This window comes from Falsihalocynthiibacter sp. S25ZX9 (assembly GCF_041205405.1).
Classification (GTDB): Bacteria; Pseudomonadota; Alphaproteobacteria; order Rhodobacterales; family Rhodobacteraceae; genus Falsihalocynthiibacter; species Falsihalocynthiibacter arcticus.
The window spans coordinates 115343-158884 of record NZ_JBGFCD010000011.1; the positions used below are offsets into that span (position 1 = coordinate 115343).

Genomic DNA, 43542 nt, shown 5'->3' on the forward strand with positions numbered 1-43542 from the left:
CTCCTTCGTGTCCAAATCTTGGCTTGTTTCATTTGTTTGCAAGACGCCTTCGACGGCACCGATCAAACGTTGAACCTGTTTTTCGGCTACCGAAAGCAAGCTTTCGGCACTGCCAATATCCTCAATGGGTGTAATAAGTGTCATATTCTTATTGTCCGCCTCTCATGCTTTGCCCGCACGAGAGAAATGTGGCTCAATCTAGCGCTCTAAAATGGCGCTTTCAACGGGGTCACATCCCTTCTAGCTCGACCTGCAAATTGACACATCAGAGTGAAAAAATCAATGATTTCTAGGTGTTGCGCGGCAACACCCACCGAACGCACCCCCATGTAACCCCCGAAAAACAAAGGGAAACCTGTCGCAAATGCGCACAAAAAAGGCGCCCGAAGCGGACGCCTTTTCCTTCATTTCCTGCCGCTGAAACCCCTAATTTTCGGGTGTCTCAGCTTCGATTTTACGCCAAATGGCCACGTTGTCATTGTGCTCCTTAAGCGTCGTGGCAAAGGCATGTCCGCCCGTCCCGTCCGCCACAAAGAATACGTACTTCGTGCTGTCTGGGTTGACCGCCGCTTGGAGTGCCGCCTTCCCTGGATTGGCAATAGGCGTGGGCGGAAGGCCCGCGTGAACATAGGTGTTCCACGGCGTATCTCCGCGCAACTCACTCTGGCGTAACCCGCGTCCCAACGCGCCTTTACCCTCCGTCACGCCATAAACGACTGTGGGGTCTGTTTGCAAAAGCATCCCTTGGTTCAAGCGGTTCACAAAAACGCTGGCAACCTGCCCACGTTCCTCCGCAATCCCCGTTTCTTTCTCAATTATCGACGCGAGAACAAGTGCTTCCTCCATTGTCTCAATCGGAAGATCTGCGGCGCGGTTGGACCACGCTTCCTGCAAATCCGCGGCCTGCCGATCTTTCATCTCCGCCAGTAATTCTGCGCGCGTCTCGCCGGACGCCACTTCGTAACTCCCCGGTGCCAGCCATCCTTCTGCTGGAATTTCATCAACATCACCCGTCAAGAAATCCGCCGCCTTCAGCGCCTCAACAACCTGCCAACTTGTGGCCCCTTCAGCAAGGGCAACTCGGTACCGCAAATCTGCATTCTGCCGCGCCTCCTCAAACCCTTCTGGCACCGCGTCCGCGACCGGATCAAAAGCGAATTTTTCTTCAAATCGATTGGTCGCAGGGTCAAGCTCCCTTAGTTGAACTTCGCTGCGTAACACCCCGATTCTATAGACAATTTCCGACCCACAAGTAGAGCGACCATTGCCCGTTACGATATCAACAATGCCTTCCATCGAGGTTCCAGCGGGCACCAAAAAGCTCCCCGCCTTAAGGGCGGCAGCCTTGTCGGAATAATTAACGCCAACACGGAAAATATACCCGTTGGTGATTGCCGCCTCTTTTTCCAAAATATCGGCCACGGTCCCCATTTTAAATCCCGAATCCACCTTCAAGCAGATCGCGGTTTCAAGCGGGCCTTGGGCTTCATATTGCTTGGTCGCCCACATCGCGACGCCGCCGAAGCAAAACAAAATAAGCACCAGGAAAGTCAGGGCGCTTGAGGCCAGATTTTTCCACATTAGTCTTTTACCTTACCAAAGATAACGCTCGCATTTGTGCCACCAAACCCAAAGGAGTTGGACAGCGCGACGTCAATTTTACGTTTCACCGCTTTGAGCGGCGCCAGATCAAGGCGCGGCGTCACATCAGGGTTCTCAAGGTTGAGCGTTGGCGGCGCAACTTGGTCACGGATCGCCAGAATACAGAAGATCGCCTCAATCGCCCCCGCAGCGCCCAAAAGGTGCCCCGTTGCCGATTTTGTCGAGGACATTGTCGCGGTATCCGCCGCATCCCCCATCAAGCGCTCAACCGCACCCAATTCAATCGTATCCGCCATCGTGGATGTGCCATGCGCGTTGATATAATCAATATCCGCAGGCGTAATCCCCGCCCGCTTAATAGCTGCCGCCATCGAGCGATAGCCACCATCGCCGTCACTCGCAGGGGCCGTAATGTGATAGGCATCGCCCGACAGGCCATAACCCAAAACCTCGCCGTAAATCTTCGCACCACGGGCTTTTGCATGCTCGTATTCTTCCAGAACAACAACACCAGCCCCCTCGCCCATCACGAACCCATCGCGATCACGGTCATAAGGACGGCTCGCCGTTTTGGGATCGTCCCCACGCGAAGTCGACAACGCCTTACAGGCATTGAAACCCGCGATGCCAATCTCGGAAATTGGGCTCTCTGCCCCCCCCGCGACCATCACATCCGCATCGTCCAACATGATCAAACGCGCCGCGTCGCCAATGGCATGCGCGCCCGTCGAGCACGCCGTCACAACCGCGTGGTTGGGGCCTTTGAAGCCGTATCTTATACTCACTTGGCCCGACGCAAGATTGATCAATGCACCCGGAATAAAGAACGGCGAAACACGGCGCGGGCCTTTTTCCGCCAAAACAAGCGCGGTTTCTGCAATCGACGACAACCCGCCAATACCCGAGCCAATCATCACACCTGTGCGGCATTTGCTTTCTTCGTCTTCCGGAACCCAGCCTGAATCTTCAACGGCTTGGGTTGCTGCCGCCATCGCATAAAGGATGAAATCATCGACTTTACGGCGGTCTTTGGGCTCCATGTATTTATCGGCGTTAAACGTGCCATTGCTACCGTCCCCCAAGGGGATTTCGCAGGCATATTTGGTGGCAACACGTTCGGGATTAAACCGCGTGATCGTCCCTGCCCCAGATTCTCCGGCGATCAGACGGCTCCATGTTTCTTCAACACCGTCGGCCAATGGTGTGACCATTCCTAAACCTGTGACAACTACTCGACGCATAGCGTTTCTCCCGCCTTAAACTTTTGTTCCTTGCTTGATATCGTGCTCTCCCCCTAAGGAGCAAGGTAAAGAAACAACCCTAGGGGATAAAATCCCCCCGCTTTCGTCCTCCAAACCGGCTTACCCCCTATTTTCGCGTCAATATTTATTCCGGCAAAGCGCCAATCGCGTCCGTCAGGTTTCGCGTAATCTTGACCAAAACCTCGCGTTCCTCTTCGCTCAGTGCCCCAACCAACTCGGCCTGACGCGCCACATGATCCTCCACCACGCGATCAATCAGCGCATGCCCCGCCGCCGTCAGGCAAATCAAAAAACCACGCTTATCCTTTGGATTGCCCCGCCGTTCCACCAGCCCCGCCGTCACCAACCGATCAATCCGATTGGTCATCGTGCCAGAGGTCACCATCGTGCTGCCAATCAACGCCCCCGGCGAGAGCGAAAACGGCGCGCCCGAGCGGCGCAACGTGGCGAGTACATCAAAGCTCGCAGCCGTTAAATCATGACGTTCAAAAACCCGTTCCATCTCTTGGTTCAACACATTGGCCAAACGCACAATGCGGCCAATAACCTCCATCGGCCCGACATCAAGTTCGGGCCGCTCCTGCGTCCACTGCGCAACAATTTTGTCAACATGATCCATACACACAGGATGCTGGTTTTTATCTTCACGTCAAGAATAAAGAAAAAATACCTTGCAATACGTGGTCAACTATTTATCTTGACGTCAAGACGAAAGGACAAACTCCATGTCTTCCAAATCGACTCTCTATCTCGCCGCCCTTGCGCCCATCCTATGGGGCACGACCTATATCGTGCTCAAAGACTTTCTGCCGCCCGACCATCCGATGGGAATGGCGGCATGGCGGGCCCTGCCTGCGGGCCTTGTGCTATGGCTCTTTTCGCGCGAAATCCCCCACGGCATCTGGTGGCTGCGCGCGACCATTCTAGGTGCGCTAAACTTCGCCATTTTCTGGACGTTTTTATTCTATGCCGCCTATGCCCTCCCCGGTGGCGTCGCGGCAACATTGGGTGCGCTTCAGCCTCTTATGGTCGTCTTCCTCGTCAGAATCGTCCTGCACCGCCGCATTCGCCCGCGTTCCCTTTTTGCCGCCAGCCTTGGCGCATTAGGCATCGCGGTATTGGTTCTCACCCCCGCCGCAACGCTTGATCCCCTCGGCATTCTGGCGGGGATCGTGGCCGCCGCTTCCATGGCTCTGGGTAATGTCCTCACCCGTCGCTGGACGCCGCCAGTCTCCCTTGTGGGGTTCGTCAGTTGGCAACTTATCGCCGGAGGCCTCATGATCGCGGCTCTCGCTGCCGTTTTCGAGCCACCAATGCCCAGCTTTACCGCGCAAAACTGGCTCGCCCTCGCCTATCTGGCCGGCTTCGGCACGGCAGGCGCGGTCTTCCTTTGGTTTCGCGGGTTGGCAACACAGGACACGGAAATCATCTCGGCCCTCGGTCTCCTTAGTCCAATCACTGCGGTACTTGTTGGCTGGACCTTTGCAGGCGAAACGCTCTCCCCCCTCCAAATCGGCGGGGCGGTCTTAACCCTCTGGGCCGTCTGGCTGGCTCAAACCAAGGGGAAAAAGCCCCAACCGACAGCTGAGCAAACATAATAACGAAAAACGGCGCCCCCCATTAAGGGAGCGCCGTTATAGCTAAAAATTCTGTGAGAGGCTTAGGAAGCTTCTGTAATGAACTTCGTCGCGTCGCCGAAAGTTTGAATAGTTTCTGCAGCGTCGTCAGGGATCTCGATGCCGAACTCTTCTTCAAACGCCATTACCAATTCAACTGTATCAAGGCTGTCTGCGCCCAAATCGTCGATGAAGGAAGCGTTTTCAACGACTTTCTCTTCTTCTACACCAAGGTGCTCTACGACGATCTTTTTAACGCGATTTGCGATGTCGCTCATATTATTTCCTCATTCTAGTGTAGGGTGCTACCACCCGTTTCTTTCCTGCCCAGAGTGGGCGACTTAAGCCCTGCTAACGCAGGAAATCCGGCAAACGCTTATTCCGCTGTCGGTTCTTCTGCGCTTCCTTTAGCATATCAATCCGCCAAGGCAAACGCTTTCCAGAAGATAGATATACATTCTTAAGGATCAAGAGCGCAAATTATTTTCTCACTCAGACCCTATTCTAAAAATAGTTGCGGGGCATCCCCTAAATTAAGGCATGCCCACACTTTTAAGCCCTAGAGCATCGCCATGCCGCCATTCACATGTAACGTGGTTCCCGTCACATATGCGGCCTCTGGGCTGGCCAGATATACAACGGCTGCGGCGATTTCGGCGGGTGTTCCCATCCGACCGGCGGGAATCTGCACGTTGATCTTATCTTTCTGATCATCCGTGAGCTTGTCCGTCATCGGCGTCGCAATAAATCCGGGAGCCACAGCATTGGCCGTGATTCCGCGCGACGCAACTTCATAGGCAATCGATTTGGTCATCCCGACCATCCCCGCCTTGGACGCTGCATAATTGGCTTGGCCCGGATTGCCCGTGACCCCAACGATGCTTGATATATTAATAATCCGCCCCCAACGCGCCTTCATCATCGGGCGCATCACGCCACGACACAGGCGCATTGTGGAGGTCAGGTTCACGTCAATCACCGAGGACCATTCCTCATCCGACATCCGCATGAACAACTGATCGCGGGTGATCCCCGCGTTGTTCACCAAAATATCGACGGTACCCATAGCGGCAATCGCCTCTTTCGGCAGCGCATCTACGGCGGCGGCGTCGCTTAGGTTACAGGGCAAAACATGCGTCCGCTCGCCCAATTCTGCCGCCAGCGCCTCAAGCGGCTCAACCCGTGTACCCGAAAGGGCCACCGTGGCGCCCGCACCATGCAAGGCCCGCGCAATTTCGCCGCCAATACCACCAGACGCACCCGTAATCAGCGCGCATTTTCCTGTTAGATCAAACATTTGCATTCCTTATTTCGTGCTTTCAACTGCCGCAAGAACGTCCTCGGGCGTGCCCACAGCGCGACAAACCACCTCTTTGTTAATCCGGCGGATCATCCCTGCGAGGGCTTTTCCTGCGCCAATTTCCCAGACCTCAGTCACGCCTTGGCCTGCCATATACTCCACAGATTCGCGCCACCGCACCGATCCTGTCACCTGTTTAACCAGCAAGTCCCGAATGACATCCGGCGAAGTCGTCGCTTCGGCCTGCACATTGGACACCAGCGCCACCAAAGGCGCGTTAATCGTAACTTCCGCCAAAGCCTGCGCCATGATTTGCGCGGCAGGTTCCATCAACGCGCAATGAAACGGCGCACTCACAGGCAGCAAAATCGCACGTTTTGCGCCACGGGCTTTCGCAATCTCAATCGCGCGTTCAACGGCCTCTTTGTTGCCTGAAACCACAACTTGCGAAGGATCATTATCATTGGCCGCCTGACAAATCTGCCCCTGTGCAGCCTCCTCGGCCACCTCTTTGGCGGTGGCAAAATCAAGCCCCAACAAGGCCGCCATCGCGCCAATACCTACCGGAACCGCCTTTTGCATGGCCGCACCACGGATACGCAAAAGCCGCGCAGTGTCCGCGAGTGACAAAGCGCCAACCGCCGTCAGCGCTGAATATTCGCCAAGGCTGTGCCCCGCGACAAACGCCGCATCCGTCACCAAAACACCTTCGGCCTCAAGCGCGCGCAACGCAGCAATCGAGGTGGCCATCAACGCGGGTTGGGCGTTTTGTGTCAGGGTCAGATCGGCAATATCACCGTCCCAAATCATCCCGCTCAAATTCTCGCCAAGCGCCTCGTTGACCTCGTCAAATACTGCCTTGGATGCAGGATAAGCTTCTGCAAGAGCCTTCCCCATGCCAATTGTTTGGGCGCCCTGCCCCGGAAATACAAATGCGCGCATGATACCGCTTCCTTTTTATAGTTTTCTTTTCAAATACAACGATGCGCAGCTTTTCGCAATGTTCGCCTTTGCAACCGCGCGCAATACTTGTGTGTACCTGCACGTATTCACGCCTTTGCTTGCCACCCCCGCGCACCTATAGTTTGCGCAACCAATTTCGGAGCAAAACATGGCCCTCACCAATTCGCCCGCCCTTTATGGCAGCGTTACCAAAACCTTTCACTGGCTCACCGCCCTTCTTATTTTCACCGCGTTCCCCCTTGGCATGATCGCAAACGACTTCCCAATGGCAACGAGCGACGAGGTCGCGCAAAAAGCGTGGCTCTTTAGTCTGCATAAAACCGTCGGCGTCACCCTGTTTTTTGTGGCTGTCCTGCGCATTCTTTGGGCAACGACCCAACCCAAACCCGGCCTGCTGAACGCCGACAATCCCGCCGAGGCCACCGCCGCCGAGGCCGTGCATTGGCTGCTTTATTTCTCCCTCGTTCTTGTGCCCCTGTCGGGCTGGCTTCACCACTCAACCGCGGCCTTTAGCGCGCCGATCCTGTGGCCCTTTAGCGCGATCCTCCCCGAACTCCCCAAATCTGAATTGTTCTCGCATATTACGTCTGGCTGGCACGGCGTGTTCACTAAGCTACTTCTCGCCTCCCTTATTCTGCACGTCGCAGGGGCCCTGAAACACGCCTTTATTGATCGCGACTCCACGCTCAAACGCATGCTTCCCGGAAAAATGAGCACCCCGACCCTGCCACAGCAACGCCACAGCAAAACCCCGCTGGTGATTGCTGTCGCTCTCTATGGCGTCGCCATGGGGGTGGGCACATTTTTGGGTCTGCAAACCCCCGCCACCGCGCAAACCAACCTCGCAGACGTGCAAAGCGACTGGACTGTGGAAAGCGGCACCGTGGCCGTCACCGTGCAACAACTCGGTAGCGCCGTAACTGGCAGCTTCGCCGATTGGACCGCCGATATTGCCTTCGATCCCACTTTGGAGGGCGACAAGAAGGGCCGCGTCGAAGTAACCGTCGCCATCGCCTCCTTCACCCTTGGCTCCGTCACAGATCAAGCCATGGGGTCAGACTTCTTTGATGCAACGACCTTCCCGACCGCCGTGTTCGCCGCCGATTTATTCGCAACGGGCGACACGTATGAGGCGCGCGGGACCCTCACTCTTAAAGGCACAACCTTGCCATTAACCCTGCCGTTCACCCTCAGCATCGAGGATGATGTTGCGACAATGGCGGGTGCGGCCTCGCTGGCGCGTCTGGATTATAGCATCGGAGCGGCCATGCCCGACGAAAGCAGCCTCGGCTTTGACGTCGACCTCAAGGTAGATTTGGTCGCCTTCAAGTAGCGACAACAAAAGCAACAACAAAAAAGGGGCCTCGCATCGCTGCGAGGCCCCTTTTCTGTGAGGTGTAGAAAACTTATTCGGCTTGCATCGCCTCAACAGAGATCGCGATTTCAACTTCGTCGCCCACGAAGGGAACAAAGGCGCCAAGTCCGAATTCGCTGCGCAGAACCGTTGCTGTCGCATCAAATCCAGCCCAAGGCGTTTTAGCCATAGGGTGCTCTTCCATTGCCGCGTTCAAAACCGCATCCAAAACGACGGGTTTGGTAATGCCATTGATCGTCAAGTCACCCGAAATTTTCGCGTTGGTGTCGTCTGTAACTTCAATGTTTGTGGACACAAACTTCACATCCGAATTTTCCGACGCGTTGAACATTTCTGGTGACATGAAGTGGTCATAGCGCGCTTCCCAGCCTGTCAACAAAGTCGTTACAGGGAAGGAGACCTCAACCGAACTTGCTGCGGGGTCTTCTTGGTCGAACTGGATGTTTCCGTCAAAACCCGAGAACATGGCCGTGGTGGTAGAAAGGCCGAGATGGTTGATCTTGAAAACGATCTGGCTGTGGCTAGGATCGAATTTATAAGCAACAGGTGCGGCGACTGCAGCGGAGGAAATTCCGGCCAAAGTAAGGGCAACGGCGGCGGACTTCAGGGTAGTGGTAAACATTATTAAAGCTCCAAAAGATTGAATGTCTGATGGAGCTTAGATGTTCATTGATGGCATATTTCTCAACCCACGTTCCCTCCACAGGGTCTGTGCACTTGCGCACAGTTTTGCGGCGGAAAACCGATTGCACAGAGTTTGACGCGCCCCTATTGTGCTGGGATCGGCATTTCGCGTTCATGACGCACTATCGCACCACGTCGCGGCGTAACGACCGATGCTTTCGCCATTTCAGCCTCGCCCATGAGGATATCGCGCGCCAAAACCTCGCGCAGCGCTTCAAGGCGGTCGTCCTTATCTGTCACCAGATCAATGCAATGCCCCTGCGTTTTGTGGCGCAACATAAGGCGCGCATAACCGGGCAAATTGCGCTGTGGATCGCGCGACAGGATCACGCTGCGAATATCGTTAAAAGGCATCCGTCGCAAAACGAGGTTTTGCCCCTTTTTGTTGCGCAAAACTTCGCGCAACTCGCGCTTCACACTGTCCACCTGTAACTCATATGTGGTGCCCTGTGCCGCAAACCAAAGCGCCAACAGACCCGTCAGCACAAGCACCCCAGAGAGCGCCGCTTTAAACAACGCGATATCGGCCCCCATTTCGGACCCCGGCATAACCCACATTCCAACAGCGATTCCGATGGAAACAAGGGCGACGCCCCCCGCCAATGCCTGCGCAAATCGCGCCCAAAATCCGGTATTGCCCGGCATCCGCACGGCATATCCCCACGAGGTCGCTTGGATCGCAAATTTCTTGGACCGCGCCGCAGCGGCAATTAACTTGCTCTTGTCTGACATGTGATTGATCATTGTACATTCCTGTCTTGTATTAAGGCTTGCTTAATATTCTCGAATCCAAACACGGCAGAACTGTGTCAGCAGTTGGTTAATACCGCGATAGTTGTATAGCGCTCCTCTTTACCCTGCAGGCTTGCATCCCCTCATTACCCTGCTATAAGGCCACCTTCTTCTGCGGCATTTTTAACAGCGCAACCTCTCGTGATCGGGTGCAGAAGGAATGACCGATCTTTGAAGTGCGCCCCATATGAACGGAGATCGCATGCCACTATACGAGCATGTCTTTATTGCGCGTCAGGACTTGTCCAACACGCAGGCCGAAGGCCTTATCGAACATTTCAGCACCATCCTCTCGGACAACGGCGGCAAAGTCGTTGAGCACGAGTATTGGGGTGTTAAAACCATGGCATACAAAGTGAACAAGAACCGCAAAGGCCACTATGCCTTTTTGCGCTCTGATGCCCCTTCCCCAGCCGTCCAAGAGATGGAACGTCTGATGCGTCTACACGAAGATGTAATGCGCGTTTTGACTATCAAAGTCGACGAGCACGCCGAAGGTCCTTCGGTTCAAATGCAAAAACGTGAAGAGCGCAGCGACCGTCGTCGCGAGCGCACGTAAGGAAGGCTAAACCATGGCTACTAAACCATTTTTCCGCCGCCGCAAAGTTTGCCCATTCTCTGGCGACGATGCTCCGAAGATCGATTACAAAGACACACGTCTTCTGCAGCGCTACATCTCTGAGCGTGGCAAAATCGTTCCTTCCCGTATCACCGCAGTTTCGGCTAAGAAACAGCGTGAGTTGGCCCGTGCAATCAAACGCGCACGCTTTCTCGCTCTGCTTCCTTACGCTGTTAAGTAAGGAGCGCACATCATGAAAGTTATCCTTCTTGAACGCATTACAAAACTCGGCCAAATGGGCGATGTTGTAGATGTAAAATCCGGTTATGCGCGCAACTATTTGTTGCCACAGCACAAAGCACTGTCCGCTTCCAAAGCGAACATCGAGTCCTTTGAAGCGCGCAAAATCCAGCTCGAAGCCACAAACCTTGAGACCAAAACTGAAGCAGAAGCGCTCGGCGCCAAGCTCGACGGTCAACAGTTCGTTGTGATTCGTTCCGCGTCCGACTCCGGTTCGCTCTACGGTTCCGTCACACCACGTGACGCTTCCGAAGTTGCTTCCGCTGGTGGATTCGAAATCGACCGTAAGCAAATTTCTGTGGTCTCCCCGATCAAAGAACTCGGCTTGCACAACATGTCTGTTAAACTTCACCCTGAAGTTATTGTGACGATCGAATTGAACGTTGCACGCTCCAACGAAGAAGCTGAACTACAGGCCTCTGGTAAATCTATCCAAGAGCTAGCAGCGCAAGCTGAAGCTGAAGCAGAATTCGAAATCGCCGAGCTCTTCGACGAAATCGGCGCTGCTGCGGATGAATTTGGCGACGACGACTATACACCTGCTGCTAAAGAAGAAGCAGTTGCGGACGAAGACGAAGCTTAAGCTTCCCTTCCCGAGCAATTTGAAGGCCGCGCAGTTCATTCTGCGCGGCCTTTTTTTCATGCGCCCAGTTTAATTTATTTTTTTCTTGAAAATAAACGCTCCCCCCCCCCAGACTTCCCCTAGATCATATTGAAAACGCGCAATTTTCTTGGAGCCCTTATGAGACATAAATTTACGGCCATCGCCCTTTTCGCCGCCCTCGTATCAAGCCAAACAGCTTGGGCGGGTACGGCATTTGAAGAAAGAGTAGATTGCCCAATTGGCGGCATTAAGACCGAAATCGTCAGCACATTTTCTTGTTCCTATGAGCAAGAGTTTACGATGAGTTTATCTCAGTTATCGACATGCGATTTCATCACCCATCTGCCTGTTTGCAAAACTGCTGACTTCCCGATCTATAAAGATTTTCTTCTCTCGGAAATACCGAAGCTCAAGGCAATGGTTAAAACCGATTGGTACAAAAAATCGCAAAAGGACTCTCGGTATTTACGGGCCTACCTTGTAGAAAAGGAGCTTGGCACCCTATCCGAAGCAGAAATGTTCACGCTCCTTCAGCAAGGTCACATGTATGATTCCGCCCGTTCCTACGGCAATGCCAAATATTACGCCGCATATCGCGAAGCCGCCAACGCCTTCCGAAATGTCGCAACGAATGAGGAAAAACGGTACATCTATTTGACCGCTGCTTTCGCACGCATTCGCAGCGGGGAGCCCGAGACAGCACAAGAGTTGCTTGATGCGGCGGCAAAATACAAAACACCCGGTGATCCACGCCTCACCAAATATGCAACTCTGGTAGAGGCCTGTATCAAGAAGCCTAACGCAAAAAAATGCCAACCAAATTATACGTTCGATTTGGACTAAAATAGGAGGGGGACGCGCTTACCTGCTCCGTCAAAAGAGCCAAGCCCGCCCCCTTTTCCATGCCCCAAACATGCAGCGGCTTGAGCCGTAGGTCTCGACATTTTCAACCTCGTTTTTCCACCCGTTTTGCTCTATAATGCTTACACCTAAGCACTGTTCAGAAATTATTGGGAGTTATGACAATGTCTAATACCTCATCCAATTTCGTCGGGGATATTCCAAGCTACTATGACAGCGGTCTTGGCCCCAATATCTTTTTTGACTATGCGGATTTGCTCGCAACGCGTTGCGCCAGCTTACCGGCCACCAATGTCGTCGAACTTGCAGCAGGGACCGGCATTCTAAGTCGCCGCCTACGCGACCGCTTGTCCCCAGAAACGCGCCTTGAGGTTACGGATCTAAACCTTCCCATGCTTCAGGTGGCCAAAAACAAGTTTACAAACAAAGACGTAGTCGATTTTACCGTCGCCAACGCCATGGATTTACCCTTTGAGGATTCCGAATTCGACATGATGGTTTGTCAATTTGGGGTAATGTTTTTTCCTGACAAGCCCGCGTCCTATCGGGAAGCTGCGCGGGTTCTCAAAAAAAACGGGTACTATCTTTTCAATGTGTGGAGCGCGATGTCCAAGAACCCGTTCGCGCAAATCGCCTATGACGCCGCCGCAAAATTCTTTCCCAACGATCCTCCCGCGTTTTATAAGGTCCCCTTCCACTATGGTGATCCCGTCCAAGTACGCGCCGACCTTGCCCAAGCGGGCTGGCACGATGTTGAGCACGAGACCATTCAACTGCAAAAGACCATTACAAATCTAGAAGCTTTTGCAACGGCGTTGGTTTTCGGCAATCCGATTATCGACGAAATCCGGCAACGCGGCGAGGTGGAACCGACTGTGGTTGCGGAAGCAATCTTGGAGGCCTTCCACAGCGCTTTCGGCCCAAGTCCCATTACGATCCCCCTTGAAACGACCACTTTTGTATGTCGCGCTCCTTAAAAGAATATCTATGGATTGAGGCTTATAGCGCCGACAACCTCAAGGCCTTGGAGGATGGAATCAATCGCGATTGTCGCAAGAATGATGCCCATTACACGGCTGATCACACTCGCCCCTGTCGTGCCAATAACCCGATGAATTTTCTGCGCCATGAGGAGAAAAACAAGCGTCACAGCGAGGACAGCCAGCAAAAGCACTGCGGTAACCGATTGTTCAGCAACGGAAAAGCGATGATTGTCCGTCAAGATAACCACCCCTAACATCGCCCCTGGGGAGGCAATCGACGGCATCGCCAGCGGGAAAACCGCGCCCGACAGATAGTCTTTTTCCGCTTCGTGAATTTCTGCCTCGGGTTTAGATTCCCCAAAGATCATCGTCAGGGCAAAGAGAAAAAGGATAATCCCCCCAGCGACCTGAAAGGCACCCAGCCGAACACCAAGGCCTTCCAAAACGAATTGACCTCCGACCAAAAATCCAAACAACACCAACGTTGCAATCAGAACCGCTCGAAGCGCAAATCGTTTGTGCAAATGGGGGGGCACTTTGGCCGTCGCAAAGAGGAAAACGGGAACCGACCCAATCGGATCGATGACCGCAAATATCGTTAAGAAATCTCTAAGGACGACTGACCAATCCATATTTCAAACTCCTCGACGCTGATCTATCAATTTTATATCACAAAAAAAGGGCCGCCGCTGGTTTAACCCTGCGACGACCCTCGTTTTCTTGAAAGCGGTTAAGCCTTACATTTCTTCTAGAGCTTCCACAGCTTTCTCAAGGTCTTCTTTGGTGACTGTTTTTTCGCTGACCGTGGCCAATTCAAAAACATAGTCTACAACTTTATCTTCGAACAATGGAGCGCGAAGTTGCTGTTGCATTTGTTGGTTTTGTTGAACAAATTCAAAGAACTGACGCTCTTGACCTGGATACTGGCGCGCTTGCGTCATGATTGCTTGGGTCATTTCAGCATCGGAAACTTCGAGTTTCGCTTTCTGACCGATATCTGCCAACAACAGACCCAAACGCACGCGGCGTTCCGCAAGCTTCTTGTGCTCGTCTGTTGTTTCGATTTCGGGGTGATCATGGCCTTCAACATCTGGGTTGTCTTCGTGCCATAGTTGATGCGCGATTTGACCAGCTTCGGCTTCAAGCAACGATGGGGGAAGCTCGAAGCTTACCAAACCGTCAAGCGCATCAAGCAATGCGCGTTTTTGAACCGCACGAGCAGCGCCCGCATATTCCGCTTCAAGACGTTCAGCGATTTGACCTTTAAGACCAGCAAGGTCCTCGGCGCCAAATTTTTTCGCCAATTCATCGTCAACCACAGCAGCGATTTCCGATTTTACAGCTTTCACTGTGCAATCAAAAATAGCTTCTTTGCCCGCAAGGTTTGCCGCTTGATATTCCGCAGGGAACGTCACTGTAACGGCAACATCGTCGCCAACTTTAGCACCGATCAATTGGTCTTCAAAACCGGGGATGAACGAACCGGAACCGAGAACCAATGGGAAATCTTCGGCTGTGCCGCCATCAAACAATTCGCCATCAACTTTGCCTGCGAAATCGATGGTGATTTGATCGTCTTTTTTGGCTTTGCTGCCAGCTTTACGATCTTCGTAATTTTTGACGGTTCCAGCAAGGTTGGTCAAAGCTTCGTCCACAGAAGCGTCATCCGCTTTTGCGATGAGTTTTTCAAGTGCCAGAGCTTTTAGGTCAACTTCTGGGATCTCGGGAAGAGCTTCATAAGCGACGGTAACTTCAACGTCATCGCCCTCTTTCCAGTCTTGGTTGGTCATTTGAATGTCTGGCTGCAACGCAGGGCGGTCGCCGGAATCTTCAAAATGCTTGCCAAGGCCGCCATCGATGGTCTCTTGAATGGCTTCGCCGATAACTTTCTGGCCGAATTGCTTTTTGAGCAACGCCATAGGCACTTTGCCTTTACGGAAGCCCTTCATTTCAACATCTGGCTGCGCTTCTTTAAGCTTTTCGTTAACTTTTGCGTCCAAATCGGCAGCGGGAATAACAAGCGTGTAACCGCGTTTTAGGCCTTCGTTCAGGGTCTCAGTAACCTGCATGGGGGGTCCTTATAGCAAAATGGCCGCGCGGACGCGGCAATGAGTTAAATCTCGGTTCTTCTATGGGGATGAGCGCCATGATGCAAGGAGAAAGGCCGCAATCGCACCACCATCGGCACACAAAGGCCGCGAGCGGCAATTTACAGCTTCTTTTTGACAAAAACCGCCAGCCAAGATCGCCCTTCCCCGAGGATTGTTTTGCGACTTGCGTCCGAAATCATGCTATAAAACGAGAGGTTCACAAAAAATCGAGGGAGGCACGATGATGGAAAATGCCCAAGGCGGATGCCTGTGCGGAAACCTTCGCTACGCTGTGGAAAATCAATCCAGCCGCGTGACGATATGCCATTGCAAGTTTTGCCAACGCGCCACGGGCGGCGCCTATATGGTTGAGCCGATTTTTGACGCACAGGATTTTCGCCTCCTCAAAGGAACACCGAAAAAATACGCTCATATCTCGGCGGGCAGCGGCAAAAAGGTTTTCGTTCATTTCTGTGACACATGCGGGACCAAATTATTTTTAACCTTTGAGCGTTTCGCCAACATTGTTGGGGTCTATGGCGGAACGTTTGATGATCCGGATTGGTTTGATCTGACTCCGGAAAACTCAAAGCAAATTTTCCTAGGCGTGGCCCAACGCGGCACGTCCATTCCGCCCCATGTGAATACCTATATCGAACACGCGACCGAACAAGATGGGACCCCCATAAAGCCGACGGTGTTTGAAACACACCAAATCATCAGAACCTAAACCACCCTTTGCGACGGACTCGGATCAGGGCATCAGGGAAGACGTTTGAAGCGCATAAAGCACCGCTAAATGGCCAATGCCAGCGAGGCTGATGGATAGTCCCATCGGCATCATGCCACGGGCACGCATCGAAACCCAGCCGCGCAATTGCGGGAGGGCCAACGCACGGGTGGCGGTTACGGCGACAATTCCCAAAAGCATCGCCCCCGAGAAAACCAGCGCAAAGAGCGAGAGCGTTCCCGACGGAATAAAAAGCATGAGCACGGCAAGAATTTTCACATCCCCGCCCGCAAAAATCCGCAGGAGAAACAGGGCAAACCCGATACAAAACACGATTACCGCGGGGAGGATGCGCAAAATGGCCTCCTCAAGTCCAATCAATGGAATGGTGACCACAAACAAGCCAATCCCAAGGAGCGAAGCCGTATTTGGAATCCGCATCCACCGCAGATCGCTTTGCGCGACGTAAAGCAGAACCGGCGTAAAAAGCAAAAGCGGCAAAAGCATCATTTCAGGGCCGTCAAGCCACAGATTGATGGGATATCGCCCTTCGCTCGATCGCTGTGACCAAGGGGGTTTCCTGCGCGGGGCTTGGCCCAACCAGAAGTAACCGACGCAGCAAGTCGCTCAGATTTCGGCATTCGGCCTTGTCATAAATCTGTCTGAGGTGACTGCGCAGGGTAGAGGACGAAATTTTCAACTCCTTGGCCAAAACGTCGCGGTTTAACCCATGGCTCAACAGCAAACACACGCGAAATTCTGCGCGACTTAACCCCGCCGGATTAAGGTCCGACAAAAGCGGTGCTGCGAGGGTTACATTCAAGGTTTCCGGCTGACGATCCAAGAGGGATTCCGAAAACACCCCCGGCGAGCGGCACGACCACGTTTGACACAGCGTGTCGCACAGGGACGTCAGCATCGCGCCGGCCCCTGATGACAGGCGGTTGGCGAAATGCAGTTCCAGAAGGTAAACCCACTTCCCATCCTGCCCCAAAACGATCACCACAGTTTCGGCCAGAGCGCGTTGATTTCTCAACTCCAACAATTCTGGCGCATCCCCATAGGCGGCCATGCTGGCGTACCAAACGGAGCCAACTTTGGCGTGCGCTATATAGGATCCTAAAATAAGGTCAGCAAACGAGCGATCCAACGCGCCGCATTGCGCCTCTCGCTGTAAGTCCACGGAAATAGATCGAATTTTCCCGTCTTGCGTTTTCGCGGCCTTCACCAGCGTCGCGGCTTTTGCCCCAAATCCCATTGAGATCGCCTTAAGGCCTTGCCGAAAGGACGCGACGCCCTGCACCGCTTGGCACCAGCCAGCAATGCCTTCGACCAGACTTACAACGCTCAAAGTATTCCCTAGGGTATTATCCCCATAATGTCCCTTAGTACCCACTTTATGCACCCCTTTAAAACATACTCGGGTGCCTCAAAAAATCTCAATGCTGGTTCTTCCAGCCTATGTCTTAATTTTAGGCCTGAATTCTTAATTCTGTCAACAAATTGCCACATTTGGCGGCTTTTTCACTGCATTTTCAATCCTAGCATGTATTTTTGGATGAATTGTGTCAAAATTAGGGCAAAAACCCTGTCCTCTTACTCGGCAAAAAACCGTGTATAGCGAATAACAACCGGGCCAATGGAAATTAAAATCAGCGCGGGAAGCATGAGGGACGCGAGCACAACAGACATTTTCACGGGCAGCTTATTGGCCATTTCTTGGGCCTTAACTTCCCTGAACTCTCGCATCTCTTTGGCGTACGCCGTCAGGGCCTCTGACATGGATGTCCCGAATTGAACCGATTGGCTGACCACAGCGGAAAACGAGCGGATGACATCCACATTTGTTCGCTGGGCCATGTCTTGCATTGCGGCGTCCCGATCACGACCAGCTTGAATTTGCCGCTGGACGGTGAGGAACTCATAGGCCATCTCGGGCGCAATTTCGGCCAATTCATTTCCAACCCGCGTCATCGCGGCGTCAAACCCAAGCCCCGCTTCAACAGAAATTTGCATGAGGTCCAAGGCGTTGGGAAAAGATTCCTCGATCCGCATCCGCCGCTCTTCAGCACGATCATTGAGCCATTTGATCGGAACAAAATACCCCAGAAATATCAAAACAGAGAGCACGCGCACAATGGTGCCATTCGACATCTCGGAGACACGGCTGGAAATATCAAACGGCAATTGAATGTCCGGCACGCGACTAATGAGCAAAACCGCCAACAGAACCCCGGGCAAGCCAAGCCCCAAAACAACACGGACCAAGGTGAAATTTCGCAGGTTGTGGGGACCGTTATATCCAGCTTGTGACAATTTGCGGGACAGATCGCTGCGCTCTTTCATATCCCCCGGTAGAAGCGCTTTCCAAATGCCTTTGGGGTCATGATTGGGGGCTTGCAAAAGCCCGAAATCCCGCCGCTGTTCACGGCGTTTTGTGGCGCTGGCCGCGATGCGATCTGCGGCGGGGTTGCGTTCCCCAACCAAAACCGCGACGCCCCCAAGGATGGTCAACGCACCCAATCCCATCCCGATGATAAGGACCATTTGCGGCGTGATATTCCACGCACTCGTCAGTGTTGTGAGTGTTTCAAACATGGTCGCAACCTTTCATATTCTAAATCTAACGAGTTTGGCGAGGATAACGGCGTTCAACACCGTGAACGTCACAACCGCGATGGCCATGGGAATGAAAAGCGGATCGTCATAGACATCCTGATAGTATCGCGGATTGGAAATTGACGTGGAAACGAAAATAAACACGGGGATCGCCGAGAGGAAATACGACGACAAACGGCCCTCTGCTGAAATCGCCTGAATCCGCCGCCGCATGGCGATCCGGTTTTTAACCACCTTGGACAAGACATCGAGCACCCGCGCCAAGTCGCCCCCCGTCCCGTGTTGAATGCCCAAACTGGCCGAGAGATAGTGGACGTCCTCAATGTCGATACGCTCGGCAAATTCCGCAAAAGCGTCGACCAAGTCGTCGCCAAAACTCACTTGGTCTGCGATCAGACCAAATTCGGAACCAATCGGATCCGGCATTTGCTCCGCGACCGAGGCAATCGAGGTGTTCAACGGATGCCCCACACGCAAGCCGCGCGACATTAGATCCAGCGCCTCAGGCAAGAGTTTGGTTATCGCCTCAATGCGCGCCGCCCGACGGTGGCGAATAATCCCGATAGGCAGGAGAAAGCCAACCGTAACACCTATCGCAATGGCCATCCAAAGCGTCACCTTCATAGCTGCCATTGCAGAAATAACGGCCGAAATGCTCAGACAAATCAGGATGAGCCGCGTTGGCGAGCTGGTCATCCCAGCTTGCCGCATCGCCTTGGGAAGGTCGCCAACAAACGGCAGGCGCGTTATCCACCCCCCGCGTTCCACCGGTTTGAGGACAGCAAGTATTTCCGCCGCCGTCGCCCCGCCCGCGATCATTTTCATCCGACGATTGCGTGCTTCATGTTTGTTCTCGGAGCGGCGCAGAAGTTGCCAAACGCCAGAGAGAAGGAAAAACACGCCCACCGCCAAAAACGTATAGACAAAATACAAAGCATAGGGGTGGGACATAAGCTGTTTCATTGCGCTTTCTCCCGTATAAACATAGACGCATCGATGCTAATCCCCGCAGCAATCAGCGCCTCGGCGGCCTTGGGGCGGATGCCCGTCGGAATGAATTCCCCTAGAATATCGCCATTTTCGCTGCGACCCGTTTTGCGGAACACAAAGATGTCCTGCATCGTAATCACATCGCCCTCCATGCCAGTAATTTCGGAAATCGACATCACGCGGCGGCGACCGTCGCTTAGGCGGGACAGTTGCAGCACGAATTGCAATCCGCTGGCGATTTGGCCACGGATGGCCGCCATCGGAAAATCAACGCCCATCATCGTCACCATTTGCTCCAACCGCGACAGCGCGTCGCGCGCGGTATTGGCGTGCACCGTGGTCATCGATCCGTCGTGGCCCGTGTTCATCGCCTGCAACATATCGAAGGTCTCAGCACCCCGCACCTCGCCCACGATGATCCGATCAGGCCGCATCCGAAGCGCGTTGCGCAACAGGTCCCGCTGCGCCACCGCGCCGCCCCCCGACGGGTTGGAGGGCCGTGTTTCAAGGCGCACAACATGGCCTTGCTGTAGTTGCAATTCGGCGGCATCTTCGATGGTCACAATCCGCTCTTTTTCAGAAATAAATGCCGACATAGCATTGAGCATGGTGGTCTTACCCGAGCCCGTGCCGCCGGAAATCAACACATTCATCCGCGCATCCACCAGCCCTTCCAGAAACTTCGCGGCTGGCCCCGTAAGGGCGCCACTCGCGACCAGTCGCGCCAGACTATAGGGTTGGCGCGAAAACTTACGGATCGAAATCGAAGGGCCATCGATGGCACAGGGCCGGATGATCGCATTCACGCGGCTGCCGTCCTCAAGGCGCGCATCCACCCAAGGCTGGCTTTCGTCCACACGGCGTCCAATCCGTGTGACGATCTTGTCGATCACCCGCAAAAGATGCTTCTCGTCGCGAAAGCGGGCGTTGGTGCGCTCCAGCACACCAAAGCGTTCCACGAACACGCTTTTATGGCCATTCACCAGAATGTCGTTGATGGTGGGATCGGCGAGGAGCGGCTCAAGCGGCCCTAATCCAAGCACCTCATCCATCAACTCGTCAACGATCTTCTTGAATTCTTCGCCGCGTAACGGCGTGCCTTCCTTACTCAAGACTTCGCTCACCAAGGAGGTTACTTCCTTGCGCAGCGCTTCATCCTCGACCTTGTCGATCACCGAGAAATTCAACCGATCCAGCAAGGCGTCATGCAGGCGACTTTTGAGTTCTAGCCGCTTAATCAACGTGTGTTCCGTGGCACTTTGTTGAGGATCGACGAGTTGCAACGGGGTCTTCAGCGCTTTAGCAACCGCCGCTCCGGGGAGGTCGATGCTTTTGGCTGAATTTTCTTTACCGTTTCGTGTGAAATTCTTGAACACCTTGGCTCTCCTTAGCTCGACTGAATTGATTTAAAAATGGCATCGGAACCCTGGGTGGCTTCGCGCTTCATCGGGTCTGTCTTTGCGGTCGTTTTCTCGTCAATGACCTCGACAGCAAGCTTCTTAATCGCTTTGGTCAACGCGGATCGGCTTGCCGCCACGGACAGCGGCACCCCGCGATCAAGGGCTTCGCGTGTGGCTTTTGGATCGAGGGGAAGCCAATGTCGCAACTCCCGCTCCAACAGCTTCGCAGCCTGCACATGGTGACGGCCTTTGAATATCGGCTTGGCTTCAAAATTCACAATAATATCAATCGGTAGCCTCGGGCTTTCTTCGGAATAGGCATCAATCAGACGTTTTGACTGGCGGATCGCAGGTACCGAACTATCGGTAATCAAATACAGCCGATCACTCATGTTCAGTACCGATTGCACCCACTGCACCAAGGTGCGCGGCAGGTCCACCACCACGTAATCAAATTGAAGCGTCAACTGCTCCAAAAGCGCTTCAACCTGCTCGCTAGTGAGCGACTCCATGGGCACAAATTCGGTTGGCGCTGTGATCACCGACAGCCCGCCTTTGGTGGCCACCATGGCTTGCGACAAAAACGTGGCGTCGGGGATAATTTCGTCTTTGGCCATCCGACAAAGGGAGTCGTTGGCCTCGATATCCAAAAAGCTTGCGATCCCGCCAAACTGCAAATCCAGATCGACCAAAGCGACCTTTTTGACGACATTTCGGCGCAGAAGTCCCGCCTCGCCCCGCAAGGCATCCGCAAGGTTGACGGCGACCGTGGTGCCGCCAATCCCGCCGCGCGCTTGGGCGACGGTGATGATTTTGCCACGCTGTAAAGCAAGCGGCGCAACGGCGGCAACCGGTGCCCTCAAGCGCTCCAAACACTCCGTCAGGTCCTTTTTGGTCACCGGCATCGGCAAGACATCTGCCACGCCAGCTTGCAAAAGTTTACGCGCCGCCGCCAATTGCAAGTCGGGGTCGCTGATGGCAACCACCCGCACATCCGGCCCTGCATTGCGGCATAATTCCCGCACTGCCACCTCGTCCTGTTCGCTCTCCCCCGAGGTTCGAAACAGGATCATCTCGCCCGAGGCCGCCAGTGCATGGGCGGTTCCGTTGGCTTTTGAAAGGGTCATATCGCGGCGGTTCAACTTGACGTTGTCAAGCGTGCAGACAACTGCGGAAATCGCGTCTGAGTCTGGGCCATTTGCGGCAAAAACCGTGATTTTCTGAACTGGCTCTGTCATTGACTTAACCTCCTAATGTTATCCATTCGTCCCACTCGCCAAGTCCTCTCCCGGAAGAGAAACACTCATTGAAGGGAAATTTATTGTTCCACCAAGGCCACTTGGGGCCGATCCCCCAGCAAGGCTGGCAAGCTGTCCGAGCGGTGAAATGAAGGTAAACGTAGCCCCCACAAGTTCCGCCGTGACCAAGGGAACATAGGGTCCGCCCAGAAACCCAAGGTTGGGGTCGAACGTGTAGGAAATTTGCAAATCGTCAATCGCCACACCGGGCGGAAGGATTGCGTTGATACGCGCCCATATTTCACTGGCGGTCGCGTTCGTCGCTGACCCTGTGCAGACGAGCGACGCTTGCGTGGCACAAATATTCGCCCCCGCGCCGCAACTGGTTCCAAACCGCGGCTTGGGCACAACGGATGTTGATCCGCGCGCGTTGATACTGGGCAAACCCGCGCAGGCGGCGGGGCGCACCGCCGCCAAACGGGCCGCAATATGCATCGCTTTTTCGGCGGCAATCCGGTGATAGGCCAGACGGCCAAAATCGATCATCCCGAACAACAACAGTAGGAAAAGAGCCAAGGCGATTGCGAATTCCACAAGGGTCGCCCCGCGCTCATTGCGCCAGAATTCAACGATCCGCGCCAAATATGTGTGATACGCCCTCATGACCCGAAAATCCGGCTTTGATCGGTGACGGTGGTCGTCACATCGTTGAGCGTATAGCCCGCGACGGCAAAGAAGCCCGAGAAAGGCATTGTGATCGTAATCTCTGCGGAAACTTGGGCAATAGGCGCGATGCCTTTGCGATAATCCCCCGCGATACAGCTATAGGTGGGGATCACCGAATTGACGGTAATGCCGTTGGGAAACAGCGTGGTGCCGCTGGAACTGTTGCGCACGATTCCCGTGAGTTGCGTGGTATAGCCCGCGACAGACCCCCCCGAGGTGCAAATATCGCGCGGCACAATCCGCGCCAGATACCGCGTCGCATCTCGCACGCCTGCCGCTGCCGATTGATAGGCCCACAGCATCCGTGATCCCTCAATAATCATGCCAAAAACCAGCAACGCAAACGGCAGCGAAATTGCCAGTTCAACGAGGGCCGTCCCGCGCTCATCACGACGAAAACCACCAAAGGCGCGTTTGATCCGATGTTTCAACATGCCACCCCCCTCACCGGTACAACTGCACGACGTCGCGGAAAATTCCGGTCGACCCCGCGCCGCTGCCTTGATCCGCAGGGCCAATCACTTCGCCCCAAATATCCACAGTGTTTGAGCTGACGGCCGCCACGGGCTCTGTCAGGAAAATCTCGACGAATTCGGCCACAGGTACGTTAACGGCGGAACCCTGAATATTGTTGGCGGCACAGTCGATCGCAGCCGCCACAATGACGCGGCGTTCAGGTCCAATTGAAGCACCGCCTGCGGTATTACATTGCGGCAATCCGCTTTCCGCCAGCCCATTCGGAAGGATACCCGCGTTGCCGCTCGTCCCTTGTGGGTTGGCAATTTCGGCCTTGTAAAGATCATAGCGCGTGTCGAGCGCAGGATTGATAAAAAACGGGTCGGCACCGCCATAATTGGTCGCGATGTAATTGGCATAGCCCGCCGACCAGTCCCCATCGCCAAAGCGCCCCCCAGCGCACCCCCCCGCGTTAAAACAATCGTCGCGCGGCAAGCCCACTGTATCGGGGGATGGGTCGTAGTTGTTTGGACAGGCGTTGCCGTTTGAGGGCACAACCCCCTTTATAACGTTGGGTGCAGGCGCATAGTTCGGGTTATTTTTCTCGCTCTTTAGGATCGTCTGAAAAATGTCAAACCGCACGTTAAAAATTGCGTTTTCGATGCCGTTCTTTTGGCCGGGTTCGGTATCGACCCCATTGAGCGCGTAGCACTGTGTGATCGATCCCACCGCCGCAAGTAAACACGCATCCAGCTTTACGCCGTTTTTCCCCGCGCAAGGGCCCTCGGAATCGACCAGCGCCTTGGACGGGTCCAAAAACCCGAAGTTTCCTGGTGCCCAAGCCGCGCCATTGCCACCAGAACGAAGATTAACCATCGTCCCCTTGTTGGCCGCCGACGTCCATCCACTTGGCTGGCAAAACATCAACGGCGTCACGTCACAGGCGAATTGGGTCATGCCTGCAATCGACTGGGCTTGCACGTTAATATCCTGAAGGGTCTCGCCGCGCAGAACCATTAACGCCCGATAAAACGCGACGGGCACCTCGGCTTCGGTGGCGGCCACGCGGATAAATCTGGCAAGGGCTGGGTTTGTCGTTACCGCCGTAGGGGCCGCCGTGTCACTGGCAGGCAAGGTCGAGAAAAACGTCAGGGTAAAGTCGTCGGCCCCCGACAGGGTATGATCGCCGCTGCCAAATTTGCGACTGTCGACGATCAGATTTGCGGCCGCAGTTGTCGCACGCGTTATGGAATCTGGGCGACCATCCAACTCTCCCGCTGCCGCGAGGGCCACATTGTCGGTGAAGCTCTGCATATCGGTCTGTGTGGCGGAAATCTGGCCCAAATCAAACGACATCGCCACCAGTCCGAGCATCACAGCAAGGGCCATCCCCCAAAAAACAAGGATGGTGCCCTTCTGGTCCTGCCCAAAGGTGGCGATATGTGACCTGTGGTTTGACATGGTTTCTACAGACCTTCGTCGGCGATTACGACTCCACGCCGCACTGTAATTCTCGGGGTGGAAATCATTTCCGGAACGGGCGAAACATCCTGCATCAGGTCGCTAAGCTTAAGGGAATCGAGCGGTTGGTCCTCCGCGCCCACATTGTTGCGCAATGTCAGGCTCAGGATGCCCGCTTGCTGGGCGAGCGCAAGGCGCTGCCCTTGATCTGGCGTCACTTCGACGGTCACGGTACGCGCCACTTCTGGCGAGTCATTGCCGATGTCGGAGTCCTGATCGACACCAATAACTTTGATATTTTGCAGGATCGTGACCGTGCGCAATCCGGAATTCCGCCCCTCGGTCAAAAGCACGTCAACGGAATCCCCAGGCGTCACAAAACCGCCCACGGCGGTCTCGGCGTTCACTTTGATGGCCATGGCGCGGTGGTTGGCCGAGAGCGACTGAACGATGGTGACTTTTTCACCCCATCCCGAGACCCTACTGGCAAAAAACAACTCTCCCTGTGACATGGCTTTGCGCGCCCGACGTGGCTCGACACCATCACTCGGAAGGAGGAAGTCGCGGTCCGTCAAGACGCCCACTGGCAACGCATCGCGCGGCCAATAGATCGTGGTAATAAGTTGCGATTCAATGGCTTGGCCAAAGGCGATATCGCGGCCCGCGACCAATACCCCCACGGTCTCGCTTTCTTCCTGCGAGGCCTGTTTGCTCAGCATCTGTGCCGTCAAAACATCCTGTGCAAGATAGACAGACCCAGCAGCAACGCCAAGGCCCGTGACGACGAGAAGAAGGGATGACAATCGCATGTGATAGGTCCTTTTATTGGACGACCGTTCAGCGGCCCAGAGGCCCCGAAACGGTCGTTCATTGACTTTATAAATCAGCTTTGTGTCCAGAGACAGTTGGCGCTTGAGCCGACAATAATATGCAGCATGGGTTTGGAATAATGCCGTCACTCAAGGCTTCATCTTAGGAAAACGTCCGGCGACCCAACTGTTTTTGAGCCGCCGAAAAGGTCTGCTATTATTGTAGCTGTGTAGACGCTGCACCCATTTTATTGCCCACATCATTACCAAGAGTAGCAAGCGCTCCACCGCCAAGGACAACAGCCAGAATTAGGGCAATGCCGTACTCAACTAGCGTGACGCCGCGCTCGTCAGACTTAAAACGTGACCAAGTTTTTGCAAAAATACTTTTCATAGTGTTCTCTCCATTTTACGCACCCAAGGTGCCCAGATAAATAAACGGCCCGCCCTCAGGTGGCCAAGTTCCATTCTAGCTTTTGCAGGGGGGCGCGCGCTTCATCTCTGCGGCTGAATTATTCGCGCCGAGGTTGTGTTTTCTGTCGAATTCCGAGGAAACAGACGCATTTACCGAATTGTAACCCTTCGGAATTTCATCATGGAATCACTGTCTCCCGCCCTGAAATGACCCCATAGTCGCGGATAGGACGGTGGAAATTGCGGCCAAAACGAACGGACTGACTTCATTTAGCGTTTAAAAACAAGCAAGGTCCGCAACACCCGTGTGGCCTTGGGCATATATTTGAGCGCGGGTCAGCGTGCCCAAAACCGTCGCCCTCACCCCAGAATCCGAATTAACCCATCCCGCCACTATCATTCCGCGCCGCATAGCATTAGGGAGTTGATATCTTAAGGAGATAGAATGATGGGAGCTTCACCAAGCGTACCTGAACTGGTTGCGGCGGCGCAAACCAATGCCAAAACGTCCGAAAATCGCATTTCGGAGGTTTTGAAACTTTTGGACGGCCAGAACGGATCTGACGCCCAAAACGAGGAGCTGCGCGCGGCGACTGTGGCGCTTGAATTGACCTCGGTTGATATCTTCTCGGTTTTTGAAGCGCGGATGCAGAATACCTTTAAACGGGGTCCGTTTGCACGCAAATTGAAAACAATGCTGGTCGCGGCGGAGCAAGCGGATCTTGCTGAGCGGTTCCATTTGTATTATTTGGCAGTCAACGTTCTGAAGCATGGCAAAGGCGCGAGTTATCGCGAGTTGCTCAACGACCCAAGCACGCTTATTGTGGTGCGGCCCGCCGAAGACCTCGTCGCCGACGAAGCGCACCCCGCTGCAGGCCTTATCGACGTCACTGTTCCGGGCTTTTTTGACGGGCTGAGCATGACTATTCTTGAAGCCTATCATTTCCTAGAAAACAGATAAGTTGCCGCGCCACTAGGACGCGATGTTGTGTCAATCCGTTGAAATGAACATCGTCTCAAGGCTTCGCAAACTATCGCGGCCCGCATAGGTTCGCTTTTTCGGATCACTCAAAGGACGACCATATGCTGCGCTGGGGATTGCTTGGAACTGGGTTTATCACTCACAAAACTGCAAAGGCGATTGCCGCTTCAAACGGATCAGAGATCCGCACAATTGCAGGACGCAATTCCGACGCCGTGGACGCCTTTCAAAAGGAATACAGCATTCCTACGGTCTCTTACGGGTATGACGAAATTCTGGCGGACCCAGAGGTTGACGTCGTTTATATCGGCCTGCCGAACCACGTCCATCACACGCTGACCATTGCCGCCGCCAAGGCTGGCAAGGCGGTTTTATCCGAGAAATCGCTGACCACAACAATGGAGGAAGCGCAGGCTCTGGCTACTGCCGTCCGTACCCACGACACCTTTTTTGTCGAAGGGTTTATGTATCTTTCCCACCCGCTCTACGCTCGTTTGATGGAAATTCTTTCGGATGGTCGCTTGGGCAACCTGCGCGCGATCACTGGCTTTTATTCGGCGGATATTTGGAACGTCACCAACCCTCTTGGGCGCGGCACGCTCTATAATCTGGGTTGCTACCCCGTTTCGTTGCTGCAATTGGTCGTCCAGACTCTCTGTGGCCAAGACATGTTTGCAACGGGTCAACTCGCGGGACTGGGAAATGTATCGACGCATGACGGCACCATCTGCGACGCCGCCGTGACCGCGCGATTCGCCAATGGCGTGCTGGCCACGCTGCAATCAACCGACAGCTACGGCATGGAGCACGGGTTTACGATTGCGGGCGACAAGGGCACGCTTGCGTTCGTGACTAATCCGTGGCTCCCCGTGGCGGGCCGCAACCACCTTCGTTGGACGCCCTATGAGGGCGAGGTCGAAGACATTTATGTCGATGCAGACCATGATGCATTCTACACCCAAGTCAAAATGGTCGAGGCCTCCCTTGCCGCCGGACAAAAAGAGGCGCAGCGCCCCTCGCCCCGCCTCACGGACTCCCTCGAAATAATGGCATTTCTAACGGAATGGGAGCGGCAATGCCTAGCGGCTCAACAACCATAGGCAACGTATCGAATGGCAGTGATAAACTCGTGGTTCCTTAAACCGATGATGCGTCGAGGGCTTTGCAACAGGCGTGCATTTCTAAGCCACCCCTCGCCCTATTTAATTTCGCGGCCAGCCCACCACAGACGATCTTCAATCATGAAAAAGCCAACTGAGTCATTTATCTTTACGCCAGGGTAGGCTTTCGCTTCCTCTTGGTCATAGAAGGCGATTGCTAGGGTAGCGGTGTTATTGTCTACCCAGTCTTGCGTGGCGTCTCGGCATGCGTCCTTTGAGCCGTCCGTTTGCGCCCGACATTCAAGAAACTTCTCTTGATAGGTGTTGCTAAATATTTCCTTATCTCGATCCGTGAAACTCCCAGGCAAAGCGCCGCCGAACTCCATTCCTTCTACAGTTATTTTCCGAAGAGCAAAGTCAGCACCGGACGTTCTATCGTACAAGACGATATAATCCCCATAGGCAAACGACCCTTCTCCGTCGTCGGCAGGCGTTTCAATCAAAAAGCCACAGGCGCGTTTTTCGTGCCAAAGCACATAGCGATCTATGTTTGCTGATTTGGAGCGGGTTTCCCAAAGAGAAATATTTCCTTGCTGTGGACTGCCCTTAACATCCGCCAACCTAAGGCGCGGGTAGGCATCTCCACAGATCTTTTCGATGCCAAAAGGAAAGTATGGTTCCTTCTTGCTGCGTTCTATTTGTTCATAGGAAATTTGAGCTTCAGCCATGGCGGCCAACTCCTCGTCAGTTGAGGGGCGGTGGCCTGGCACACAGGCGCTCAACGTCACCAACACCACTGAAAACCAAACCCAAAACCCGCGCGCCCTAGACTTCTTCAATATTACGCCCCCCAACGGATTTAATTCCGATATGCGCTCACACCCAATTGCCGTCACGCATGATGTGCCACAATAAGGACCACAGCGCCTCCTTTTGGGCAAGCGTAACTTAGCCGCGCACAACGTAGTTTTCGGAAGGGAACCGCAATCGCCACCTCCCACCAGCCCTTATGACAGCAGATTTGGCGCTGTTAAGGACGCATTGGTTGGGGTAACAGGGGCCAGCAACGGGCCGATCCTGCGCCCGTGACTTAGAAAGTCTGCACAGCCTATGTCTGATCCGTGCCTGAAACTGGTATTAGTTACCCCTGAAATTCCCTACAATACCGGCGCGATTGGGCGGACCTGTGTGGCGCTAAATCTGGAGCTGATCCTGATCAAACCCTACGGGTTTTCCCTCGACGAAAAGGCCGTGCGACGCGCGGGAACGGATTACTGGAAACATGTTCATCTGAGCGAATATGACACGTGGCAAAGCTTTTTGGATCAACGAAACCCGCCGCGCGATAGCATGTATTTCTTTGAGGAACATGGCGAACAGAGCATTTATGCGCCTGACTATCAGCAGGACGCTTATTTGGTTTTCGGATGTGAATCCAAAGGCTTGCCACCTGAAATCTTGGACGGCATGGGCGATCGCGTGCATAGTTTGCCGATGCTCAATCCTCTTGTTCGATCCCTTAACTTGGCAAATGTCGCCACCGCCGTTGTCTATCAAGCGATGCGCACGCAACTCGGCGGCTAGCGGTCCTTAGGACGGTTGCGCTTTGTCGGGCCATAGCCGACTTTGGTTTAAAGTGCCGCAGATGTTTGTTCCACGCCCAGATTGATATTTTCAGTTGTTTCTCTAAGGGTGCGCTTTGTTTTGCAAGGAGATCAATATGTCTTTCCCCGAAAAAATGTCCGGAGTTGTTCTGAATGGTCATGGCGGTTCGGAAATGCTTGAGTGGCCCGATGATCTCCCCGTTCCCGTGCTGCGGGAAAGCGATGTCCTTGTACGGGTCAGTGCCACAGGCGTAAACAACACGGATATCAACACCCGGACGGCTTGGTATTCCAAGGGCGAAGCAGAAGCAGACGATGCGTCATGGTCTGGTACACCGCTTACATTTCCACGCATTCAGGGAGCAGATGTTTGCGGCAAAATTGTTGCTGTCGGCGCGGTAATCGACGCGTCTCGGATTGGTCAACGTGTCCTGATCGAACCGTGTATCCGCGAGGCGAATGGGGACACACTTGAGACGCCATGGTATTTTGGGTCTGAGTGTGACGGTGGATTTGCCCAGTACACGCGGGTTGCAGCACGCCACGCTCACGCAATCAATTGCGATTTGACCGATATAGAACTGGCGTCCTTTCCGTGCTCCTACTCTACAGCCGAAAATATGCTGACACGCGCCAATGTGCGCAAGGGCGAGACCATTTTGGTAACGGGTGCATCTGGTGGTGTCGGTTCGGCGACGGTTCAATTGGCGCAAGCGCGTGGGGCAAAGGTCATTGCTGTCACAAGCGCGTCAAAAGCCAAAACTCTCTTAGAACTTGGTGCGATGAAAACACTTGATCGTGGCGATGATCTTGTTGCCGCGCTTGGTGCAAATAGCGTTGATGTCGTTATTGATTTGGTGGCTGGCCCGAAGTGGCCGTCATTGCTTGACGTGTTGCGCCCCGGCGGACGCTATGCAGTTGCTGGGGCCATCGGGGGCCCCATTGTCGAGCTTGATATCCATACGCTCTATCTCAAAGACCTCCGCTTCTCTGGCTGCACGGTTCTTGAGCCGCAAGTTTTCAGCAATCTTGTTGGGCGGATCGAACGCAAAGAAATCGCACCTTTGGTGGCTGAAACCTATCCACTTCACAATATCGCAGCTGCACAAAGCGCTTTTGGCGAAAAGGGACATATCGGAAAAATCGTACTCGTATTGGACTGACGGAATTCGTTTGAGCATATCCGAGAGCGGATATGCTCACCTAAATCGCAAACATCTGCAAAGTCCGCTCAGCAGATTTTAGTGCCGATTTTAGCCAACAGCCACTTCCCACCCATTTTGTTGAACAACGCCGTGTTGCGAGCGCAGAACATAAACCGCTCTCGTCAGACTCCTCTGATACCGCTCGCCTCAATTAGTTTATCGTTTTTGTCGGGATTGACATTTTCTCAATTTATCCGATATTGGGGCCACGAAAACGGGGCGTATTCCATGATCATCTGTAGTTGCCAATCCATAAATGACAAAAGCATCCACGCCGCGATTGAGTGGATGCGCGCCGCCGACGATAAAGTCATAATAACCCCAGGTAAAATTTATCGCGCTCTCGGCAAAACTCCGCAATGTGGCGGCTGTATGAAACTTTTCATTGCAACCATGCGGACCAACACTAAGTTCGGCGTACCTGTGGAGTTGCAAGGACTGCGCAGCGACAAAAAAAGGAGAACGCGCCATGAAGGGTGATAAAAAAAAGTCATCGAGGTCCTGAACAAGGCTCTGAGGATTGAGCTAACGGCGGTAAGCCAGTTTTGGCTTCATTACCGTCTGCAAAAAGATTGGGGTTACGGCAAACTTGCCAAAAAAATGCGCGAGGAAAGCATCGAAGAGATGGAGCATGCGGATAAGCTGATTGACCGCATCCTGTTTCTTGAGGGCCATCCAAACCTCCAAACCCTCGATCCACTGCGCATCGGCGAGAATTTGCGCGAGACGCTGACTTGCGATCTTGAAGCGGAGATGGAAGCCGTTAAATTTTACACCGAAGCGCGCAAAGTATGTTCTGACGCCTCGGATTACGCCTCCATGCATTTGTTTGAGCAACTGATCCTTGATGAACAAAACCACGTTGATTTCTTGGAAACGCAGATTGGGTTGCTGGATCAAATTGGGGTCCAAAACTATGGCCAGTTGAATGCAGATTCCGCGGATGTGGCAGAATAGCAGGCACTCCTCCGATGTCTCGGCGAATTAGGATTACCGTTTTGCCGACGCTCTGATTTTGGGCAGGTTGGCTGATCCAAGCGCGACCCCACCAAGAAACAGTCTTAAACGCGCCGCTAAGTGATAAGGCGCGTTTAAGGTGTCCTCGCCAAACCTCGCATCCGTTATCACCGTTTTGGGTGGGCCCTTTGGCAAGGACCATACTTTCGAGTTGATGTCCGATGTTGAGGCTTAAAACGGGCTTGTCCAAATACAGCCAAGACGGAACGCCGTCCTGCTTTGGTACCAGTTTGGGCCAAAACGCGCGAAAAACGGCTCAGTTTATCATGACCAAACGCTAGTTTCTTGCTCTAATGCTGCTCAAGGGCGACAATTGTGGGGTTTGGGTGACGGGGTCCGCATAAACTTGCGCCTCGACCTCATAGGCATCGCGCAAGGTCTGTGGCGTGATGGTTTCTGACGGTGGCCCACTGTTGAGCACTTTTCCTGCTTTCATCACGACCAAATGATGCGCAAATCTTGCCGCCTGACCGATGTCATGCAACACCACAACCACAGTGCGTCCCCCATTGGCGAGATCGGCAAGGACCTCCAATGTTTCGTATTGATAGCGAATATCGAGAAACGACGTCGGCTCATCAAACAGCATCACGGGGGTGTCCTGTGCCAGACACATCGCTAGAAACGCGCGCTGTCGCTGACCGCCCGAAAGGTCGGAAAGCTTGCTTTGTCTGAGGGTATCAATGCCCGCTTTGACCATCGCCGACTCGATCGCTTCTTGATCACCTGCGCGGCGCTGCCCCAATAAATTTTGATAGGGCGCGCGCCCATAGGCCACGAGTTGTTCCACGCGAATTGCGGGTGGAACGACGGGACTTTGCGGGAGCAAGGCCACATGGCGCGAAATTTTGCGCGGGGATGTTTTACTCACATCCAAACCATCAATCAGAATCCGGCCCGATTTCACCGCGAGATTACCCGCCATCGCCCCAAACAGCGTAGATTTCCCACAGCCATTGGGCCCGATTAACGCGGTCAAACGCCCCATCGGGAGGTCTTGATTGATGTCTTTCAACGTGAAGCCGCGATAGCCCGCACGTAGATTTTGCAACTTTATGGTCATAGGCCCTCGCGTCGGCTTGTCAGAAGGATGAATACAAAAAACGGGGCGCCAAAAAGAGCGGTCAGAATGCCCGCCGAAATTTCAATGGGGGGAGCCAGTGCGCGCCCTGCGGCATCGGACAACACAACAAGGGCCATGCCCACGAGCATTGATGCGGGCAACACCGCCCGATGATTTCCGCCGACCAATTGCCGCGCCATATGGGGGGCCATGAGGCCAACAAATCCCAAAGCGCCGACAGCTGCGACAGAAACGGAGGCCAAAGCCGTTGCCAAGGCCAAGAGCAAGAAACGCTCGATCTTGACGTTCATCCCAAGACCCCGCGCATGTGCATCTCCAAGTCGGATCAAATCAAGCCTAAACGCAAGGAGCAACGCCATGCCGATCAGAGGTAAAATCAGCGGAGCAGAACGTGCCACATCATCCCACCCCCTACTCCAAAGCGATCCCGTCAGCCAAACCAGAGGCGCGGAAAATTCAAAGGTGGGCGCTGTCACGAGGATATAATCCACCCCTGCGTCGGCCAAGAAACCGACCGCAATGCCGATCAGCGCCAGACGTGCCGGGCTTGCGCCGCGCCGGAGCGACCCGATCCAAACCAGAGACGCCGCAGCAAACCCGCCCACCGCAGCCAACACGGGCGACCAAAGGGGACTCACGCCTGACAGGACACCCAGACAAACCGCGAGGGCCGCGCCCGAGTTGATTCCAATAACTTTTGGGCTGGCCAATGGGTTGCGCAGGAGCGCCTGAATGATCGCTCCAGAGATCGCCAAAGCCGCTCCGGCAATTAGCGCCAAAACGGTGCGCGGGAGGCGCGATTGCAGGATGATAAAATCTTGGTGTGGTCCCTCAAGACCGAACAACGTGTTCACGATAACCGAAGCCGAGATTGGCACAGCCCCCGCCGAAATCGACCATATTACCGCCAGCACGACCACGCCCAACAAGCCGACTAAAACCCATAACGTTCGACTCATTCTAGCGCCTCTGATGTCAGAGTGAGATAGAGAAACCACGGCGCGCCGATCAATGCCGCGACCAATCCGACAGGGATTTCACTCGGGGCCGCTATGAGTTTGGACAATGTATCTGCGACAAGCATCAGGGCGGCCCCAAGGGCGGCGGCGGCGGGAACCAATACGCGATGATCGCCGCCGAACATCACGCGCGCAAGGTGGGGCACGACCAAGCCCACAAAGGCAATCGGCCCTGCCACAGTCACACTTGCCCCTGCCAAAATGGCCGCGAGAACAGCGCCAAGAAACAACGTCCAGCGCGGATCAGCGCCCAAGCCCCGCGCCGAGGCATCCCCCAACGCCATCATATTCAAACGCTGCGCTAGGGCCGCGCCCCCCAACGTTCCAACGAAGGTAAACACAGCCAAGGGTGCGGCGTCGTGCCAACGCATGTCGCCAATATCGCCGATGGTCCATCGGATCACCGCATGGGCCAGATCATCTTCAAGCGTATAGGCAAATCGCACCGCCGCGAAGGAAAACGCGCCAACGGCCACGCCCCCAAGAACAAGCCGTAGCGGGTCGATCCGCCCGCAAAATCCCCCCGCAATCGCGAAGGTCGCCGCCCCTGCCGCCAAGGCTCCGGCCACTGCCATGCTATTGAGCGCAAGCCCCGTCGCGCTAGGAAAAACGAGGGCGGCGACAAGGCCAAGGGCGGCCCCTTGATTGATGCCCAGAATTGCAGGAGACGCGAGTGGGTTGCGCGTAAGGGCCTGTAGAACCACACCCGCAAGCGCGAGATTTACCCCCACAAGCGCGGCCACAGCCGTACGCGGCATACGGATATCGCGCATCGTTGTCGCGGCAATATCCTCCGCCCCCGTTAAAAGCGTAAAAATATCGGTTACTCCAACGTCAGAGCGCCCCCCCGTAACCAGCGACCCAACAGTGGCCAGCAGGAGGACAACGGCAATTGCCGCTATCTTCCAAACGTGGCTACTCATTCTTAGGCTTGCCGGAATATCAGCTATCGCTGCCATCTGCGCCCACAATGGTCAAAAGGTCTTGGGCGGTTTGCTCGGCGGCCACCATGCCGCGCAAACGGGACCACGTGTTGGCCTCAACGTTGTAGACGCGCGCATCCTTCACGGCTTTCAGCGCGTTCCACAACGCGTCATTCTCCCAATTATCGGTGACGGAGGGATCGGCATATTCGCCAATGATAAGCACGTCAGGATTGATTTCCGATAGCTGCTCTAGGGTTGTCGTTACATAGTTGGATTCATACCCTTTGCCCTCGTTTGGGGTCATCGCTGGTGAAAATCCAAGGCGCGCCAACAGAGACCCGTTGTAGGAGGGCGGCGCATGTAAAAAGAGCGCTTCGCCATTCGCGACGCCAAATTGTGCCCGCACGTTTTGGGCATAGGGCCGAATTTTTTCCGCGTAGTCGGCCATTTTCGCCCTATGGTCGGCCACACGCGCATTCATTGCATCCGCTTTGCCAATCGCCTCGCCAATCAGGAGCATCTGCTCGACAGAAGCTGTGTAATCGCCGCTCAAACTATCCATCACAACCGTCGGCGCGATTTGCGAAAGCGTGGCATAGGCGTCGGTGTGGCGGGTTTTATCTGCGAGGATCAAATCAGGTTGCAGCGACGCAATTACTTCAAGGCTCGGGGTTTTGCGTGTACCTACGGAGGTCCATGTATCGCCAATCACAGCGCCATAAACCGGCATGATGCGCTCGGGTTTATTGTCGTCGGCAATACCCACGGGCACCACACCCACAGAGACTAACGCGTCAATATAGCTAAACTCCAAAACGACAATGCGCTGTGGATTTTCAGGCACCATGGTCGTGCCAAGCTCGTGAGAGATTTCGCCCGCAAACACGGGAGTTGCGATGCCGACCGCAAGGACGGAAAGAAGAACGCGACGCGTCATTTTCATAAGAGATCCAAATAATTTTTAATTTCTGGCTCTTATCAAAATGGCTTGATGATAATGGCTGACTATTTTACTTAGATATAATAAACGAGCTTGTCAAACCCCGCCGCGCAACTTTTCTCGCCGAAAGTCACACCTTTAAAAATGCCCATTCCGCCCCCTTCTCGCCCGCCTAAATCCCCGATGACACAGCCGGATAATTTCTGTGCAACCTTCGGGCGGCAATCGGGCGAAGCCCTCGCAGGAACCGGCGCGCACCCCGAACGCATGGTATTGATCCGCTGGCCAAAATCGCGCTGGTCGTATGCGATGCGTGAAGCGGCGGATATGGGCGGCCCCCTGCGCGACGCCATCCAAACCGTTACAAATGCGGGATGGCGGGTGAACCTCGTTGATCGCAAAAATGACGCAGGCCCAATTGGACGCGTGATTGTTGTGCCCAGACGGCAATCCTTTGACATCCCCCCAGATCATCTGGCGGATTTCCTTTTGGCCTTGGCCGCCGACAATCCCCTCACAGAATATCGGTCCACGCATGCAACCGCAGAAGTGGTCTTATGTTGCACGCACGGTCAGCATGATCGTTGCTGCGCGAAATTCGGTTTCGCCGCCTATCGCCTCTTGGCGGCTGCCGCGCAGGAATATCGCGACCGTTTTGACGTTTGGGAAAGCACGCATCTGGGCGGTTGCCGCTTTTCTGGCAATGCGGTATTTACACGTTCGATGCGTAAATATGGCCGCATCGGGGCCACGGATGCCGCCGCAATAATCGCCGCAGAAAGCAATGGGCAGGCATGGCTTCCTAGCTTGCGCGGAACATCGCACCTGTCGCCCGAGGCGCAAGTGGCCGAGATCGCCGCGCTTCAAGCGATTGGCGGGCATACGCAATACCCCGCGCTTGAGATTGATCTCCTACAGGCGACGGATAGCGCACGCGATTTTCACGTCAAGACCCATGCCGGAGTATATTTTGTGCGTTGTGAAGCGACCATTTCTAGAAGTCACGATTCATGTTCAGATTTAGGCGACGACCTCCCCCTTAAGGAACGGCAGGCGTGGACCGCGGTACAGGTTCGTAAGGGTGTTACACCCCGCGCAAACGATCTAGCCGCAGCCGATGGCGCTGGTCGGTGACCCGCCACGCCAAGGCATAAGCGGCGGCCACGGCCCCTAACGCACTGGTTGCCGAAATCAGGAACATGATGACCATCTGGTATTTTGCGGCCGTTAAGGGATCGGCATTTGCGAGGATCTGCCCCGTCATCATCCCCGGTATTGAGACAACCCCGATGGACGCCATATTTGTAACCGTCGGCAAAAGGCCAGAGCGAATTGCGGTTCGCAGCGTCGGTCCGAGCGCCTGAAACTTGCTTTCTCCCATGGAAAGCCGCGCTTCGATAATCAACGCATCTCGGATCAACGCATGGCTTAAAACATGCAAAGTGAGCGCCACGCTCCCCATGGCGCTTCCGGCAATCATCCCAAACATAGGCAAGGCGACGCGCGGGGAAAACCACGGTTCGGCCTGCACAATCACAGCCAATGTCGGCAACGTAATGAGAAATCCGCAAGACAACATAACCGTCGTCCCCAAACTGGCCGTCCAAAGCCGCCCCGCAGGATGCGCTTGCCGAAGCAAAACCTCGTACCCCGCAAAGCCCCCCATTACGATCATGGCCAAAAGCGTGATTGCAATGCTATCGACCTCGAAAATCCAGCGCAACACGAAGGCCAGCAGAACGAGTTGCACCACCATTCGCACCCCAGCGATCAGGAGGCTGCGGCCAATCCCAAGCGAAAGAGCCAAGGATATCCCGCCATTAATCAGCAGAAACAAAGCAGCGATGAGGATTTTATCAAAACCGATATCTGGTGTCATGCCTTCACCACCAGTTCGATCATAGACTCGGACATGCGTTGTGCTTGCGCTTGGTCATGTGTCACCAAAACTATCGCGCCACCCTGCGCCATAAATTCTCGCAACATCCCTTCAACACGATCAATGGAGACAGCATCAAGGGCAGACGTTGGCTCATCAAGTAGGAGCACTTTCGGTTGATTGGACATGGCCCTCATTATGGCCCCCCGTTGCCGTTGCCCCGTCGAAAGCCGCTCGATTGGCGCGGTGAGGTCATGGGCGCTGAGACCAAGTTTTTCGGCTTCGGAGGTCATATCCTTGGCAAAATGCCCCGCGAGGTGCGGCGTCCAAAACTGACTCACTGGCGGCAAGTAGCGGACAAGTTGCCGCCAGACAGTTGGTTGATATGCCTCGCGCGCCCGCCCGTTCAAAACAACGCTACCCTCGGCCTGATCGAGGTCGGCAATCGCGCGCAACACAAGCGACTTCCCCGACCCAGAGGGACCAGTCAGCGCCACACATTGGCCCGCCGACACCCTAAATGTAACGCAGCTTCCGTTCAGCGTACGCAAATTCTGCACCTCAAGCGCCATCTGCTGCCCTTTCGCTATGAAACTGATTTGAGATAATTAACTCGCGCAGTCAACCCTTTGCCTGTTCCGAAAAGAACCTCAAGTTGTCGCAGTCCAAAAGCAGTCTCATGGGTAACGGCACCATTTCACCCACCGCGCAGCATAAAATTCTGTGAAGCAAAGCGTTTTGTTCACGCCTTTGAAAAATGGGGCTGTGGTACATCTAGAAAAGCGGTATTGGTTGGGCATTATGGGCATTGGTGCCCATCTGGGAAAGAAAATGAGTAGAGTTTGAAGCGGGTTGCAGCAGAGTTGCGCGTCGATTTTGTCAATGGTTCCGTGGCGCATCGGCTTCGGTTTGGTGGCGGCCGTGGTCAAGACTTAGCGAAGGCTATGGGGCTGCGTGCGGGCAAAACGCCAATGATTATTGATGCGACGGCGGGATTGGGACGAGACTCATTTCTTTTAGCGTCTTTAGGTGCGCAAGTGACCATGATCGAGCGTTCAGAGAAAATGCATGCGTTGTTAACGGATGGCATGGAGCGCGCCGCGAGCGAGGGTGGGCAGCTTCGCGAGATTATTGGCCGCATGACCCTCATGAAAGGGGACGCCAAGGATTTGATCCCTGAACTGTCGGGCGAAGCAATTTTGATCGATCCAATGCATCCCGAACGGAAAAATTCAGCGCTTGTAAAACAAGACCTGCGTCAAGTTCGCGAGATCGTTGGTACAGACGATGACGCTGCTGATCTGGTGCGATTGGCAATAAAACATGCGCGTAAACGGGTGGTTCTTAAATGGCCAGCCAAGGCCGATCCGATTGAAGGCGTTCAGGCGTGTTCACACCAAATTCGCGGCAAAACAACACGATATGACGTCTTCATGATAGGGTAGCGAAAACCTCGCGCCAATCACGGATATCTCCAACGGGTAATGCCTTAAACGTCGGTAAAAACGGCACAGGTCTCCCCGTGCCGTTCTTGGTTATCTAAACAGTTCGAAAGCTGAATTTATTCTTCAACTTAAGATTTATGCATCAGCCTCTGGGTCCATCAAAGTGCCGGCCTCGATTGCAGCAGCCATTTCGTCGTCATTGAGGAAGCCATCGCCATCTGTGTCGATTTCGTTGAACACAACATCGGTAAGATCAGGCTGTGACACTTGAAGCTCAACGAGAGATGCCATTCCATCGCCGTCGGTATCAACCTCAGCGTTCATTGCATTAGCAGAGAAAGCAAAAGAAGTCGCGAGAGCAGCTACGAGAATTACGTTTTTCATGTTATTTCCATTCAGAATTAAGCGCTCCATAATGGACCGCGTTTTGGTTGTTTTGGGAGATGATGTTACGCAAGGGCGTGCTTTGCGGCATCAAGTTCTTTGTTCGCTTTTGCGTCGTCCTTTGCTGTGTGCGCGGACTCAGCGGCGTAATAGTGCTTCATTGCGGAAGCCCTTTTTTCGCCAAAAGGTGCCTTGTCACAGCTGGCTTTGACGGATTTCATCTTCTCCGAAGTTTTGTTGGTGTTGAGGTTCATTGGAGTCCATTCCTAGACCTACCGAGAAATTAGAAACGCGAGATTGAGCTGTTTTAGGAGATATGCTTGTCTATCGCGTCTCTCTTTTACTCGTAAATATGGGGGCCGTAGAATTGTCAGCAGGTACAATTCGCAAAGCTAAGGGCGCTAGACGCCTTTAGGTGCGGATGGCTTTCCGGTGGGCTTAGGAGATGCTGGTTTTGAAGAAGGTTTTGAAGTCGATTTCATGGGAGAACTCCTCGTAAGGACCGAATGATTCGATCCGTAGCTCTATTTCTCACGTCCTTTGAGATTTGAATAGTGAATTTAAAGCAATGATGATATCGGATATTCAAATAGGTGAATCATGGATGTAGAACTCGCACGAACCTTTCTGGCCGTTGTCGAAACTGGCAGCTTTTTCAATGCTGCTGGCAAGGTAAATGTCACACAATCCACCGTTAGCATGCGCATCCGCTCGCTTGAGCAGCAGCTCGGACAACCGGTCTTTGAACGCAGCAAATCCGGTGCGACGATGACGGCTGCGGGACGCAATTTTCAAAGACATGCCACAACACTTGTGCGGACGTGGACACAGGCCAAGCTTGACGCGGCACTCCCTGCGACACTGGAATCGGTCTTGGAAATTGGGGCCCCACCAAGCTTGTGGGACGGCTTCCTGATTGATGCCATCCCTACCCTTCAAGCCAAAATCCCCAACATGGCAATTAAGGCGTCCTTGGCGACCTCAGACATCTTAGGACCGAAACTTAACGATGGCTCGCTCGACCTCGCTGTGATGTACAGGCCGCAAAACACGTCGGGGCTCGCGGTTGAACAGCTTTTCGAGGACGAGTTCGTTTTGGTCAGCAGCGATAGCGACTCGTCAACCGATCCCTTCGGCGAAAACTACGTGTTGATTGATTGGGGATTTGAATTTCGCACACATCACCTGCTGAACTTTCCACAGTTCACAACACCAAGCCTGCAACTTGGGATTGGGACTTTGGGCTTGCAGTATTTGCGGACCGTACCTGCATCTGGATATTTCCCCCGACGCTCAATCGAGCCAGAAATACAGGCTGGCTGGTTGCATTTAATTGAGGACGCTCCGCGATTTGCCTACGCAGCCTATGCTGTTTTCAGCGAAAGCCAGAGCGATGGCATGGCAGGCAAAACCGCACGGATGCTGCGTAAATATGCGCACGAAAACTTGAATGTCAGGCGTCAAAAAGAAGGGCGCTAACGGCGTTGCCGCTAATCATTGGGCGATGCTTGCTCCGCGGAGCGAGCGAATTCCCGAGATCAAATCGGTTGGCGCGCACCTTGTGTTCTTTGGGCTGCTCTGTGAAAGACGGACATGGCCTCACAAAACTCCCCAGTTTTTGACCACGATCTTGACGGTTGGGATCTATCGGACATCGATCTGTCAGGCGGCTGCAGTGCTGGGAACGTAGATTTGCACGGGATAAAACTCACTGACGCTCAACGCTTTAAAGGGGCCGTCATTTTCAAGAGGCCAGCAGATGAACGGCTTGGTCAACTTGGTCGAAGCGTTCACTAGATGGTCGCCATAACACTTGAAGACGCATCGGCCCTGCGTCAGGTCACGGGTGAAATATTTCGCAACGATTGCCTTGATGACTTCTCAATATTCGAGACCGAATTCTACGACTGTGCGTTTGTGGATTGTACTTTTGATGGCGGTAAAATCGGGTTGTCGAAGTTTCAAAACTGTCGGTTCACCGATTGCTCTTTTCGCGACGTAAAGCTGCTTTCCTGCCAGTTCTACGATGCGGACACCGAGCAACGATGCGTCTGGTCCCGATGCGACCTCTCCGACGCCAACCTCGTGGATTGTGACCTTTCCAGCAATCAACTTCTGGCGTGCAAGGGTTTCATGTTGCGGCTGGAAAATTGTATCCTGTCCGCCGCAGAAATTGACATTGACGTTCATCGCCGCGTCAACGCGCGCTTCAACATGGGCGGGATGTCATGCTCCCGTACCAGTTTTTTTAAGGCCCGCATGAAGGGGCAAGATCTACAAGGAAGCACCTTTGAAATCTGCGACCTTCGCGGCGCAGACCTCGGCGGCTGCAACCTGTCTTCTGCAAATTTCGCCGGTTCAAACCTGAACAATACCCTCCTGAGGAATGCTTCGCTGACGGGCGCAAATTTGGCGCATGCGGATATTGACGAGTTGGACTTTTCTCAAGCCCGCAGTTTGGATGATCTGACCATCAGTGCCGACCAGAGCGAGACCTTGCTTAATTATTTCGGCGTTAAGGTACTGTCGCACTGACGGCATTAGGCGCGAGCCTAACGTTATCGGTGCACAGCTATCAGGGCGGAAAAAGAAACCTGCCGGGCGGAGGCGTCCGCGCATTGAAAATACAACAAGGCTTGCCTTGCACATCCGGCCTTCGATGTGGTCCGCCTTCCCAAAATGAGAAACGCGTTTGGTTTGGCCCCACAAGCCAGAACGCAAATTCTAACGTTACCCGTTTCCATCATAGAATTGACGCATTACTGATTGAAAGCTGTTTCAGCCCTAAGGGGAAATTTGAATGAAATCCAGTATTTCTCCTGCGGGAAACTCGCATTCCAGTCGCACAGCCATGCTCGATTTTGTCGCCCGCGACCTCAGTTTATCAGGCCCTTTCGCACCAAAAACTAAAAAAACTATCAGCATGGCCGCTATCTCGGCAGAACATTTGATGGGAACCCGCCCTACAGCGTTGAGGGGTTTTCATTCAGCTGGCCAAAAAAAGAGCCGCCCATTTTAGATGCTCTTTCAGGATACAAAAACAATATCATGTCCAATTTTTATCACTTAATCTCGGCGGAGGATTACATGCGGCCTATGCGGGGACACCCAGTGACAAACCAGGATTTCTATATGTGTCAGGCAAAGAACTAGGTACGATTCTCTACCGATCAAAAAAGCTAACTCTATTTGGAAACGCAATATTTGTAGCCTGCTTCGCTGGCCCCCCTTCCCGCAAATCCGAAGACGAAGATGCATGCGAAATATCTGCTTTGTTTTCAGAAGCGGAAGGCATTGGAATTAGACTGAGAATTCGAACTGGAGTTTCTGTCGACAGCTATTGGCCTGATTTTGATATGGCCGACATAGAATGGGTTGCACCCGTGGCCGAGGTTGAAAAAGCCATACTCGAAATAATTGTTGCTGAATGAAAGCCTACTAGCGATATAACCGCTGGGATTGGCGATGGATTGAACAGTACCTTTAAACCAACCAAACCGAAGTTGACCTCTCTCCGACGAAGCGTCGCAAACCTCAGTCCAAACGCCGCGTTTCACCCCAATGACCGCTTCGGGAAAACTGTATCGCAGAACCATATCTGGCCGCCAAAGTTTGCGAGGGGCCGTAAGTGTCTGTGGAAGGACGTGCGGAAAGGTGACGTTTGCTTCACTTAGAACACGTTGCTCAGCGGAGAGGCTGTGTGGAAACCCGGCTGATCTTGGTGCCCTTAAGAGTTTTTGACGTTCGTGTCCATTTTGGCACGATATCGTTATTCCGCTACCCTGATGGATCATGGTGGCGCTCAGGACAGTCTTCGGCCTATCCGAGCATTTGTGTTCTAATTTGAAGGCGAGCGGGACCTTTTACGCCTTCATGGCCGCTATCATCGCCGGAATGCCCATCAGGTTCATGACGCGGGTCATATTGTAGGCCAGCACATGCAGCGCCATCTCAGTTGCCACGTTTTTCAGGGTTCGCATTTTGAAGTGGGTGGCCCCCATTCATGATTTGATCGTGCCGTAGGGATGTTCGACGGTCATGCTGCGGACCGCCAGTTGAGCTGGGTTTGCATCCAGTCGTGCTTGCACCCGCTCAAGAACATCTTCTTTTTCCCAACGACGCA

50 protein-coding genes and 2 pseudogenes (1 of these 52 running past the window's edge) are annotated in these 43542 nt (G+C 53.9%); 20 read left to right on the forward strand and 32 right to left on the reverse strand.

The genetic code is table 11. The annotated features are described in order from the left end of the window. From AB9F29_RS13625 to AB9F29_RS13640, 4 genes are all read right to left on the reverse strand, one after another. Positions 1-144: the 5' portion of a hypothetical protein gene (locus tag AB9F29_RS13625; protein WP_369756068.1), read on the reverse strand. The gene continues 198 nt to the left of window position 1, outside the view; 144 of the gene's 342 nt are visible here — the first part of the coding sequence; its start codon is at positions 142-144; its stop codon lies beyond the left edge, outside the window. A gap of 282 nt (positions 145-426) precedes the next feature. Next, the gene (mltG, locus tag AB9F29_RS13630) at positions 427-1581 is read right to left on the reverse strand and encodes an endolytic transglycosylase MltG (protein ID WP_335584266.1); all 1155 of its coding nucleotides are present in this window, start codon (positions 1579-1581) and stop codon (positions 427-429) included. Continuing rightward, positions 1581-2843: a beta-ketoacyl-ACP synthase II gene (fabF, locus tag AB9F29_RS13635; RefSeq protein ID WP_039002060.1), complete on the reverse strand. Its 1263-nt coding sequence runs from the start codon at positions 2841-2843 to the stop codon at positions 1581-1583. Before fabF ends, mltG begins: the two co-directional genes overlap by 1 nt. A gap of 145 nt (positions 2844-2988) precedes the next feature. After that, the gene (locus tag AB9F29_RS13640; RefSeq protein ID WP_369756069.1) at positions 2989-3483 is read right to left on the reverse strand and encodes a MarR family winged helix-turn-helix transcriptional regulator; all 495 of its coding nucleotides are present in this window, start codon (positions 3481-3483) and stop codon (positions 2989-2991) included. Between the two features lie 106 nt (positions 3484-3589). Here AB9F29_RS13640 and AB9F29_RS13645 point away from each other — a divergent pair, with 106 nt between their 5' ends. Beyond that, a complete protein-coding gene (locus AB9F29_RS13645) occupies positions 3590-4462 on the forward strand; it encodes an EamA family transporter (RefSeq protein WP_369756070.1) in 873 nt (290 codons plus the stop codon). Between the two features lie 62 nt (positions 4463-4524). Here the strand turns inward: AB9F29_RS13645 and AB9F29_RS13650 are convergent, their stop codons facing one another. From AB9F29_RS13650 to fabD, 3 genes are all read right to left on the reverse strand, one after another. After that, positions 4525-4758 (reverse strand): acyl carrier protein, encoded by a 234-nt coding sequence (locus AB9F29_RS13650; RefSeq protein WP_039002057.1) that lies wholly within the window; start codon positions 4756-4758, stop codon positions 4525-4527. Positions 4759-5039: 281 nt separating this feature from the next. Next, the gene (fabG, locus tag AB9F29_RS13655; protein ID WP_369756071.1) at positions 5040-5777 is read right to left on the reverse strand and encodes a 3-oxoacyl-[acyl-carrier-protein] reductase; all 738 of its coding nucleotides are present in this window, start codon (positions 5775-5777) and stop codon (positions 5040-5042) included. 9 nt (positions 5778-5786) lie between these two features. Further along, a complete protein-coding gene (gene fabD, locus AB9F29_RS13660) occupies positions 5787-6722 on the reverse strand; it encodes an ACP S-malonyltransferase (RefSeq protein WP_369756072.1) in 936 nt (311 codons plus the stop codon). 169 nt (positions 6723-6891) lie between these two features. Between fabD and AB9F29_RS13665 the strand changes: the two genes are divergently transcribed. Then, positions 6892-8076 (forward strand): cytochrome b/b6 domain-containing protein, encoded by a 1185-nt coding sequence (locus AB9F29_RS13665; RefSeq protein WP_369756073.1) that lies wholly within the window; start codon positions 6892-6894, stop codon positions 8074-8076. A 73-nt stretch (positions 8077-8149) separates the two neighbouring features. Here AB9F29_RS13665 and AB9F29_RS13670 read toward each other — a convergent pair whose 3' ends face one another. Together AB9F29_RS13670 and AB9F29_RS13675 are read right to left on the reverse strand one after the other, a co-directional pair. Beyond that, positions 8150-8740, reverse strand: coding sequence for a YceI family protein (locus AB9F29_RS13670; RefSeq protein WP_369756074.1), 591 nt, complete (start codon positions 8738-8740; stop codon positions 8150-8152). 146 nt (positions 8741-8886) lie between these two features. Then, positions 8887-9546 carry a hypothetical protein gene (locus AB9F29_RS13675; RefSeq protein WP_369756075.1) on the reverse strand — a complete coding sequence of 220 codons (660 nt, stop codon included), beginning with the start codon at positions 9544-9546 and terminating at the stop codon, positions 8887-8889. Between the two features lie 250 nt (positions 9547-9796). On the opposite strand from AB9F29_RS13675, the gene rpsF reads away from it, so the two are divergent. The 5 genes from rpsF (at position 9797) to AB9F29_RS13700 (ending at position 12895) form a co-directional block, all read left to right on the forward strand. Next, positions 9797-10153, forward strand: a complete 357-nt coding sequence (gene rpsF, locus AB9F29_RS13680; RefSeq protein ID WP_039002054.1) for a 30S ribosomal protein S6 — start codon at positions 9797-9799, stop codon at positions 10151-10153. 13 nt (positions 10154-10166) lie between these two features. Continuing rightward, a complete protein-coding gene (gene rpsR / locus AB9F29_RS13685) occupies positions 10167-10394 on the forward strand; it encodes a 30S ribosomal protein S18 (RefSeq protein ID WP_039002053.1) in 228 nt (75 codons plus the stop codon). Between the two features lie 12 nt (positions 10395-10406). After that, positions 10407-11036: a 50S ribosomal protein L9 gene (gene rplI / locus AB9F29_RS13690; RefSeq protein WP_335584273.1), complete on the forward strand. Its 630-nt coding sequence runs from the start codon at positions 10407-10409 to the stop codon at positions 11034-11036. Positions 11037-11195: 159 nt separating this feature from the next. Continuing rightward, positions 11196-11900: a hypothetical protein gene (locus tag AB9F29_RS13695; protein ID WP_369756076.1), complete on the forward strand. Its 705-nt coding sequence runs from the start codon at positions 11196-11198 to the stop codon at positions 11898-11900. A 182-nt stretch (positions 11901-12082) separates the two neighbouring features. After that, positions 12083-12895, forward strand: coding sequence for a class I SAM-dependent methyltransferase (locus AB9F29_RS13700; RefSeq protein ID WP_369756077.1), 813 nt, complete (start codon positions 12083-12085; stop codon positions 12893-12895). Between the two features lie 8 nt (positions 12896-12903). Here the strand turns inward: AB9F29_RS13700 and AB9F29_RS13705 are convergent, their stop codons facing one another. Next, complete coding sequence (locus AB9F29_RS13705) at positions 12904-13533, reverse strand: MarC family protein (protein ID WP_335584276.1); 630 nt, start codon at positions 13531-13533, stop codon at positions 12904-12906. A 105-nt stretch (positions 13534-13638) separates the two neighbouring features. Next, positions 13639-14970 (reverse strand): trigger factor, encoded by a 1332-nt coding sequence (gene tig / locus AB9F29_RS13710; RefSeq protein ID WP_335584277.1) that lies wholly within the window; start codon positions 14968-14970, stop codon positions 13639-13641. 262 nt (positions 14971-15232) lie between these two features. Here tig and AB9F29_RS13715 point away from each other — a divergent pair, with 262 nt between their 5' ends. Beyond that, positions 15233-15721: a GFA family protein gene (locus tag AB9F29_RS13715; RefSeq protein ID WP_369756078.1), complete on the forward strand. Its 489-nt coding sequence runs from the start codon at positions 15233-15235 to the stop codon at positions 15719-15721. A gap of 24 nt (positions 15722-15745) precedes the next feature. On the opposite strand, the gene AB9F29_RS13720 is transcribed toward AB9F29_RS13715, so the two are convergent. The 11 genes from AB9F29_RS13720 to AB9F29_RS13770 all read right to left on the reverse strand — a co-directional run bounded on the left by AB9F29_RS13720 (position 15746) and on the right by AB9F29_RS13770 (position 25814). Then, positions 15746-16231 carry a prepilin peptidase gene (locus tag AB9F29_RS13720; protein WP_369756079.1) on the reverse strand — a complete coding sequence of 162 codons (486 nt, stop codon included), beginning with the start codon at positions 16229-16231 and terminating at the stop codon, positions 15746-15748. A 10-nt stretch (positions 16232-16241) separates the two neighbouring features. After that, entirely contained in the window at positions 16242-17117 is an 876-nt protein-coding gene (locus tag AB9F29_RS13725) for a helix-turn-helix transcriptional regulator (RefSeq protein ID WP_369756080.1), read from the reverse strand. 200 nt (positions 17118-17317) lie between these two features. Beyond that, positions 17318-18319 carry a type II secretion system F family protein gene (locus tag AB9F29_RS13730; RefSeq protein WP_369756081.1) on the reverse strand — a complete coding sequence of 334 codons (1002 nt, stop codon included), beginning with the start codon at positions 18317-18319 and terminating at the stop codon, positions 17318-17320. Between the two features lie 12 nt (positions 18320-18331). Beyond that, on the reverse strand, positions 18332-19303 hold the full coding sequence (locus AB9F29_RS13735; protein WP_369756082.1) for a type II secretion system F family protein: 972 nt from the start codon (positions 19301-19303) through the stop codon (positions 18332-18334). Continuing rightward, positions 19300-20706 carry a CpaF family protein gene (locus tag AB9F29_RS13740; protein WP_369756083.1) on the reverse strand — a complete coding sequence of 469 codons (1407 nt, stop codon included), beginning with the start codon at positions 20704-20706 and terminating at the stop codon, positions 19300-19302. Before AB9F29_RS13740 ends, AB9F29_RS13735 begins: the two co-directional genes overlap by 4 nt. Positions 20707-20717: 11 nt before the next feature. Next, positions 20718-21968 carry a CpaE family protein gene (locus tag AB9F29_RS13745; protein ID WP_369756084.1) on the reverse strand — a complete coding sequence of 417 codons (1251 nt, stop codon included), beginning with the start codon at positions 21966-21968 and terminating at the stop codon, positions 20718-20720. Between the two features lie 18 nt (positions 21969-21986). Beyond that, complete coding sequence (locus AB9F29_RS13750) at positions 21987-22631, reverse strand: TadE/TadG family type IV pilus assembly protein (protein WP_369756085.1); 645 nt, start codon at positions 22629-22631, stop codon at positions 21987-21989. Next, on the reverse strand, positions 22628-23128 hold the full coding sequence (locus AB9F29_RS13755; protein ID WP_369756086.1) for a TadE/TadG family type IV pilus assembly protein: 501 nt from the start codon (positions 23126-23128) through the stop codon (positions 22628-22630). Before AB9F29_RS13755 ends, AB9F29_RS13750 begins: the two co-directional genes overlap by 4 nt. Positions 23129-23138: 10 nt before the next feature. Continuing rightward, entirely contained in the window at positions 23139-24611 is a 1473-nt protein-coding gene (locus AB9F29_RS13760; RefSeq protein ID WP_369756087.1) for a pilus assembly protein TadG-related protein, read from the reverse strand. A gap of 5 nt (positions 24612-24616) precedes the next feature. Further along, positions 24617-25420, reverse strand: coding sequence for a Flp pilus assembly protein CpaB (gene cpaB / locus AB9F29_RS13765; protein ID WP_369756088.1), 804 nt, complete (start codon positions 25418-25420; stop codon positions 24617-24619). A 217-nt stretch (positions 25421-25637) separates the two neighbouring features. Beyond that, positions 25638-25814, reverse strand: coding sequence for a Flp family type IVb pilin (locus AB9F29_RS13770; RefSeq protein ID WP_369756089.1), 177 nt, complete (start codon positions 25812-25814; stop codon positions 25638-25640). 465 nt (positions 25815-26279) lie between these two features. On the opposite strand from AB9F29_RS13770, the gene AB9F29_RS13775 reads away from it, so the two are divergent. Both AB9F29_RS13775 and AB9F29_RS13780 read left to right on the forward strand, forming a co-directional pair. Continuing rightward, the gene (locus AB9F29_RS13775) at positions 26280-26795 is read left to right on the forward strand and encodes a hypothetical protein (protein ID WP_369756090.1); all 516 of its coding nucleotides are present in this window, start codon (positions 26280-26282) and stop codon (positions 26793-26795) included. Positions 26796-26917: 122 nt separating this feature from the next. Next, positions 26918-27916 carry a Gfo/Idh/MocA family protein gene (locus AB9F29_RS13780; RefSeq protein ID WP_369756091.1) on the forward strand — a complete coding sequence of 333 codons (999 nt, stop codon included), beginning with the start codon at positions 26918-26920 and terminating at the stop codon, positions 27914-27916. Positions 27917-28014: 98 nt separating this feature from the next. Here AB9F29_RS13780 and AB9F29_RS13785 read toward each other — a convergent pair whose 3' ends face one another. Beyond that, positions 28015-28644, reverse strand: a complete 630-nt coding sequence (locus AB9F29_RS13785) for a hypothetical protein (RefSeq protein WP_369756092.1) — start codon at positions 28642-28644, stop codon at positions 28015-28017. On the opposite strand from AB9F29_RS13785, the gene AB9F29_RS13790 reads away from it, so the two are divergent. The 5 genes and pseudogenes from AB9F29_RS13790 to bfr all read left to right on the forward strand — a co-directional run bounded on the left by AB9F29_RS13790 (position 28643) and on the right by bfr (position 31682). Then, positions 28643-28831 carry a hypothetical protein gene (locus AB9F29_RS13790; RefSeq protein WP_369756093.1) on the forward strand — a complete coding sequence of 63 codons (189 nt, stop codon included), beginning with the start codon at positions 28643-28645 and terminating at the stop codon, positions 28829-28831. The genes AB9F29_RS13785 and AB9F29_RS13790 overlap by 2 nt on opposite strands. Positions 28832-29026: 195 nt before the next feature. Beyond that, positions 29027-29500 carry a tRNA (cytidine(34)-2'-O)-methyltransferase gene (locus AB9F29_RS13795; RefSeq protein WP_335584294.1) on the forward strand — a complete coding sequence of 158 codons (474 nt, stop codon included), beginning with the start codon at positions 29027-29029 and terminating at the stop codon, positions 29498-29500. Between the two features lie 136 nt (positions 29501-29636). After that, on the forward strand, positions 29637-30683 hold the full coding sequence (locus AB9F29_RS13800) for an alcohol dehydrogenase family protein (RefSeq protein ID WP_369756094.1): 1047 nt from the start codon (positions 29637-29639) through the stop codon (positions 30681-30683). A 270-nt stretch (positions 30684-30953) separates the two neighbouring features. Next, positions 30954-31205, forward strand: coding sequence for a (2Fe-2S)-binding protein (locus AB9F29_RS13805; protein WP_082802320.1), 252 nt, complete (start codon positions 30954-30956; stop codon positions 31203-31205). Next, positions 31195-31682, forward strand: a pseudogene (gene bfr / locus AB9F29_RS13810) (bacterioferritin). The gene AB9F29_RS13805 and the pseudogene bfr overlap by 11 nt, the downstream one beginning before the upstream one ends. 337 nt (positions 31683-32019) lie before the next feature. Here the strand turns inward: bfr and AB9F29_RS13815 are convergent. Genes AB9F29_RS13815 through AB9F29_RS13830 form a run of 4 tightly spaced genes read right to left on the reverse strand, consistent with a single transcriptional unit; the run spans position 32020 to position 35714 of the window. Then, complete coding sequence (locus AB9F29_RS13815; RefSeq protein ID WP_369756095.1) at positions 32020-32805, reverse strand: ABC transporter ATP-binding protein; 786 nt, start codon at positions 32803-32805, stop codon at positions 32020-32022. Next, positions 32802-33785, reverse strand: coding sequence for a FecCD family ABC transporter permease (locus tag AB9F29_RS13820; protein ID WP_369756096.1), 984 nt, complete (start codon positions 33783-33785; stop codon positions 32802-32804). The genes AB9F29_RS13815 and AB9F29_RS13820 overlap by 4 nt, the downstream gene beginning before the upstream one ends. Next, positions 33782-34804 (reverse strand): FecCD family ABC transporter permease, encoded by a 1023-nt coding sequence (locus AB9F29_RS13825; protein ID WP_369756097.1) that lies wholly within the window; start codon positions 34802-34804, stop codon positions 33782-33784. The genes AB9F29_RS13820 and AB9F29_RS13825 overlap by 4 nt, the downstream gene beginning before the upstream one ends. Beyond that, positions 34788-35714 (reverse strand): Fe(3+) dicitrate ABC transporter substrate-binding protein, encoded by a 927-nt coding sequence (locus AB9F29_RS13830; protein WP_369756098.1) that lies wholly within the window; start codon positions 35712-35714, stop codon positions 34788-34790. Before AB9F29_RS13830 ends, AB9F29_RS13825 begins: the two co-directional genes overlap by 17 nt. A gap of 180 nt (positions 35715-35894) precedes the next feature. Between AB9F29_RS13830 and AB9F29_RS13835 the strand changes: the two genes are divergently transcribed. Beyond that, positions 35895-36845, forward strand: coding sequence for a sucrase ferredoxin (locus AB9F29_RS13835; protein ID WP_369756099.1), 951 nt, complete (start codon positions 35895-35897; stop codon positions 36843-36845). On the opposite strand, the gene AB9F29_RS13840 is transcribed toward AB9F29_RS13835, so the two are convergent. Both AB9F29_RS13840 and AB9F29_RS13845 read right to left on the reverse strand, forming a co-directional pair. After that, positions 36796-37590: an ABC transporter permease gene (locus tag AB9F29_RS13840; RefSeq protein WP_369756100.1), complete on the reverse strand. Its 795-nt coding sequence runs from the start codon at positions 37588-37590 to the stop codon at positions 36796-36798. The genes AB9F29_RS13835 and AB9F29_RS13840 overlap by 50 nt on opposite strands. Continuing rightward, positions 37587-38162 carry an ATP-binding cassette domain-containing protein gene (locus AB9F29_RS13845; protein WP_369756101.1) on the reverse strand — a complete coding sequence of 192 codons (576 nt, stop codon included), beginning with the start codon at positions 38160-38162 and terminating at the stop codon, positions 37587-37589. Before AB9F29_RS13845 ends, AB9F29_RS13840 begins: the two co-directional genes overlap by 4 nt. A gap of 270 nt (positions 38163-38432) precedes the next feature. Here AB9F29_RS13845 and AB9F29_RS13850 point away from each other — a divergent pair, with 270 nt between their 5' ends. Further along, entirely contained in the window at positions 38433-39035 is a 603-nt protein-coding gene (locus tag AB9F29_RS13850; RefSeq protein ID WP_369756102.1) for a class I SAM-dependent methyltransferase, read from the forward strand. Positions 39036-39170: 135 nt separating this feature from the next. On the opposite strand, the gene AB9F29_RS13855 is transcribed toward AB9F29_RS13850, so the two are convergent. Together AB9F29_RS13855 and AB9F29_RS13860 are read right to left on the reverse strand one after the other, a co-directional pair. Then, positions 39171-39419: a hypothetical protein gene (locus AB9F29_RS13855; RefSeq protein WP_038999863.1), complete on the reverse strand. Its 249-nt coding sequence runs from the start codon at positions 39417-39419 to the stop codon at positions 39171-39173. A 65-nt stretch (positions 39420-39484) separates the two neighbouring features. Then, on the reverse strand, positions 39485-39673 hold the full coding sequence (locus AB9F29_RS13860; RefSeq protein ID WP_038999862.1) for a hypothetical protein: 189 nt from the start codon (positions 39671-39673) through the stop codon (positions 39485-39487). Between the two features lie 346 nt (positions 39674-40019). Here AB9F29_RS13860 and AB9F29_RS13865 point away from each other — a divergent pair, with 346 nt between their 5' ends. The 3 genes from AB9F29_RS13865 (at position 40020) to AB9F29_RS13875 (ending at position 42850) form a co-directional block, all read left to right on the forward strand. Then, positions 40020-40898 (forward strand): LysR family transcriptional regulator, encoded by an 879-nt coding sequence (locus tag AB9F29_RS13865; RefSeq protein WP_335584305.1) that lies wholly within the window; start codon positions 40020-40022, stop codon positions 40896-40898. Positions 40899-41216: 318 nt separating this feature from the next. Further along, complete coding sequence (locus AB9F29_RS13870) at positions 41217-41954, forward strand: pentapeptide repeat-containing protein (RefSeq protein ID WP_369756103.1); 738 nt, start codon at positions 41217-41219, stop codon at positions 41952-41954. Between the two features lie 599 nt (positions 41955-42553). Beyond that, positions 42554-42850 (forward strand): hypothetical protein, encoded by a 297-nt coding sequence (locus AB9F29_RS13875; protein ID WP_369756104.1) that lies wholly within the window; start codon positions 42554-42556, stop codon positions 42848-42850. A 432-nt stretch (positions 42851-43282) separates the two neighbouring features. Here AB9F29_RS13875 and AB9F29_RS13880 read toward each other — a convergent pair. After that, positions 43283-43542: pseudogene (locus tag AB9F29_RS13880) on the reverse strand (transposase); the annotation flags it as partial.

Bases quoted from the DNA above. Each gene is read 5' to 3' on its own strand.
- mltG (WP_335584266.1), bottom strand. From the start codon at position 1,581: ATGTGGAAAAATCTGGCCTCAAGCGCCCTGACTTTCCTGGTGCTTATT.
- fabF (WP_039002060.1), bottom strand. From the start codon at position 2,843: ATGCGTCGAGTAGTTGTCACAGGTTTAGGAATGGTCACACCATTGGCC.
- AB9F29_RS13640 (WP_369756069.1), bottom strand. From the start codon at position 3,483: ATGGATCATGTTGACAAAATTGTTGCGCAGTGGACGCAGGAGCGGCCC.
- AB9F29_RS13645 (WP_369756070.1), top strand. From the start codon at position 3,590: ATGTCTTCCAAATCGACTCTCTATCTCGCCGCCCTTGCGCCCATCCTA.
- AB9F29_RS13650 (WP_039002057.1), bottom strand. From the start codon at position 4,758: ATGAGCGACATCGCAAATCGCGTTAAAAAGATCGTCGTAGAGCACCTT.
- fabG (WP_369756071.1), bottom strand. From the start codon at position 5,777: ATGTTTGATCTAACAGGAAAATGCGCGCTGATTACGGGTGCGTCTGGT.
- fabD (WP_369756072.1), bottom strand. From the start codon at position 6,722: ATGCGCGCATTTGTATTTCCGGGGCAGGGCGCCCAAACAATTGGCATG.
- AB9F29_RS13665 (WP_369756073.1), top strand. From the start codon at position 6,892: ATGGCCCTCACCAATTCGCCCGCCCTTTATGGCAGCGTTACCAAAACC.
- AB9F29_RS13670 (WP_369756074.1), bottom strand. From the start codon at position 8,740: ATGTTTACCACTACCCTGAAGTCCGCCGCCGTTGCCCTTACTTTGGCC.
- AB9F29_RS13675 (WP_369756075.1), bottom strand. From the start codon at position 9,546: ATGATCAATCACATGTCAGACAAGAGCAAGTTAATTGCCGCTGCGGCG.
- rpsF (WP_039002054.1), top strand. From the start codon at position 9,797: ATGCCACTATACGAGCATGTCTTTATTGCGCGTCAGGACTTGTCCAAC.
- rpsR (WP_039002053.1), top strand. From the start codon at position 10,167: ATGGCTACTAAACCATTTTTCCGCCGCCGCAAAGTTTGCCCATTCTCT.
- rplI (WP_335584273.1), top strand. From the start codon at position 10,407: ATGAAAGTTATCCTTCTTGAACGCATTACAAAACTCGGCCAAATGGGC.
- AB9F29_RS13695 (WP_369756076.1), top strand. From the start codon at position 11,196: ATGAGACATAAATTTACGGCCATCGCCCTTTTCGCCGCCCTCGTATCA.
- AB9F29_RS13700 (WP_369756077.1), top strand. From the start codon at position 12,083: ATGTCTAATACCTCATCCAATTTCGTCGGGGATATTCCAAGCTACTAT.
- AB9F29_RS13705 (WP_335584276.1), bottom strand. From the start codon at position 13,533: ATGGATTGGTCAGTCGTCCTTAGAGATTTCTTAACGATATTTGCGGTC.
- tig (WP_335584277.1), bottom strand. From the start codon at position 14,970: ATGCAGGTTACTGAGACCCTGAACGAAGGCCTAAAACGCGGTTACACG.
- AB9F29_RS13715 (WP_369756078.1), top strand. From the start codon at position 15,233: ATGATGGAAAATGCCCAAGGCGGATGCCTGTGCGGAAACCTTCGCTAC.
- AB9F29_RS13720 (WP_369756079.1), bottom strand. From the start codon at position 16,231: ATGATGCTTTTGCCGCTTTTGCTTTTTACGCCGGTTCTGCTTTACGTC.
- AB9F29_RS13730 (WP_369756081.1), bottom strand. From the start codon at position 18,319: ATGTTTGAAACACTCACAACACTGACGAGTGCGTGGAATATCACGCCG.
- AB9F29_RS13735 (WP_369756082.1), bottom strand. From the start codon at position 19,303: ATGAAACAGCTTATGTCCCACCCCTATGCTTTGTATTTTGTCTATACG.
- AB9F29_RS13745 (WP_369756084.1), bottom strand. From the start codon at position 21,968: ATGACAGAGCCAGTTCAGAAAATCACGGTTTTTGCCGCAAATGGCCCA.
- AB9F29_RS13750 (WP_369756085.1), bottom strand. From the start codon at position 22,631: ATGAGGGCGTATCACACATATTTGGCGCGGATCGTTGAATTCTGGCGC.
- AB9F29_RS13755 (WP_369756086.1), bottom strand. From the start codon at position 23,128: ATGTTGAAACATCGGATCAAACGCGCCTTTGGTGGTTTTCGTCGTGAT.
- AB9F29_RS13760 (WP_369756087.1), bottom strand. From the start codon at position 24,611: ATGTCAAACCACAGGTCACATATCGCCACCTTTGGGCAGGACCAGAAG.
- cpaB (WP_369756088.1), bottom strand. From the start codon at position 25,420: ATGCGATTGTCATCCCTTCTTCTCGTCGTCACGGGCCTTGGCGTTGCT.
- AB9F29_RS13770 (WP_369756089.1), bottom strand. From the start codon at position 25,814: ATGAAAAGTATTTTTGCAAAAACTTGGTCACGTTTTAAGTCTGACGAG.
- AB9F29_RS13775 (WP_369756090.1), top strand. From the start codon at position 26,280: ATGATGGGAGCTTCACCAAGCGTACCTGAACTGGTTGCGGCGGCGCAA.
- AB9F29_RS13780 (WP_369756091.1), top strand. From the start codon at position 26,918: ATGCTGCGCTGGGGATTGCTTGGAACTGGGTTTATCACTCACAAAACT.
- AB9F29_RS13790 (WP_369756093.1), top strand. From the start codon at position 28,643: ATGGCGGCCAACTCCTCGTCAGTTGAGGGGCGGTGGCCTGGCACACAG.
- AB9F29_RS13785 (WP_369756092.1), bottom strand. From the start codon at position 28,644: ATGGCTGAAGCTCAAATTTCCTATGAACAAATAGAACGCAGCAAGAAG.
- AB9F29_RS13795 (WP_335584294.1), top strand. From the start codon at position 29,027: ATGTCTGATCCGTGCCTGAAACTGGTATTAGTTACCCCTGAAATTCCC.
- AB9F29_RS13800 (WP_369756094.1), top strand. From the start codon at position 29,637: ATGTCTTTCCCCGAAAAAATGTCCGGAGTTGTTCTGAATGGTCATGGC.
- AB9F29_RS13805 (WP_082802320.1), top strand. From the start codon at position 30,954: ATGATCATCTGTAGTTGCCAATCCATAAATGACAAAAGCATCCACGCC.
- AB9F29_RS13815 (WP_369756095.1), bottom strand. From the start codon at position 32,805: ATGACCATAAAGTTGCAAAATCTACGTGCGGGCTATCGCGGCTTCACG.
- AB9F29_RS13820 (WP_369756096.1), bottom strand. From the start codon at position 33,785: ATGAGTCGAACGTTATGGGTTTTAGTCGGCTTGTTGGGCGTGGTCGTG.
- AB9F29_RS13825 (WP_369756097.1), bottom strand. From the start codon at position 34,804: ATGGCAGCGATAGCTGATATTCCGGCAAGCCTAAGAATGAGTAGCCAC.
- AB9F29_RS13830 (WP_369756098.1), bottom strand. From the start codon at position 35,714: ATGAAAATGACGCGTCGCGTTCTTCTTTCCGTCCTTGCGGTCGGCATC.
- AB9F29_RS13835 (WP_369756099.1), top strand. From the start codon at position 35,895: ATGACACAGCCGGATAATTTCTGTGCAACCTTCGGGCGGCAATCGGGC.
- AB9F29_RS13840 (WP_369756100.1), bottom strand. From the start codon at position 37,590: ATGACACCAGATATCGGTTTTGATAAAATCCTCATCGCTGCTTTGTTT.
- AB9F29_RS13845 (WP_369756101.1), bottom strand. From the start codon at position 38,162: ATGGCGCTTGAGGTGCAGAATTTGCGTACGCTGAACGGAAGCTGCGTT.
- AB9F29_RS13855 (WP_038999863.1), bottom strand. From the start codon at position 39,419: ATGAAAAACGTAATTCTCGTAGCTGCTCTCGCGACTTCTTTTGCTTTC.
- AB9F29_RS13860 (WP_038999862.1), bottom strand. From the start codon at position 39,673: ATGAACCTCAACACCAACAAAACTTCGGAGAAGATGAAATCCGTCAAA.
- AB9F29_RS13865 (WP_335584305.1), top strand. From the start codon at position 40,020: ATGGATGTAGAACTCGCACGAACCTTTCTGGCCGTTGTCGAAACTGGC.
- AB9F29_RS13870 (WP_369756103.1), top strand. From the start codon at position 41,217: ATGGTCGCCATAACACTTGAAGACGCATCGGCCCTGCGTCAGGTCACG.